At 65.0% G+C, this 57,671-nt stretch carries 43 protein-coding genes (1 of these 43 running past the window's edge); 29 read left to right on the top strand and 14 right to left on the bottom strand.

The window, feature by feature from the left end; translation table 11 throughout:
* Both cysS and B2X67_RS18125 read right to left on the bottom strand, forming a co-directional pair.
* Positions 1-187: the 5' end (the start) of a cysteine--tRNA ligase gene (gene cysS, locus B2X67_RS18130; RefSeq protein ID WP_282338537.1), read on the bottom strand. It extends 1,196 nt beyond the left edge of the window; only the first 187 of its 1,383 coding nucleotides appear in the window; the start codon lies at positions 185-187; its stop codon lies off the left edge, out of view.
* 70 nt (positions 188-257) lie between these two features.
* On the bottom strand, positions 258-1,928 hold the full coding sequence (locus tag B2X67_RS18125) for a glutamine--tRNA ligase/YqeY domain fusion protein (protein ID WP_286786362.1): 1,671 nt from the start codon (positions 1,926-1,928) through the stop codon (positions 258-260).
* Positions 1,929-2,174: 246 nt separating this feature from the next.
* Here B2X67_RS18125 and B2X67_RS18120 point away from each other — a divergent pair, with 246 nt between their 5' ends.
* Positions 2,175-2,669: a peptidylprolyl isomerase gene (locus B2X67_RS18120; protein WP_090230649.1), complete on the top strand. Its 495-nt coding sequence runs from the start codon at positions 2,175-2,177 to the stop codon at positions 2,667-2,669.
* Positions 2,670-2,673: 4 nt separating this feature from the next.
* Positions 2,674-3,396 (top strand): UDP-2,3-diacylglucosamine diphosphatase, encoded by a 723-nt coding sequence (gene lpxH / locus B2X67_RS18115; RefSeq protein WP_282338539.1) that lies wholly within the window; start codon positions 2,674-2,676, stop codon positions 3,394-3,396.
* Here lpxH and B2X67_RS18110 read toward each other — a convergent pair whose 3' ends face one another.
* Positions 3,397-7,446: a bifunctional nitrate reductase/sulfite reductase flavoprotein subunit alpha gene (locus B2X67_RS18110; protein ID WP_286786361.1), complete on the bottom strand. Its 4,050-nt coding sequence runs from the start codon at positions 7,444-7,446 to the stop codon at positions 3,397-3,399. It abuts the gene before it with no gap.
* 594 nt (positions 7,447-8,040) lie between these two features.
* On the opposite strand from B2X67_RS18110, the gene nirB reads away from it, so the two are divergent.
* The 11 genes from nirB (at position 8,041) to B2X67_RS18055 (ending at position 24,209) form a co-directional block, all read left to right on the top strand.
* The gene (gene nirB, locus B2X67_RS18105) at positions 8,041-10,599 is read left to right on the top strand and encodes a nitrite reductase large subunit NirB (RefSeq protein ID WP_286786360.1); all 2,559 of its coding nucleotides are present in this window, start codon (positions 8,041-8,043) and stop codon (positions 10,597-10,599) included.
* Positions 10,599-10,973, top strand: coding sequence for a nitrite reductase small subunit NirD (gene nirD, locus B2X67_RS18100; protein WP_282338542.1), 375 nt, complete (start codon positions 10,599-10,601; stop codon positions 10,971-10,973). Before nirB ends, nirD begins: the two co-directional genes overlap by 1 nt.
* Positions 10,974-11,149: 176 nt before the next feature.
* Positions 11,150-13,516: an EcoAI/FtnUII family type I restriction enzme subunit R gene (hsdR, locus tag B2X67_RS18095; RefSeq protein WP_286786359.1), complete on the top strand. Its 2,367-nt coding sequence runs from the start codon at positions 11,150-11,152 to the stop codon at positions 13,514-13,516.
* 101 nt (positions 13,517-13,617) lie between these two features.
* The gene (locus B2X67_RS18090) at positions 13,618-15,084 is read left to right on the top strand and encodes a type I restriction-modification system subunit M (protein ID WP_286786358.1); all 1,467 of its coding nucleotides are present in this window, start codon (positions 13,618-13,620) and stop codon (positions 15,082-15,084) included.
* A 19-nt stretch (positions 15,085-15,103) separates the two neighbouring features.
* Entirely contained in the window at positions 15,104-16,075 is a 972-nt protein-coding gene (gene rhuM, locus B2X67_RS18085; protein ID WP_286786357.1) for a RhuM family protein, read from the top strand.
* The gene (locus B2X67_RS18080) at positions 16,072-17,793 is read left to right on the top strand and encodes a restriction endonuclease subunit S (RefSeq protein WP_286786356.1); all 1,722 of its coding nucleotides are present in this window, start codon (positions 16,072-16,074) and stop codon (positions 17,791-17,793) included. The genes rhuM and B2X67_RS18080 overlap by 4 nt, the downstream gene beginning before the upstream one ends.
* A 17-nt stretch (positions 17,794-17,810) precedes the next feature.
* Positions 17,811-18,893, top strand: a complete 1,083-nt coding sequence (locus tag B2X67_RS18075) for an endonuclease NucS domain-containing protein (RefSeq protein ID WP_286786355.1) — start codon at positions 17,811-17,813, stop codon at positions 18,891-18,893.
* 340 nt (positions 18,894-19,233) lie between these two features.
* Complete coding sequence (locus tag B2X67_RS18070) at positions 19,234-20,445, top strand: MFS transporter (RefSeq protein ID WP_286786354.1); 1,212 nt, start codon at positions 19,234-19,236, stop codon at positions 20,443-20,445.
* An 8-nt stretch (positions 20,446-20,453) separates the two neighbouring features.
* The gene (locus B2X67_RS18065; RefSeq protein WP_286786353.1) at positions 20,454-22,118 is read left to right on the top strand and encodes a bifunctional protein-serine/threonine kinase/phosphatase; all 1,665 of its coding nucleotides are present in this window, start codon (positions 20,454-20,456) and stop codon (positions 22,116-22,118) included.
* A gap of 33 nt (positions 22,119-22,151) precedes the next feature.
* A complete protein-coding gene (gene cobA / locus B2X67_RS18060; protein WP_286786352.1) occupies positions 22,152-22,916 on the top strand; it encodes a uroporphyrinogen-III C-methyltransferase in 765 nt (254 codons plus the stop codon).
* Positions 22,917-22,928: 12 nt separating this feature from the next.
* Complete coding sequence (locus B2X67_RS18055) at positions 22,929-24,209, top strand: nitrate regulatory protein (RefSeq protein WP_286786351.1); 1,281 nt, start codon at positions 22,929-22,931, stop codon at positions 24,207-24,209.
* A gap of 24 nt (positions 24,210-24,233) precedes the next feature.
* On the opposite strand, the gene B2X67_RS18050 is transcribed toward B2X67_RS18055, so the two are convergent.
* On the bottom strand, positions 24,234-24,833 hold the full coding sequence (locus B2X67_RS18050) for a tRNA-(ms[2]io[6]A)-hydroxylase (RefSeq protein ID WP_286786350.1): 600 nt from the start codon (positions 24,831-24,833) through the stop codon (positions 24,234-24,236).
* A 211-nt stretch (positions 24,834-25,044) separates the two neighbouring features.
* On the opposite strand from B2X67_RS18050, the gene B2X67_RS18045 reads away from it, so the two are divergent.
* Positions 25,045-25,908: a universal stress protein gene (locus B2X67_RS18045; RefSeq protein ID WP_286786349.1), complete on the top strand. Its 864-nt coding sequence runs from the start codon at positions 25,045-25,047 to the stop codon at positions 25,906-25,908.
* A gap of 55 nt (positions 25,909-25,963) precedes the next feature.
* Here the strand turns inward: B2X67_RS18045 and B2X67_RS18040 are convergent, their stop codons facing one another.
* Positions 25,964-26,443, bottom strand: a complete 480-nt coding sequence (locus tag B2X67_RS18040; RefSeq protein ID WP_286786348.1) for a DUF1289 domain-containing protein — start codon at positions 26,441-26,443, stop codon at positions 25,964-25,966.
* A gap of 401 nt (positions 26,444-26,844) precedes the next feature.
* Here B2X67_RS18040 and acnB point away from each other — a divergent pair, with 401 nt between their 5' ends.
* Both acnB and B2X67_RS18030 read left to right on the top strand, forming a co-directional pair.
* A complete protein-coding gene (gene acnB, locus B2X67_RS18035) occupies positions 26,845-29,445 on the top strand; it encodes a bifunctional aconitate hydratase 2/2-methylisocitrate dehydratase (protein WP_286786347.1) in 2,601 nt (866 codons plus the stop codon).
* A 135-nt stretch (positions 29,446-29,580) separates the two neighbouring features.
* Entirely contained in the window at positions 29,581-29,790 is a 210-nt protein-coding gene (locus tag B2X67_RS18030) for a YgdI/YgdR family lipoprotein (protein WP_286786346.1), read from the top strand.
* Positions 29,791-29,971: 181 nt separating this feature from the next.
* Here B2X67_RS18030 and ampC read toward each other — a convergent pair whose 3' ends face one another.
* Entirely contained in the window at positions 29,972-31,135 is a 1,164-nt protein-coding gene (gene ampC, locus B2X67_RS18025; protein ID WP_286786345.1) for a class C beta-lactamase, read from the bottom strand.
* 227 nt (positions 31,136-31,362) lie between these two features.
* Between ampC and alaC the strand changes: the two genes are divergently transcribed.
* Both alaC and B2X67_RS18015 read left to right on the top strand, forming a co-directional pair.
* On the top strand, positions 31,363-32,595 hold the full coding sequence (alaC, locus tag B2X67_RS18020) for an alanine transaminase (RefSeq protein WP_090230614.1): 1,233 nt from the start codon (positions 31,363-31,365) through the stop codon (positions 32,593-32,595).
* A 67-nt stretch (positions 32,596-32,662) separates the two neighbouring features.
* Complete coding sequence (locus B2X67_RS18015; RefSeq protein WP_286786344.1) at positions 32,663-33,106, top strand: thioesterase family protein; 444 nt, start codon at positions 32,663-32,665, stop codon at positions 33,104-33,106.
* Between the two features lie 48 nt (positions 33,107-33,154).
* On the opposite strand, the gene B2X67_RS18010 is transcribed toward B2X67_RS18015, so the two are convergent.
* Positions 33,155-34,384: an acyl-CoA dehydrogenase gene (locus B2X67_RS18010; protein ID WP_286786343.1), complete on the bottom strand. Its 1,230-nt coding sequence runs from the start codon at positions 34,382-34,384 to the stop codon at positions 33,155-33,157.
* 149 nt (positions 34,385-34,533) lie between these two features.
* Between B2X67_RS18010 and B2X67_RS18005 the strand changes: the two genes are divergently transcribed.
* The 7 genes from B2X67_RS18005 to B2X67_RS17975 all read left to right on the top strand — a co-directional run bounded on the left by B2X67_RS18005 (position 34,534) and on the right by B2X67_RS17975 (position 42,846).
* On the top strand, positions 34,534-35,469 hold the full coding sequence (locus B2X67_RS18005) for a LysR family transcriptional regulator (RefSeq protein WP_282338573.1): 936 nt from the start codon (positions 34,534-34,536) through the stop codon (positions 35,467-35,469).
* 248 nt (positions 35,470-35,717) lie between these two features.
* Positions 35,718-36,095 (top strand): MerR family transcriptional regulator, encoded by a 378-nt coding sequence (locus B2X67_RS18000; RefSeq protein WP_286786342.1) that lies wholly within the window; start codon positions 35,718-35,720, stop codon positions 36,093-36,095.
* Between the two features lie 49 nt (positions 36,096-36,144).
* Complete coding sequence (locus B2X67_RS17995) at positions 36,145-37,308, top strand: isovaleryl-CoA dehydrogenase (protein WP_286786341.1); 1,164 nt, start codon at positions 36,145-36,147, stop codon at positions 37,306-37,308.
* 70 nt (positions 37,309-37,378) lie between these two features.
* Positions 37,379-38,986 carry a carboxyl transferase domain-containing protein gene (locus B2X67_RS17990; protein ID WP_286786340.1) on the top strand — a complete coding sequence of 536 codons (1,608 nt, stop codon included), beginning with the start codon at positions 37,379-37,381 and terminating at the stop codon, positions 38,984-38,986.
* A gap of 69 nt (positions 38,987-39,055) precedes the next feature.
* Complete coding sequence (locus B2X67_RS17985) at positions 39,056-39,856, top strand: gamma-carboxygeranoyl-CoA hydratase (protein ID WP_286786339.1); 801 nt, start codon at positions 39,056-39,058, stop codon at positions 39,854-39,856.
* On the top strand, positions 39,853-41,793 hold the full coding sequence (locus tag B2X67_RS17980; protein ID WP_286786338.1) for an acetyl/propionyl/methylcrotonyl-CoA carboxylase subunit alpha: 1,941 nt from the start codon (positions 39,853-39,855) through the stop codon (positions 41,791-41,793). The genes B2X67_RS17985 and B2X67_RS17980 overlap by 4 nt, the downstream gene beginning before the upstream one ends.
* A 156-nt stretch (positions 41,794-41,949) precedes the next feature.
* Positions 41,950-42,846: a hydroxymethylglutaryl-CoA lyase gene (locus B2X67_RS17975; protein ID WP_286786337.1), complete on the top strand. Its 897-nt coding sequence runs from the start codon at positions 41,950-41,952 to the stop codon at positions 42,844-42,846.
* 1 nt (position 42,847) lies between these two features.
* Here B2X67_RS17975 and B2X67_RS17970 read toward each other — a convergent pair whose 3' ends face one another.
* Complete coding sequence (locus B2X67_RS17970; protein WP_282344565.1) at positions 42,848-43,273, bottom strand: DUF192 domain-containing protein; 426 nt, start codon at positions 43,271-43,273, stop codon at positions 42,848-42,850.
* 104 nt (positions 43,274-43,377) lie between these two features.
* On the opposite strand from B2X67_RS17970, the gene B2X67_RS17965 reads away from it, so the two are divergent.
* The 4 genes from B2X67_RS17965 to B2X67_RS17950 all read left to right on the top strand — a co-directional run bounded on the left by B2X67_RS17965 (position 43,378) and on the right by B2X67_RS17950 (position 49,309).
* On the top strand, positions 43,378-44,838 hold the full coding sequence (locus B2X67_RS17965) for a sigma-54 interaction domain-containing protein (RefSeq protein ID WP_286786336.1): 1,461 nt from the start codon (positions 43,378-43,380) through the stop codon (positions 44,836-44,838).
* Between the two features lie 244 nt (positions 44,839-45,082).
* Complete coding sequence (locus tag B2X67_RS17960; RefSeq protein ID WP_286786335.1) at positions 45,083-46,474, top strand: GntP family permease; 1,392 nt, start codon at positions 45,083-45,085, stop codon at positions 46,472-46,474.
* Positions 46,475-46,509: 35 nt separating this feature from the next.
* On the top strand, positions 46,510-47,280 hold the full coding sequence (locus tag B2X67_RS17955) for a 3-hydroxybutyrate dehydrogenase (protein ID WP_286786334.1): 771 nt from the start codon (positions 46,510-46,512) through the stop codon (positions 47,278-47,280).
* A 76-nt stretch (positions 47,281-47,356) separates the two neighbouring features.
* Positions 47,357-49,309 (top strand): acetoacetate--CoA ligase, encoded by a 1,953-nt coding sequence (locus tag B2X67_RS17950; protein ID WP_286786333.1) that lies wholly within the window; start codon positions 47,357-47,359, stop codon positions 49,307-49,309.
* Positions 49,310-49,477: 168 nt separating this feature from the next.
* On the opposite strand, the gene cyoE is transcribed toward B2X67_RS17950, so the two are convergent.
* The 6 genes from cyoE to ligD form a co-directional block, all read right to left on the bottom strand.
* Complete coding sequence (cyoE, locus tag B2X67_RS17945) at positions 49,478-50,365, bottom strand: heme o synthase (RefSeq protein ID WP_090230576.1); 888 nt, start codon at positions 50,363-50,365, stop codon at positions 49,478-49,480.
* A gap of 12 nt (positions 50,366-50,377) precedes the next feature.
* Positions 50,378-50,704 carry a cytochrome o ubiquinol oxidase subunit IV gene (gene cyoD, locus B2X67_RS17940; protein ID WP_286786332.1) on the bottom strand — a complete coding sequence of 109 codons (327 nt, stop codon included), beginning with the start codon at positions 50,702-50,704 and terminating at the stop codon, positions 50,378-50,380.
* Positions 50,704-51,345, bottom strand: coding sequence for a cytochrome o ubiquinol oxidase subunit III (gene cyoC / locus B2X67_RS17935; RefSeq protein WP_286786331.1), 642 nt, complete (start codon positions 51,343-51,345; stop codon positions 50,704-50,706). Before cyoC ends, cyoD begins: the two co-directional genes overlap by 1 nt.
* Positions 51,346-51,349: 4 nt before the next feature.
* Positions 51,350-53,326 (bottom strand): cytochrome o ubiquinol oxidase subunit I, encoded by a 1,977-nt coding sequence (gene cyoB, locus B2X67_RS17930; protein ID WP_286786330.1) that lies wholly within the window; start codon positions 53,324-53,326, stop codon positions 51,350-51,352.
* Positions 53,327-53,333: 7 nt separating this feature from the next.
* Positions 53,334-54,290, bottom strand: a complete 957-nt coding sequence (cyoA, locus tag B2X67_RS17925; RefSeq protein WP_273233361.1) for a ubiquinol oxidase subunit II — start codon at positions 54,288-54,290, stop codon at positions 53,334-53,336.
* A gap of 598 nt (positions 54,291-54,888) precedes the next feature.
* Positions 54,889-57,498, bottom strand: coding sequence for a DNA ligase D (gene ligD, locus B2X67_RS17920; protein ID WP_282344043.1), 2,610 nt, complete (start codon positions 57,496-57,498; stop codon positions 54,889-54,891).
* Positions 57,499-57,671 lie beyond the last annotated feature (173 nt).

The following is a 57,671-nucleotide window of genomic DNA, read 5'->3' as shown; positions in this document are numbered from 1 at the left end:
AGTTCAGCTCGTAGCCGGAATGGCGCAGCCAGCGGGCAATCACGTCGAAGGCCACCATCACACGGGCGTGGCCGATGTGGCAGAAGTCGTACACGGTCATCCCGCAGACATACATGCGCACCTGGTTGCCCAGCAGCGGCTTGAAGGGTTCCTTGGTCTTGCTCAGGGTGTTGTAGATCGAAAGCATGGTCCATGTCCTGAAAAAACGGGCCACATCGCGTGGCCCGTTTCGAGTTCGACGACGTGTTACAGAAAGATCAGCCCTGGCCCCAGGAATCGCGCAGCGTCACCGTGCGGTTGAACACCGGCTGGCCGGGGCGCGAGTCCTTGAGGTCGGCGCAGAAGTAGCCTTCGCGCTCGAACTGGAAGCGCTCTTCCGGCTCGGCCCGGGCCAGCGACGGCTCGGCGCGACAACCGGTGAGCACCACCAGCGACTCCGGGTTGATGTTGTCGAGGAAGCTGGCGCCCTCCTCGGCCTTCTCCGGGTTGGCGGAGCGGAACAGGCGGTCGTACAGGCGCACTTCGCACTCGACGCTCTCGGCGGCCGGCACCCAGTGGATCACGCCTTTGACCTTGCGGCCCTCGGGGTTCTTGCCCAGGGTGTTTTCGTCGTAGGAGCAGCGCAGCTCGACGATGTTGCCGTCGGCGTCCTTGATTGCCTCGTCGGCGCGGATCACGTAGCTGCCGCGCAGGCGCACTTCGCCACCGGGAATCAGGCGCTTGTAGCCGGCCGGCGGGACTTCCTCGAAGTCGCTGGCGTCGATGTAGATCTCGCGGCCGAACGGCAGCACGCGCACGCCCATGTCCTGCTTCGGATGGCGCGCCAGCTCGAGGTTCTCCACCTGGCCTTCGGGATAGTTGGTGATCACCACCTTCAGCGGTTTGAGCACGCACATGGCGCGCGCGGCGTTGGCGTCCAGGTCCTCACGGATGGCGAACTCGAGCATGCCGATGTCGACCACGCCACCGGCGCGGTTGACGCCGATCATGTCGCAAAAGGTGCGGATCGAGGCCGGCGTGTAGCCACGGCGGCGGAAACCCGAGAGCGTCGACATGCGCGGGTCGTCCCAGCCCTGGACGTGCTTCTCGTCCACCAGCTGCTTGAGCTTGCGCTTGCTGGTGATGGTGTAGTTCAGGTTGAGCCGGGCGAACTCGTACTGGCGCGGCTGTGCGGGCACCGGCAGGTTGGCCAGGAACCACTCGTACAGCGGACGGTGATCTTCGAATTCCAGGGTGCAGATCGAGTGGGTCACGCCCTCGATGGCATCCGACTGACCATGGGTGAAGTCGTAGCTCGGGTAGATGCACCACTTGTCACCGGTCTGGTGATGATGCGCATGGCGAATACGGTAGAGGATCGGGTCGCGCAGGTTCATGTTCGGCGAGGCCATGTCGATCTTTGCCCGCAGCGCACGTGCGCCATCGGGGAATTCGCCGGCCTTCATGCGCGCGAACAGATCCAGGTTCTCGGCCACCGAACGGTCGCGGAACGGGCTGTTGCGACCCGCTTCGGTCAGCGTGCCGCGGTACTCGCGCGCTTCCTCCGGAGACAGGTCGTCGACGTAGGCCTTGCCGGCCTCGATCAGGTGAATCGCCCAGGCGTGCAGCTGATCGAAATAGTTGGAGGCGTAGCGCACCTCGCCGGACCACTCGAAGCCCAGCCACTTCACGTCGCTTTCGATGGCGTCGATGTATTCCTGGTCTTCCTTGGCCGGGTTGGTGTCATCGAAACGCAGGTGGCAGTCGCCGCCGAACTCCTTGGCCAGGCCGAAGTTCAGGCAGATCGACTTGGCGTGGCCGATGTGCAGGTAACCGTTGGGCTCCGGGGGAAAGCGCGTGATGATCTTCGCGTGCTTGCCGGCGTCGAGGTCGGCCTGAACAATCGGGCGGAGAAAGTTGCTGGCGGTGGGAGTCTCTGGCTTGCTCATAGGGTCCTTGATCTTATGGTCCGTTGACGTTTCATCGCGATGGAACGGCAACGGCCTCTTCGGGTGCGCCGCGCAGGGTAGGCCGGCCAAATCAAAGCCCGTATGATAGCGAACCCGTCAACCCCCTGACAGCCGCAAAGCGGACGTGCTCGTTGATAGTGGATCGAAGGGCCGCTGCCGCCCCGCTCCGCCTTCGGCCCGCCCGGATTTAACGCCCCGCCCTTTGCCAGACAAGAGTGAATTCCCATGATCAAGTTGCACACCAACCACGGCGTCATAACCCTGAACCTGTTCGAAGACAAGGCCCCGGAAACCGTGGCCAACTTCAAGGAATACGTGAAGGCCGGTCACTACGACAACACCGTGTTCCACCGTGTCATCGGCAACTTCATGATCCAGGGCGGCGGTTTCGAGCCGGGCATGAAGCAGAAGGCCACCCGCGCCACCATCAAGAACGAAGCCAACAACGGTCTCTCCAACAAGACCGGCACCGTAGCCATGGCACGCACCATGGAGCCGCACTCGGCCTCCGCGCAGTTCTTCATCAACGTTGCCGACAACACCTTCCTCGACCACAGCGCGCCGACCGTTCAGGGCTGGGGTTACGCGGTGTTCGGTGAAGTCGCCGAAGGCATGGACGTGGTCGAGAAGATCAAGGGCGTGTCCACCACCATGAAGTCCGGTCACCAGGACGTCCCGGTGGACGACGTGATCATCGAGAAAGCCGAAATCGTCGAGTGATCCCTTGATCCTGCTGATCTCCGATCTGCACCTCGAAGAACAACGCCCGGACATCACCCGGGCGTTTCTGTTTTTCCTGCAGGATCGCGCCGCACACGCCGATGCGCTGTACATCCTCGGCGACTTCTTCGAGGCCTGGATCGGCGACGACGCCATGACCCCCTTCCAGCACCGGATTGCCGGAGCCCTGCGCCAGCTGAGCGACGGCGGCACGCATATCTACCTGATGCACGGCAATCGCGACTTCATGATCGGCAAGGCCTTCTGTCGCGAAGCCGGCTGCACGTTGCTCGCCGACCCGAGCGTGGTCGAGCTGCAGGGCGAGCGCGTGCTGCTGATGCACGGCGACAGCCTGTGCACCCGCGACGTCGCCTACATGCGCCTGCGCCGCTGGCTGCGCAACCCGCTGGTGCTGCTCATTCTGCGCAATCTGACGCTGGCCACCCGGCACAGGCTCGGTCGCAAGCTGCGCAAGGAAAGCCGCATGCAGACCCGGCAGAAAGCCGCGGACATCGTCGACGTCACCCCGGATGAGGTGCTCCGGCTGATGCACGAACATGGCGTGCAGCGGCTGATCCACGGCCACACCCATCGCCCCTCACGGCATCCACTGCAGGTCGACGGCCAGCCGGCCGAACGCATCGTGCTCGGCGACTGGGATGCCCAGGGCTGGGCGCTGCAGATCGACGCCGAAGGCTATCGCCTCGACGCCTTCCCGCTCGGCTGATCAGTAGACGTCGCGCAGGTAGCGCTGCTGTTCCGCCAGGCCTCGGATGAATGCCGCGGCACGCTCTTCGTCCAACCCGCCGTGATCGCGGACGACCTCGCGCAGGGCGGCGTCGACATCCCTGGCCATGCGGCTGGCATCGCCACACAGGTACAGGCTGGCGCCCTCCTCCAGCCAGCGCCACAGCTCCGCGCCGTTCTCGCGGATGCGTTCCTGCACGTAGAGCTTCCGCGCCTGGTCACGGGAAAACGCCAGGCTCAGGCGCGTGAGCAGGCCATCGCGCTGCATCTCCTGCAGTTCGTCGCGGTAGTAGAAGTCCGATGCCTCGTGCTGTTCACCGAAGAACAGCCAGTTGCGCCCCTTATCACCGCGCATCCGCCGCTCCTGGAGAAAGGCGCGGAACGGCGCTACGCCGGTGCCGGGACCGATCATCACCATCGGCGCATCGCCATCGGCCGGCGGCCGGAAATGCTTCGAGCGCTGCACGAACACCGGGACTTCGCCGCCCTGCGCGCGGTCGGCGAGGAAGGTCGACGCCACGCCCTTGCGCTTGCCGTAGCGCACGGTCGACACGGTCAAGTGGACTTCGCCGGGGTGCGCCTTGGGGCTGGAGGCGATCGAATACAGCCGCGGCTGTAGCCGTTTCAGGCTGCCGAGCAACTCCTCGGCGGCGTAGCGGGCGGGAAACGCCTGCAGCACGTCGGCCAGTTGCCGGTTCCATAGCCAGCCGCCCAGATCGGCCCGGCGATCGCCCAGCAGCGCCTTCAGTTCGTCGCTGTGGCTGCGCTCGGCGATCAGCGCCAGGGCTTCCTGGCTCGGCCTGGCGATCTCGAAATGACTGCTCAACGCCTCGCGCAGCGGTAAATCGCCGACCCGCGCGACATTCACGAGTTGCTCGCCGTCCAGCTTAGCCAGGGAAAGCACTTCCTCGACCAGCGCCGGGCAGTTCTTCGGCCATACGCCGAGCGCATCGCCGGCCTGGTAACTCAGCCCCGACTCGCCCAGACCGAGCGCGAACAGGCGGGTTTCCTTGCCGGAGCCTTCGCCGTTGAGCTTCAGGTTGACCAGCAACTCGGCACCCAGCGGGCGCTCCTTGCTGACCACCTCTGTCGGTTCGGCCCGGGCGACAACGAAGGCGCCGCCAGCCGAAGGCACCGCCGCCGCGCCGCCGTGAAGCATGGGCAGCAGTTCTTCCAGCCAGGCGCCGGCGGGCTCATCGAAATCGCTGTCGCAGGCCAGGCAGGCGCGCAGCGGCGTGGCGCCGAGTTCGGCCAGGCGGCGGTCGAGGTTCCTGCCGTGTTGACAGAACCGTTCGTAGCTGGAGTCGCCCAGCGCCAGCACCGCATACCGCAGGTTTTCCAGGCTCGCCGATGCGGCGCACAGGCCTTCCCAGAAGCGCTGCCCGTTGTCCGGGGCATCGCCGTCGCCGAAGGTGCTGCTGAGCATCAGCACCGTGCTGGTTTCCGCCAGTCGCTGGGCCGGGAAGTCACTCATGCAGTGCGACGCCACGCCCAGCCCGGCCTCGCCCAGGCGGGCGGCAAAGCGTTCGGCCAGTGCTTCCGCGTTGCCGGTCTGCGAGGCCCAGAGCAGCGTGACCTGCGGCAGCGCCGGAGCCTGCCTGGCGGGAGCCGGCGAATGGCGGCTGAACAGGCCAGCGAGCATGCCGTCCAGCCACAGGCGAGTATCGACCGCCAACGGCGCCTGGGCCGGCAGGCTCGGCACGCCGACACCCTCGGCGGAGCGCAGGCCGCTGATGAAGCCTGACAGGTAAATCCGCTCGCTTTCAGTGAGCACCGGCGGCGCGTAGCTGGCGTCGCCGAGCCGCGCGGCGAAGGCTTCCACCGGCGCCGTCACCTCGCTCTGCGGCGTCGGGGTGTCGAGAAATCGGTGTTCGATCAGCTCGACCTTGCTCAGCGCCACGGCGCTGAACTTGAATTCGGGCTGCAAGGAAATCGGGTCGACGGCGCTGCTGGTCACGGCATTGATTGCCAGCCCCTCGCCCTGCGCGTCGTTCCAATGGAACGGCGCGAAGCAGTTGCCGGGCAGCACGCGCTCGCTGACCACCACCGGCAGCACCGCCGCACCGCGCCGAGAACGGATCTGCAAGCGATCCCCCTCAGCCACGCCCAGCCGCCCGGCGTCCTCGGGGTGGATTTCCACGAAAGGGCCGGGGTTGAGCTTGTTCAAGGTGGCGACCTTGCCGGTCTTGGTCAGCGTGTGCCACTGGTGCTGCACGCGCCCGGTGTTGAGCACGATGGGAAAATCGTCGTCGGGCATTTCCGCGGGGCTCATGTACGGCCTTGCGAAGAACCGCGCCTTGCCGCTCGGCGTGGCAAACGCCAGCCGGGGCAGGCTGCCGTCCTCGCGCCGGTGCAGGCGCTGGCTGATGCCGTCGTTCAGGTAGCGCCGCGGATGGCGCTCATGCCCGCCTTCCGGCGAGCACGGCCATTGCTGCGGCGCCTGGCCCAGGCTGGCGTGGCTGACGCCGCGAATGTCGTAGCCGGTCGCGGGATTGTGGAAGCGCCTGATCTCCTCGAACACCTCACTGGCGGAGGCGTAGCTGAACGCCTCGGCGTAGCCCATGGCGCATGCCACGCGGGCGATCAACTGCCAGTCGGCGATGGCCTCGCCAGGGGGCTCGACGGCCCGTGGCGCCAGGCTGAGGGTGCGCTCGGAGTTGATCATCACGCCGTCGGCCTCGGCCCAGAGCGCGCCGGGCAGAAGGATGTCGGCGTAGCGGTTGGTTTCGCTGTCGAGAAAGGCGTCTTGGGCGATCACCAACTCGGCGGCCTGCAGGCCCGCGATCACCGTCTCGCGGTTGGCGACGCTGGCCACCGGATTGGTGCAGATGATCCAGCAGGCCTTCACCTTGCCAGCGCGCATGTCCTCGAACAGCGCCACGGTTCCCCCACCGGTCTCGCCGCGCAGGGTGCCGCGCGGCACGCCCCAGGCGTTCTCGACGAACGCGCGGTCTTCCTCGATCAGCACCGAGCGTTGTCCCGGCAGGCCGGGCCCCATGTAGCCCATCTCCCGTCCACCCATGGCGTTGGGTTGCCCGGTGAGGGAAAACGGCCCGCTGCCTGGCCGGCAGAGGGCGCCGGTGGCCAGGTGCAGGTTGCACAGTGCATTGGTGTGCCAGGTGCCGTGGGTGCTCTGATTCAGGCCCATGGTCCACAGGCTCATCCATTCGCCGGCTTCGCCGATCCACTGCGCCGCCTGGCGGATGTCCGCCTCGGCCAGCCCTGTCAGCGTGGCGACGTGCGCCGGCGTGTAGTGTTCGAGAAACGCCGGCAGCGCCTCCCAGCCTTCCGTGAACGCCGCGATGAAGGCTTCATCGCAGTGGCCGTTCTTCCACAGCAGGTGCAGCAGGCCATTGAGCAACGCCAGATCGGTGCCGGGACGGATCTGCAGGAACAGGTCGGCCTTGTCCGCCGTGGCGCTGCGCCGCGGATCGACGACGATCAGCCGGGCCCCGGCCTTGCGCCGGTCGAGCAGGCGCAGGAACAGGATCGGATGACAGTCCGCCATGTTCGCGCCGATGACGAAGAACAGGTCGGCATGCTCGAAGTCCTCGTAGGAACCGGGCGGCGCGTCCGAACCCAGCGACAGCTTGTAGCCGCTGCCGGCGCTGGCCATGCACAGCCGCGAGTTGGACTCGATGTTGTTGGTCCGCCAGAAGCCCTTGGCCAGCTTGTTGGCCAGGTACTGCGCCTCCAGCGACATCTGCCCGGAGACATACAGCGCCAGCGCGTTGGGGCCATGGCTATCGAGAATGCCGCGCAGGCGCGACGCGGCTGCCTGGATGGCCTCCTCCAGGCCAACCTGCGCCGGCTGCTGCGGGCGCTCGCTGCGCAGGTAGGCATGCTGCAGGCGGCCGGACGCGGTGATCGGCTGCGCGCAGGTGGTGCCCTTGGTGCACAGACGGCCGAAGTTGCTCGGATGCTGCCTGTCGCCGCTGACCTTGAGTACGCGGTTGTCCTCCACCTCCATGAGGATGCCGCAGCCCACGCCGCAATAAGGACACACACTCCTGACCGTGTTGCTCGCCATACCCGGACCTCGAATCACAGAAACAAAAAAAGGCGCCGTATCGCTCTTCCGTTTTCAACGGGAGCGGCACGGCGCCTTTGTCGTAAGGGTGCGCAATCGTTTTTGATCACGCGCAGCGAGGACGGTGCAAGGCACACGCCAGGTTTGCCATCGGGTCGACGATGCGCTCGCAGACGGCGGTTTCATTGAGTTCGGCGCCCGCCGGCAGGTACTTCGGCGATCGCGCTGCGCACCGCGCCGCGGCCCCACAACGAGGCACGGTCGACGGCGCGGCCCGTCATTGGGGCAGATTCACCAACCGGGCTCGTCGCATCGGAAGGTCGCTGGCCGCGCCGCTCGAGCGGACGCAAGGGCGTGCCGTTCCTGGCCTGGAGGTTTTTTCGTGGCACGGAACACGGCCTCGAACGCCGTTCTGGCATGGCCGCTGCATCGGTGCATTCGCCGCAGCGTGCCGTCGAAGACCGCAACGCTCCGCCAGGCAGCCTGGCGAACGGCACCACAATTCATGTGAAGAACAGGCAAAGGCGCCCGCGGACCGAAAGGTCCCGGGCGCTTTTTTTTGCCTCCAGAAAACCGTATCGGTCGGGGTAACCCATGAACTCAGCCACCTCCTTCAATCCTGTGCAAACGCTGATCGTCATCGGCAACGGCATGGTCGGCCACCACTGCGTCGAGCAACTGGTCGCCATGGGTGCCCTGCAACGCTATCGCATCCATGTGTTCGGCGAGGAAGGCCAGCGCGCCTACGACCGCGTGCACCTGTCCGAATACTTCGGCGGTCGCGATGCCGAGTCGCTGGCCATGAGCGACGCGGAGTTCTACCAGCAGCCGGGCCTGACGCTGCATCTGGGAACGCCGGTGCTGGAGATCGACCGCCAGCGCCGCGAAGTAATCACCGCCAACGCCTGCTTCCCCTACGACAAGCTGGTGCTGGCTACCGGCTCCTACCCGTTCGTGCCGCCCATCGAGGGCGCCGAGGGCAATTCGCGCCTGGTCTACCGCACCCTCGACGATCTGGACAGCATTCGTGCCGCCGCCAGCCAGGCGCGCCGTGGCGTGGTGGTTGGCGGTGGCCTGCTCGGCCTGGAAGCGGCCAACGCGCTGAAATCCCTCGACCTGGAAGCTCATGTCGTGGAGTTCGCCCCGCGCCTGATGCCGGTGCAGCTGGACGAGCATGGCGGCGCGGCGCTGAAGGCGCGCATCGAGGCGCTGGGCGTCGGCGTGCACCTGTCGCGCGCTACCCAGTCGATCACCGCCGGCGAGCAGTACCGCTACCGGATGAACTTCGCAGAGGGCGAGTTCCTAGAAACCGATCTGATCGTGTTCTCCGCCGGTATCCGCCCGCAGGACGCCCTCGCCCGCCAGTGCGGACTGGAACTCGGACCGCGCGGCGGCATCGCCGTCGACGAGCACTGCCGCAGCAGCGACGCCGATATCTACGCCATCGGCGAATGCGCCGCCTGGAACGGCAGCGTCTTCGGCCTGGTCGCGCCGGGCTACCGGATGGCGCGCAAGGCCGCCGCCGAACTCTGCGGGCAGCCGTGCGAGCCCTTCCTCGGTGCCGACATGTCGACCAAGCTCAAGCTGCTCGGCGTGGACGTCGGCTCCATTGGCGACGCCCACGGCGCCAGCGCCGGCTCGCGCAGCTACCGCTACATCGACGAAACCACCGCCAGCTACCGCCGCCTGGTGGTTTCCGCCGACGGCAAGCAGGTACTCGGTGCGGTGCTGGTCGGCGACAACAGCTACTACGACACCCTTCTGCAATACGCGCAGAACGGCATCGCCCTGCCCGCCGACCCGGCCAGCCTGATCCTGCCGCGCGGCGAGTCCGCGCCGGCACTGGGCGTCGACGCGCTCCCCGCGACAGCGACTATTTGCTCCTGCCACAACGTCAGCAAGGGCGCGGTGTGCTGCCAGGTAGATGACGGCATCACCGACCTCGCCGAACTCAAGGCCGCGACCAAGGCCGGCACCGGTTGCGGCGGCTGCAGCGCCCTGCTCAAGCAGGTCTTCGAGCACGAACTGAGCACCCGCGGCGTAACCGTCGACAAGAGCCTCTGCGAGCACTTCGCCTTCACCCGCCAGGAGCTCTACGGCATCGTCCGCGTGGAGGGCATCGAGAATTTCGACACGCTGCTCGCCCGCCACGGTAAGGGCGAAGTCGGCTGCGACATCTGCAAGCCGGTGGTGGGCTCGATCCTCGCCTCTTGCTGGAATCGGCCGATCATGGAGCCTTCTCTCGTGCCGTTGCAGGACACCAACGACACCTTCATGGCCAACATGCAGAAGAACGGCACCTATTCGGTGGTGCCGCGCATTCCGGGCGGCGAGATCACCCCGGACGGGCTGATCGCCATCGGCGCGGTGGCGAAGAAATACGACCTCTACACCAAGATCACCGGCGGCCAGCGTATCGACCTGTTCGGCGCGCAGCTGCATGAACTGCCGGACATCTGGGGCGAACTGATCGCCGCCGGCTTCGAGACCGGCCACGCCTACGGCAAATCCACGCGCACAGTGAAGTCCTGCGTCGGCAGCACCTGGTGCCGCTACGGCGTGCAGGACAGCGTGAAGATGGCGCTGCGCATCGAGCACCGCTACAAGGGGCTGCGTTCGCCGCACAAGCTCAAGTTCGCGGTGTCCGGTTGCACCCGCGAGTGCGCCGAGGCGCAGAGCAAGGACATCGGCGTGATCGCCACCGAACACGGCTGGAACCTCTACGTCTGCGGCAACGGCGGCATGCGTCCGCGACATGCCGAGTTGTTCGCCACCGACCTCGACGACGAAACCCTGATCCGCACCATCGACCGCCTGCTGATGTTCTACATCCGCACCGCCGACAAGCTGCAGCGCACCTCGGTCTGGCGCGAATCGCTTGAGGGCGGCCTCGACTACCTCAAGGCCGTGGTCATCGACGACAGCCTGAGCCTGGCCGGCGAACTGGAGGCGCAGATGCAACTGGTGGTGGACCGTTACGAATGCGAATGGGCGAACGCCCTCGCCGACCCCGACAAGCTCAAGCGCTTCCGCACCTTCGTCAACGACCGCGGCGGCGACCCCGACATCCGCTTCGTCAAGGAGCGCGGCCAGCGCCGCCCGGCAGGCGCCAACGAACCCGAACTGATTCCCCTGACCGTGGAGAACGTCTGATGAACACTTCGAGAGAAACGCCCGCGGCGATGGGCGGCAACCACTGGCGGGAGGTCTGCGGCGAGCGCGACCTGGTCGCCGAGTCCGGCGTGGTGGTGCTGCTCGAGGGTCGGCAGATCGCGCTGTTCTACCTGCCGCAGCAGGCCGACCGGCCGCTCTATGCCCTCGACAACCGCGACCCGAAATCCTCCGCCAACGTGATTGGCCGCGGCATCGTCGGCCAGCTCGGTGGCGAACTGGTCATCGCCTCGCCGCTGTACAAGCAGCACTTCCGCCTGGAAGACGGCAGTTGCGTGGAGTATCCAGACCAACGCCTGCGCGCCTGGCCGGTGCGCTTGCGCGACGGCAAGGTGGAGGTGTTCGACGGGGAGTGAGGATGACGGCATCCGTAGCCCGACCTGGCACGGCGCTACCCTCCTGCGCTATCCACGCAAAAAGCCGGCCCGCGGTGCGACCGCTTTTTGCCCTTGAGCTTGCCTCCCGGCGGCGTGCCCATTAACCCGGCAATTGTCTGGTAAAGTCGCGGGCGCGCCACAGGGAAGCAGGAAGCATGGATAAGAAGTCGCTCTCCGAACGAGACATCTGCAGCAAATACATATCGCCAGCCATTCAGCAGGCCGGCTGGGATATGCACAAACAAGTGCGTGAAGAGGTCGGCTTCACCAAGGGCCGGATCATCGTACGGGGCAAGCTGCACAGCCGAGGCGAGTCCCGACGTGCCGACTACATCCTCTATCACCGCCCCAACCTGCCCATCGCCGTGATCGAGGCCAAGGACAACAAGCATTCGCTGGGCGCCGGCATGCAGCAGGCGCTTGGCTATGCCGAAGCGCTGGACGTGCCCTTCGTATTTTCCAGCAACGGCGATGGCTTTCTCTTCCATGACCGCAGCGGCACCGGCAGCCAGGTGGAAACCGCGCTGAGCCTGGACCAGTTCCCCAGCCCCGACGAGCTCTGGCAGCGCTATTGCCAGTGGAAGGGCCTGGATGCCCCGGCCAGGCAGAAAGTCGAGGCACCGTACTACGACGACGGTTCCGGGCACACGCCGCGCTATTACCAGATGAACGCCATCAACCGTACCGTCGAAGCGGTGGCACGTGGGCAGGATCGCATCCTGCTGGTGATGGCAACCGGCACGGGAAAGACCTACACCGCCTTCCAGATCATCTGGCGTCTGTGGAAGTCCGGGCAGAAGAAACGCATTCTGTTCCTTGCCGACCGCAACATCCTGGTCGACCAGACCAAGACCAAGGACTTCAAACCCTTCGGCCCGGCGATGACCAAGATCGCCAAGCGGCAGATCGACAAGTCCTACGAGATATACCTGTCGCTGTACCAGGCCGTCACCGGCGCCGAAGAAGACAAGAACATCTACAAGCAGTTTTCCCGCGACTTCTTCGACCTCATCATCATCGACGAATGCCATCGCGGCAGCGCCGCCGCGGACTCGGCCTGGCGCGAGATCCTCGACTACTTTTCCAGCGCCACCCATATCGGCCTGACTGCCACACCCAAGGAAACCAAAGAGGTTTCCAGCAGCACCTACTTCGGCGAGCCGGTGTACAGCTACAGCCTCAAACAAGGCATCGAAGATGGCTTTCTCGCCCCTTACAAGGTGGTGCGCATCGACTTCGACAAGGATCTGCAAGGCTGGCGCCCGCCCAAGGGCATGCGCGACAAGAACGGCGAACTGATCGAAGACCGCATCTACGACCTCAAGGACATGGATCGCCAACTGGTCATCGAAGCGCGCACCTGGACGGTGGCGGCGAAGGTCAGCGAGTTCCTCAAGGCCACCGACCCGTACCAGAAGACCATCATCTTCTGCGACGACATCGACCACGCCGAGCGCATGCGCCAGGCTCTGGTCAACCTCAATCCCGAGCGCATCGCCGAGAACCGCAAGTACGTCATGCGCATCACCGGCGATGACCAGGAGGGCAAGGCCGAGCTGTACAACTTCATCGACCCCGAACTGCGCTACCCGGTCATCGCCACCACCAGCAAGCTGCTGACCACCGGGGTGGACGCCCAGACCTGCAAGCTGATCGTGCTCGACCAGCACATCAAGTCCATGACCGAGTTCAAGCAGATCATCGGCCGTGGCACGCGTATCAACGAGGATTACGGCAAGTACTGGTTCACCATCATGGACTTCAAGAAAGCCACCGAACTGTTCGCCGACCCGGCCTTCGACGGCGAGCCCGTGGTGATCTACAGCCCTGAAGGGGATGCGTCCCCCGTTCCGCCGGACAGCCCACTGGATGAAGAAGACGGCATCGTCGACGGTGGCGACTGGCTGCCCGAAGAAAACGAAGCCGACGGCGGCGAAGAGGCCAAGAAGCGCATCAAGTACGTGATCGACGGCGTGCCGATCTACGTCCTCGCCGAACGCGTGCAGTACTACGGGCCGGACGGCAAGCTGATCACCGAATCGCTGCGCGACTACACCCGCACCTGCGTGCAGAAACAGTTCGCCTCGCTCGATGACTTCCTGCGCCTGTGGAGCAGTGCCGAACAGAAGAAGGCCATCATCGACGAACTCGCCGCCCAGGGCGTGATGTGGGAAGCGCTGGCCGAAGAAGTCGAGGCCAAGCGCGGCCAGGCCCTCGACCCCTTCGACCTGATCTGCCACGTCGCCTTCGACCAGCCTCCGCTGACCCGCAAGGAGCGCGCCGAGCAGGTGAAGAAGCGCAACTACTTCGCCAGATACTCCGGCGCCGCCCGCCAGGTGCTGGAGGCCCTGCTCGACAAGTACGCCGATACCGGCATCGAGCATATCGAGGACATCCGCATTCTTCGCCTCGCGCCGTTCAGCCAGATCGGCGCACCCATGGAGCTGGTCGGGGCGTTTGGTGACCGTGCCGGTTACGACAAGGCTCTGCACGAGCTGGAAGCCGAGCTTTACGCAGGCTAGCCATACCCTTGTAGGCTGGGTTAGCCGCGCAGCGGCGTAACCCAGCAACGCCCAATCTCATTACAATCCCCCGCTTTTGCAGCACCTCCCGAGAAATCGTCATGTCCATCAGCTCAACCATCAAATCCATCCAGGACATCATGCGCAAGGACGTCGGCGTCGACGGCGATGCTCAGCGCATCGGCCAGCTCGTGTGGATGCTGTTCCTCAAGATCTTCGATGACCGCGAGCTGGAATGGGAGCTGATGGACGATAACTACCGCTCGCCAATCCCCGAGAGCTGCCGCTGGCGTACCTGGGCCGCCAACCCGGAAGGCATCACCGGTGAGGAGCTCAAGCAGTTCATCGACAACAACCTGTTCCCGCAACTGCAGAACCTCCACGAATACAGCACCACGCCAGCCGCCTACGTGGTGCGCGGCGTATTCGAGGATGCCTACAACTACATGAAGTCCGGCCAGCTCATCCGCCAGGTGATCAACAAGATTCAGGAGGGCGTGGACTTCAACAAGGCGCGGGAGCGACACGAGTTCGGCAACCTTTACGAGCAACTGCTGCGCGATCTGCAGAACGCCGGCAACGCCGGCGAGTTCTACACCCCGCGCCCGGTCACCGAATTCATGGTGCGCATGGTCGACCCCAAGCTGCACGAGAAGGTCATGGACCCGGCCTGTGGTACCGGCGGCTTCCTCACTTGCACCATCGACCACAAGCGCAGCCGTTACGTGAACACCGCCGAGGACGAGCACGTACTCCAGGCGAGCATCTTCGGTGTGGAGAAAAAGCCGCTGCCGCACCTGCTGGCCACCACCAATATGATCCTGCATGGCATCGAGGTGCCCAGCCAGATCAAGCACGACAACACCCTGAAGCGCTCCTTGATCAGTTGGGGACCAGGCGAGCGCGTCGACTGCATCGTCGCCAACCCGCCGTTCGGCGGCATGGAAGAAGACGGCATCGAAAGCAACTTCCCCGCCGCCTTCCGCACCCGTGAAACCGCCGACCTGTTTCTGGTGTTGATCATGCACCTGCTCAAGGACGGCGGCCGCGCCGCCGTGGTGCTGCCGGATGGCTTTCTGTTCGGCGAAGGCATCAAGAGCCGCATCAAGGAAAAGCTGCTCACCGAATGCAACCTGCATAGCATCGTTCGCCTGCCCAATGGCGTGTTCAACCCCTACACCGGGATCAAGACCAACCTGCTGTTCTTCACCAAGGGCACGCCGACCAAAGAGGTGTGGTTCTACGAGCACCCGTACCCGGCCGGGGTAAAGAACTACTCCAAGACCCGCCCCATGCGCATCGAAGAATTCGCCATCGAGGAAGCCTGGTGGGGCAGCGAGGCCGACGGCTTTGCCGCGCGAGTGGAGAACGAATTCGCCTGGAAGGTCAGCCTGGACGAGATCAAGGCGCGCAACTGGAACCTGGACTGCAAGAACCCGCACGTCGGTGAGCAGATCAGCCACGACCCGGATGAGCTGCTGCGTAACTATGCCGCCCTGCAAGGTGAGATCGGCGAGCTGCGTGACCAGCTCAAGGCCGTGCTGGCCGAAGCGCTGGAACGCCAGTGAGCTCCTGGGGGGCACGAGCATGAACAGCGAAATTGCGATCTATGAAAGCGCCAACGGCCAGATTGCCGTCACCGTCGAGCACGACAGTGTCTGGCTGAAACAGGAACAACTGGCCGAGCTGTTTGGTCGTGACCGTACGGTGATCGGACGGCATATTCGCAACGTTTTCGCCGAGGGGGAGCTGGAGCGTGAAAGCAATGTGCAAAATCTGCACATTGCCGGTTCCGACAAGCCTGTGGCCTTTTACAACCTCGACGTGATCATCTCGCTGGGCTACCGGGTCAAATCGCGCGAGGGCACACGCTTCAGGCAATGGGCCAATCAGGTACTCAAGCAACACCTGACCCAAGGCTACAGCCTCAACCGCGAACGTTTCGAGGCCAACGCCCGCGAGCTGGAAGCGGCACTGGAGCTGGTGCGCAAGACGGCACGCGCGCCCGAGCTGGATAGCGAGGGTGGCCGTGGGCTGGTGGAAATCGTCAGCCGCTACACCCAGACCTTTCTCTGGCTGCAGCGTTATGACGAAGGCCTGCTCAGCGAACCCGCCGGCAGCCCCGGCGGCGAATTGCCCAGCCTGGCTCGCGCGCGCCAGCACCTGCAGAGCCTGAAAGCCCAGTTGATGGCCCGAGGCGAAGCCAGCGACCTGTTCGCCCGCGAACGCGGCGATGGCCTGGCCGCGCTGCTCGGCAACCTGCAGCAGAGCGTATTCGGCGAACCGGCCTACCCCAGCCTGGAAAGCCGCGCCGCGCACCTGCTGTATTTCGTGGTCAAGAACCACCCCTTCGCCGACGGCAACAAACGCAGCGGCGCCTACCTGTTCGTCGACTTCCTGCACCGCAACGGCCGCCTGCTCGATGCCCAGGGCAACCCGCTGATCAACGACACCGGCCTGGCCGCCCTCACCCTGTTGGTCGCCGAGTCCGCCCCGGCACAGAAAGACACCCTGATTCGCCTGATCATGAATATGCTCGCCCCGGAACCCCGCCCATGACCGCTTTGCTTACCGATAACCTGCCACTGCTGGCCGGCGCGCCCAATGGCATCAAAAAACTGCGTGAGCTGATTCTGGAACTGGCGGTGCGCGGCAAGCTGGTGCCACAGGATCCGAATGATGAGCCGGCCAGTGAGTTGCTAAAGCGGATTGCCGAGGAAAAGGCGCGGTTGGTGGCAGAAGGGCGGATCAAGAAGCAGAAGCCGCTGGCAGAAGTTAACGAGGCAGCAATGCCGTTTGAATTGCCAGCAGGCTGGGACTGGAGCTCTTTAGCGCAAGTAGCAATTGTTAATCCCCGTAATGCTGCAGCAGACTCACTTGAAGTCTCGTTTGTGCCTATGACTTTTATTGGCACTCGCTTCGATGATCAGCATGAGCAAGAACCTCGCCTCTGGGGTGAGGTAAAACAAGGCTTCACGCATTTTGCCGAAGGCGATATTGGAGTGGCGAAGATCACACCATGCTTTGAAAACAGCAAAGCATGCGTATTTTCTAACCTCTTGAATGGCTTGGGCGCGGGCACGACCGAGCTGCATATTGTTCGTCCTGTTAGCGGAACTCTTGATCCTCGCTATGTACTGGCCTATTTGAAATCGCCGCAGTTCTTGCTTGTTGGCGAAACCAAGATGACAGGTACAGCAGGTCAGAAACGATTGCCAAAAGACTTTGTCGAGGCAAACCCATTTCCAGTACCCCCTCTCGCCGAGCAACACCGCATCGTTGCAAAAGTCGATGAGCTGATGGCCCTGTGCGACCAGTTAGAAACCCGGCAGGCCGATGCCGACAGCGCCCACGCCCAACTGGTGCAGTCACTGCTGGGCAGCCTGACCCAGGCCTGCGATGCCGAGGACTTTGCACAAAGCTGGCAGCGCCTGGCCGAGTACTTCCACACCCTGTTCACCACCGAATCCAGCATCTACGCCCTCAAGCAAACCCTGCTGCAACTGGCGGTGATGGGCAAACTGGTGCCGCAAGATCCGAGCGATGAGCCGGCCAGTGAGTTACTGAGGCGGATTGCCGAGGAAAAGGCGACTTTGATTGCAGAAGGCAAAATCAGAAAGCAGAAGCAGCTTGCAGAGATCACTGAGGAAGAGAAGCTGTTTGAGCTAGCACCGGGGTGGGAGTGGAGCCGCTTGGGTGAGCAGGTGATTGAAAGTGGTGCTGGTTGGAGTCCTAGTTGCGAACCGAGGCCAAGGGAAAGAAACGACTGGGGGGTTCTGAAAGTCAGTGCCGTCTCATGGGGTGTTTACCGCCCCGAGGAAAACAAGGCGCTTCCAGTGAGTTTGGAAGCCCGACCCGAGCATGAGGTTGCAGAAGGCGATTTCCTAGTTTCCCGCGCCAACACTGCGGAGCTCGTAGCACGTAGTGTCGTGGTGGATTCGACACCGAGCCGTTTGATGCTAAGTGACAAGATCGTACGACTGAGGCTGACAAAACTTTGTGATGCCCATTATTTAAACTTAGTAAACAGTGCCACACATGCTCGCCAGTACTATGCCCGGGTAGCAGGAGGCACTAGCAGCTCCATGAAGAACGTTTCGCGTGAGCAGATCCTTAGCTTGCCAATTGCCGTGCCTCCTCTCCCGGAACAACACCGCATCGTCGCCAAAGTCGATCAACTGATGGCCCTGTGCGACCAACTCAAAGCCCGCCTTAACCAGGCCCGCCAGGTGCACGAGCAACTGGCCTGTGCCTTGGTCGAGCAGGCCGTGGCCTAACCAACAGGAGTGCAGGGATGCCCATTCGCACGCAAATCTGGACGGTCGGCGCCCAGCCGGCGCCGCTGAAAACCGCCGTTATGGCCAGCGAGCAGTTTCTTGAAGACATGATCGTCAGCGCCCCGGCGTTGCTCTCCGAGGACTGGCTGCTGATCGGCCGGCAGGAAAGCACCGGCCAGGGCGGGCGCATCGACCTGCTGGCGCTCGCGCCGGATGCCTCGCTGGTGCTGATCGAACTCAAGCGCGAGCGCACCCCGCGTGAGGTGGTGGCGCAGGCGCTGGACTATGAGGTGTGGGTCGAGCGCCTGCAGGCCAACGACATAGAGGCCATCTACCAGCGCTTCAAGCCCGGCGCCGACCTGGCGGCGGACTTCCAGGCGCGCTTCGGCGCGCCGCTGGAGGCCGAGGCGCTGAATCAGAACCATCAGATCGTCATCGTCGCCGCCGAGCTGGATGCCAGCAGCGAGCGCATCGTCGGCTACCTGAGCGAGCGCGATATCGCCATCAACGTGCTGTGCTTCCAGGTATTCCACCTGGGTGAACAGGCCCTGATCAGTCGCAGCTGGCTGCTCGACCCCGTCGATGCCCCCCAGGCTGCCGGCGCCAGCAAGCCGGGCACGCCGAGCGAACCCTGGAATGGCGAGTACTACTGTTCCTTTGGCCACGGTGGAGCTCGCTCCTGGAGCGACGCCAAGGAACTGGGCTTCATCTGCGGCGGCGGTGGTAGCTGGTACAGCAACAGCTTGAAGATGCTCGCACCCGGCGACCGGGTTTGGGTCAACGTGCCTCAGCAGGGCTATGTGGGCGTAGCGCGGGTCACCGGTTACGCGACGCCAGCAGCGGAGTTCCTTGTCGATTACCAGGGCCGGGAAGTTCCCGTGTTGGAGCTGGCAAAAGGCGCGAGTTACCACAGCGAGTTCATCGACGACCCCGAACACAGCGAGTACTTCGTGTCGGTCGACTGGCTGCACAGCGTGCCGCTGGAACACGCGGTGAAAGAGGTCGGTCTGTTCGGTAACCAGAACACCATCTGCCGCCCGACCACGCCCAAGTGGCGCTGGACGGTGGACCGGCTCAAGGAACGTTTCGGCGTCCTCTGATCACACCGCCGACGCGGCCAATGCACCAAAGTGAAGTCCGGCGCACTACTTGGTGACAGAAAGCAGGAACACGCGAAGCCCGTGCGCCCCAGTGCTCAACCGTGAACGGGCCTGTTACCCGTCGATAAGCGGGAAACTGCAGCGTTCTTGACGAGGAAATTCGCTCCATGGCCGGTTAGCTCCAATAAAACGAGTCCATGGCCCGGTCCTTGCTATCAATACAGCGCGGATGATCCCCATGGTCATCCACCTCCTGACAAAGGCGTCAGGGCATCCACCCGATAACGGGACGATGCTCTGGCGTTTTTTTTTGCGCCTGAAAAAGATGAGGGGATTCACGATGAACTCCAGTTTCCTGAAAGCCGGCCACACGCCGACGCTGTTCGCGGCCTTCCTGTATTTCGACCTGAGCTTCATGGTCTGGTACCTGCTCGGGCCGATGGCCGTGCAGATCGCCACCGACCTGCAACTGACCACCCAGCAGCGCTCGATGATGGTCGCCACGCCGATTCTCGCCGGCGCGGTGTTCCGCCTGATCCTCGGCCTCTTCGCCGACAGGACGTCACCCAAGACCGCCGGCATCTTCGGCCAGTGTGTGGTCATCGCCGCGCTGGCGGTGGCCTGGCTGGCGGGTGTGCGCAGCTACGAGCAAACGCTGCTGCTCGGCCTGTTCCTCGGCTTTGCCGGCGCCTCCTTCGCCGTCGCGCTGCCGCTGGCGTCGCAGTGGTATCCGCCGCAGCACCAGGGCAAGGCGATGGGCATCGCCGGTGCCGGCAACTCCGGCACGGTGTTCGCCGCGTTGTTCGCACCGGCGCTGGCGAAGATGTTCGGCTGGAACGACGTGTTCGGCTTTGCCCTGATTCCGCTGGCGATCACCCTCGCGCTGTTCGTGCTCTGCGCCCGTAACGCCCCCCGGCGTCCGGCACCGAAGCGGATGGCCGATTACGCTCGCGCCCTCGGCGACAAGGACAGTTGGTGGTTCATGTTCTTCTACAGCGTGACCTTCGGCGGCTTCCTCGGCCTGGCCAGCGCCCTGCCCGGCTACTTCCACGACCAGTACGGCCTCGATCCGGTGACGGCCGGTTACTACACCGCCGCCTGCGTGTTCGGCGGCAGCCTGTTCCGCCCGCTGGGTGGCGCGCTGGCCGACCGTATCGGCGGCATCCGCAGCCTGCTGGCGATGTACACCCTCGCCGCCATCTGCATCGCCGCCGTCGGCTTCCACATTTCCAGTTCGCTGGTGGCACTGAGCCTGTTCGTGGTCGCGCTGCTCAGCCTCGGCGCGGGCAACGGCGCGGTGTTCCAGCTGGTGCCGCAGCGCTTCCATCGCGAGATCGGCGTGATGACCGGATTGATCGGGATGGCCGGCGGCATCGGCGGCTTCCTGCTGGTGTCCGGCCTCGGTGCGGTGAAGCAGGCGACCGGCGATTACCAGCTCGGCCTGTGGCTGTTCGCCAGCCTGGCGGTGGTTGCCTGGTTCGGCCTGTGCGGCGTCAAGCGTCGCTGGCGCACCACCTGGGGCTCCGCGGCCTCCACCGCAGCGCGCGTCTGAGCCCGCGCATGTCGCTCAAGCTCGTCATCGGCGAAGCCAGCGCCACCGGCCCGCGCGAGGAGAACCAGGACGCGTTGCGCAGCGTGCTCCCGGAACCCTCGCTGGCCGGCAGCAAGGGTTGCCTGTTCGCCCTGGCCGACGGCGTGAGCTACTGCGCCGACGGCCGACTGGCGGCGCAATCCAGCGTGCAGGCCCTGGCGCAGGACTACTACGCCACGCCGGAAACCTGGAGCGTGACGCAGAGCCTGGAAAAACTGCTGCAGGCGCAGAACCGCTGGCTGCAGACCGCCGGCAACGGCCAGCCGCTGCTGACCACACTGTCGGCGCTGGTGCTGCGCGGGCGACGCTTCACCCTCGCACATGTCGGCGACTGCCGGGCCTACCGCTGGCGCGACGCCGAACTGCGCCGGCTGAGCCAGGACCATGTCTGGCAACAACCGGGCATGCAGCATGTGCTGACCCGCGCCCTGGGCCTGGAAAGCCATCTGGTGGCCGACTTCAGCGAGGGCGAGCTGAACGTCGGCGACACCCTCCTGCTGCTCAGCGACGGCGTATGGAGCACGCTGGGCGACGCGGGCGTGCGCAGCCTGTTGCAGGCCACCAACGACCCTCGCTCGGCCGCGCAGGCGCTGGTGCATGCCGCGCACTGCGCCGGCAGCCAGGACAATGCCAGCGCACTGCTGATCCGCGTGGAAGCGCTGCCGGAAAGCGACTGGCAGGACCAGGCCGCCAGTTGGCCACCGGCGCCGGCGCTCAAGCAGGGCCAGCGTTTCGAGGGCTGGCAGGTGCTGGCGCTGCTCAGTGAATCGCAGCAGTCGCGGCGCTATCGCGTGGCCGACGAGCAGGGCCGGCACTGGCTGCTGAAGACGTTGCCCGCCGCGCTGGCCGAGGATGGATCGGCCGCGCAGGCACTGATGATGGAGGAATGGTTGCAGCGCCGTGTGCCGGGCCGCGCCTTCGTCGAGATCCATCCGCTGCCCCGGCGTCGCCACCTTTACTACGTGCAGCGCGAGTACGCCGGTCGCAGCCTCGCCGAGCAGCTCGAGGCGGACGGCCCCTTGCCGCTCGCCGAATGGCTGGATTGCGCGACGCGCCTGCTGCGCGCGGTCGGCCAGTTGCACCGGCGCAACATCCTGCACCGCGACATCAAACCGGAGAACCTGCACCGTGGCGTGGACGGCGAGCTGCGCCTGCTGGATTTCGGCCTGGCCTATTGCCCCGGACTGTCGCGCGACGGTGCCTACGGCCTGCCGGGCACGCCCAGCTACATCGCCCCGGAGCGCTATCACGGCGCCACGCCTGAGCCGCGCCAGGACCTGTTCGCCGTCGGCGTCACCCTGCATCGGCTGCTCACCGGGCAGTTTCCCTATGGCGAGGTCGAGGCGTTCCAGGTTCCGCGCTTCCATTCGCCGCCGGTGAGTGCGGCTCGACGACGGCCGGAACTGCCGGCCTGGCTCGACGCCTGGCTGGCGCGTTGCCTGGCCAGCGATCCGGCCGACCGTTTCGAAACCGCCGAAGAAGCCCTGCTGCAACTGGAACAGGGCGAACGCCAGCCGCCCCCCCTCGCGCGCCCGCTGTTGCAGCGCGAACCCCTGAAAACCTGGCGAGCGATCGCCGGGCTGTCGTTGTTGCTCAACCTGGCACTGATCCTCACCTGGCTCTATCGGCACTGAGACCGACCGCCAAGCACCTAACGAGGTAAACCCATGAATGCGAAAGTCTGGCTGATCGGCACCGGCCCCGGCGATCCGGAACTCCTCACCCTCAAGGCCGTGCGTGCCCTGGGCGAAGCCGAGGTGGTGCTGCTCGACGACCTGGTCAATCCGCAGGTCCTCGCGCACTGCCCGCAGGCGCGCGTCCTGCGCGTCGGCAAGCGCGGCGGCTGCCGCTCCACCCCGCAGGCATTCATCCAGCGCCTGATGTTGCGCTACGCCCGCCAGGGCCGCTGCGTGGCACGCCTGAAGGGCGGCGACCCGTGCATCTTCGGCCGTGGCGGCGAAGAAGCGGCATGGCTGGCCGGGCACGGCGTCGCCTGCGAAATCGTCAACGGCATCACCGCCGGGCTGGCCGCCGCCACCCAGTGCGGCATCCCGCTTACCCTGCGCGGCGTGGCTCGCGGAGTCACGCTGGTCACGGCGCATACCGAGGACGGCGCCAGCCCCGATTGGTCGGCCCTGGCGCGCAGCGGCACGACGCTGGTGGTCTACATGGGCGTGGCCAAGCTGGGCGAAACCCGCAATCATCTTCTGGCCGGAGGCCTCCCTGCCGACACCCCGGTGGCGATGATCGAACAGGCCTCGCTGCCGGGCCAGCGCGAGTGCCGTTCCACGCTCTCGCGCATGCAACACGACGCCGCGGACTTCGCCCTGCAAAGCCCTGCCGTGCTGGTGATCGGCGAAGTGGCGGCACGTCACGTGCATCAGCTCGCCGGTGCATCCATGCGCGACCATGGAGCGGCCGCGATTCTTTGAAGGAGCAAGACCATGACCGACGACAGCATGCCCGCCGCCCTGCGCTTCATGCTCGCCGCCCGCCGCTGCGAACTGCAGAGCCTGGAAAGCCTGGCCGTCACCTGCGAACTGGTGACGCTGATCAGCCAACTGGTGCATGCCCTACAGAAGGAGCGCGGCTACTCGAACATGTACCTGGGCAACGTTCAGGAGCGCCTGCTGACCACCCTCGACCGCCTCAGCGACGAGTCCCGGCACAGCGAGAAGCAGCTGCGCGACTGCCTGGAGCAGCTCGATCTCGGCGGCTCGACGGACAAGGCGCGGCTGCTCAACCGGATCGCCTTCGTGCTCTACAGCCTCGACGACCTGCCGCGCCTGCGCCGCCGCGTCCGCGAACAGCGAGTGACCTCCAGCGAAGCGATGACGGGCTTCACCCGCCTGATCGGGGGTCTGCTCGCCGTGGTCTTCGAGGCCGCTGACACCGCCCTCGACCCCGAGCTCAGCCGCGCCCTGGTGGCGATGTTCAACTTCATGCAGGGCAAGGAGCTCGCCGGCCAGGAACGCGCGACCGGCGTCGCCGGGTTCGCCGCCGGCTACCTCGACGACGCGCAGCATGAACGAATGCGCCACCTGCTCGAAGGCCAGCAGCGCTGCTTCGACATCTTCCGCGAGTATGCCAATGCCTCCGCGCTGGCGGCCTGGGAAGACCTCCTGGCGGGCGACATGGAGGCCCAGCTGCGCTCGTTGCGCGGGGTCGCGCAACGCACGGCGGAGAACGCGACGGTGGACGCCGATCTCGGTGAGCTGTGGTTCGACGTCTGCACCCGGCGCATCGATGCGATGAAACAGGTCGAGAACCTGCTGGCCCGGGACCTGCTGCAACGCTGCCGGCAGAGCATCGCCGACGCCGGCGCCGATCTCGACAACCACCGCGCGTTGCTCAAGCGCCTGGTCGGGAATGCGGCGAACACCCAGCCGGTGCTGTTCAACGTTCAGGGCACCGCGCTCGACGGCCCGCCGCAGGACGGTATCGGTAGCCAGCTGAACCGCTCGATCCTCGACCTGGTTCATGAACAGACGCAGCGCCTGCAAGCACTGGGCGAGGAATTGAAGGACGCACGCAGCACCCTCAGCGAGCGCAAACGCGTCGATCAGGCGAAAAACCTGCTGATGAAACGCTATCAACTGAGCGAGCAGGCCGCCCATGAGCAGCTGCTGCGCACGGCGATGGACAGCGGCAAACGCCTGGCCGAGGTGGCCGACCAGGTGATGACCCACCTGCGCAAGGAAGCTGCCAATCCGGCTCGCGGCTGAGCGGATTGGCGAACGCCTGATCGATCAGGCCGGCACGCCGCTGTGGAAGCGGAACTCGCTGTCCGGGCTCTGGATCAGCTCGGCTTCCGCCACCCTCACCCGCTCGACCGTCTGCTCGACATCCGCAGCGTCGCCGTACTGGTAAGCGAAACGCAGGTAGTTCTGGAAATGCCGGCCCTCGGACTTCAGCAGCCCGTAGTAGAACTTGCCCAGTTCCTCGTCCAGATGCGGAACCAGCGCGGCGAAGCGCTCGCAGCTGCGTGCCTCGATGAAGGCGCCCACCACCAGCGTGTCCACCAGCTTCTGCGGTTCGTGGCTGCGCACCGTGCTGCGCAGGCCGGAGGCGTAGCGGCTGGCGGAGACCGGGCGAAGGCCGATCCTGCGCTTCTTCAGCAGGCGCAGGACCTGCTCGTGGTGCACCAGCTCCTCGCGGGCCAGACGGGACATGTAGTTGATCAGGTCGACGTGCGCGTTGTAGCGGGCGATCAGGCTGAGCGCCGTGGACGCGGCCTTGAACTCGCAGTTCTTGTGATCCAGCAGCATCACGTCCTGCTGCTGCAACGCGGCGGCGATCCAGGCGTCCGGCGTGCTGCAACCGAGGAATTCACCGATCTCAGGCAGCATGCGCACGCTCCCCATGAAGCGGAAGGCGAACGGCGGAACGCGGGGAGACGGTGTGGAAAGGCATGGCGGCTCGGGTCGATATCGCGAAGCGCAGCATTATACGAATGCACCGTCGCAGGGCCAGCCTGGCACGGTTGATATGCATCAAGCGCGGCGCCGGACCCTGCGTCTACAGTCAATCGGGTCGAAACAGGCAACGAGGGACAGCACCATGCACGCCATCCGCAGCATCCTGGTGGTCATACAGCCCGATCAGACCGACGACCTGGCACTCAAGCGCGCCCGCCTCATCGCCGGCGTAACCCAATCGCACCTGCATCTGCTGGTCTGCGACAACAAGCGCCAGCACGCCAGCTACCTCAACGAACGGGTCAGCGAACTGGAACGCGACGGTTACAGCGCCAGCGCGCAGCAGGCCTGGCAGGAGAGTCCGCACCAGACGGTGATCAACGCCCAGCAGGCCGAAGGCTGCGGGCTGGTGATCAAGCAGCACGTTGCGGAAAACGCCCTCAAGCGCCTGCTGCTGACGCCGGATGACTGGAAACTGCTGCGTTACTGCCCTGCCCCGGTGCTGATGGTGAAAACCGACAGGCTCTGGACCGGCGGCAAGGTGCTCGCCGCCGTCGATGTCGGCAACTCGGACAGCGAGCACCGCACGCTGCATGCCAGCATCGTCAGTCATGCCTACGACATCGCCGAGCTGGCCAATGCCTCGCTGCACGTCGTCAGCGCCCACCCGGCGGCGATGCTTGCTTCTGCCGACCCGACCTTCCAGCTCAGCGAGACCATCGAGGCGCGCTACCGGGAGGCGTGCGCGGTGTTCCAGACGGAGTACGACGTGCCGGCGGAACGCCTGCACGTCTGCGAAGGTCCGGCCGACGTGGTGATTCCCCAGGTGGCGGACCAGTTGCACGCCGCCGTCACGGTGCTCGGCACGGTGGGGCGCAGCGGGTTTTCCGGCGCACTGATCGGCAATACCGCCGAAGTGGTGCTGGATTCGCTGGAAAGCGACGTGCTGGTGTTGAAGCCGGACGACATCATCGACCACCTCGAGGAACTGGTCGCCCAGCGCTGAACGATGCCCATGAAAAAGCCGCCTACGGGCGGCTTTTTCGTTACGCAGCGTCGCGTCAGGGAAAGCGCTGCTCGACGCCTTCGCGGAGGAATTTCGGGGCGATGTAGCGCTCGTAGTGCGCCTCGGACAGGATGAAGAACTCGCGGTCGATGGCGTCGCGCAGGTCAGGCAGCGTCCAGCCGCGAAACTCCGGCATCAGCACCACGCCATAGGCATCCAGTTGGCTGATCACCCGCGCGCCGCGCGCGATCAGTTGGTAGGCCCAGCAGTACGGCGACTGTTCGGGGACGAAGCGGATCTGCCGCTGTTCGAGCTGCTGGCGCAGGCGCGAGGTATCGAACACCTCCAGCTTGGCCTGCATGACCTGATCGAGAAGCACCTCGAGACGCGCCCACACCGCGCGGCGCTCGTCCTCGTTATAGGCGTTCCAGTTGACCACTTCATGGTGGAAGCGCTTGCAGCCTCGGCAGACCAGATCGCCGTAGACGGTGGAGCAGAGACCGACGCAGGGCGTCTTGATGCGCTGATTGGACATGGCGAACAACGAAAGGCGGGCGGCGAAACAGGCCGGCATCTTAGCCCTTTGTCTAACACCGGTCACCCCGTCCGACTGCCGGTCCGCGGCTTAACTTCGCACCCGTTTTCCGGTAGGATGAGCTCCGCCGTTTTCGGCGCCAATGTCCGTTCGAAGCTGTTTTCAAAGCGTCACGAGCACAGTAACTCCCGTCAGGACGATTCGTTGGCGCAGGCATGTCGACCCGCTCGACCTGCAATGCGCCAGCCCTCATCAAGCCCGATCCTGCGGCGTAAAACTTTGAAAACAGCTTCTGGATGGAAACCGACGGACCCTGGCCGACCCGCCCAAGAAGCGGAGAAGCGCATGCGTAAGTCGGTTTCCACTATGTGTCCTCCGGGACCACTGATGAGGGTAAAACTGTGCTTGAAGCCTACCGCAAACACGTACAAGAGCGTGCCGCCCAGGGTATCGTGCCCCAGCCGCTGAACGCCGAGCAGACCGCAGGCCTGGTCGAGCTGTTGAAGAACCCGCCCGCCGGCGAAGAAGAATTCCTCCTCGATCTGCTCACCAACCGCGTACCGCCGGGCGTCGATGAAGCCGCCTACGTCAAGGCCGGTTTCCTTTCCGCGCTGGCCAAGGGCGAAGCCACTTCCCCGCTGATCGACAAGAAGCGCGCTGTCGAACTGCTCGGCACCATGCAGGGCGGCTACAACATCGTCACCATGGTCGAGATGCTCGACGACGCCGAACTGGCAGCCACCGCCGCCGAGCAGCTGAAGCACACCCTGCTGATGTTCGACGCCTTCCACGACGTGGCCGAGAAGGCCAAGAGCGGCAACGCCGCCGCCAAGGAAGTGCTGCAATCCTGGGCCGACGGCGAGTGGTTCACCAAGAAGCCGGCGATCGCCGAGAAATACAGCCTGACCGTGTTCAAGGTCACCGGCGAAACCAACACCGATGACCTGTCGCCGGCGCCTGACGCCTGGTCGCGCCCGGACATCCCGCTGCACGCACTGGCCATGCTGAAGATGGCCCGTGACGGCATCGTTCCCGACCAGCCGGGCTCCATCGGCCCGCTGAAGCAGATCGAGGAAATCCGCGCCAAGGGCTTCCCGGTCGCCTACGTTGGTGACGTGGTCGGTACCGGTTCCTCGCGCAAATCCGCCACCAACTCGGTGCTGTGGTTCTTCGGCGACGACATCCCCTACGTGCCGAACAAGCGCGCGGGCGGCTTCTGCTTCGGCTCGAAGATCGCGCCGATCTTCTACAACACCATGGAAGACGCGGGCGCCCTGCCGATCGAGTTCGACGTGTCGAACATCAACATGGGCGACGTGATCGACGTCTATCCGCATGCCGGCAAGGTCTGCAAGCACGGCACCGACGAAGTCATCACCACCTTCGAACTGAAGACCCCGGTGCTGCTCGACGAAGTTCGCGCCGGCGGCCGTATCCCGCTGATCGTCGGCCGTGGCCTGACCGACAAGGCCCGCGCCGAGTTGGGCCTGCCCGCCACCGACCTGTTCAAGAAGCCCGACCAGCCCGTCGCCAGCACCAAGGGATACACCCTGGCGCAGAAAATGGTCGGCAAGGCTTGCGGCGTCGAAGGCGTGCGTCCCGGTACCTACTGCGAACCGAAGATGACCACCGTCGGCTCCCAGGACACCACCGGCCCGATGACCCGCGACGAGCTGAAGGACCTGGCGTGCCTGGGCTTCTCCGCCGACCTGGTGATGCAGTCCTTCTGCCACACCGCGGCCTATCCGAAGCCGATTGACGTCACCACCCACCACACGCTGCCGGACTTCATCCGCAACCGTGGCGGCGTGTCGCTGCGTCCGGGCGACGGCATCATCCACAGCTGGCTGAACCGCATGCTGCTGCCCGACACCGTCGGCACCGGCGGCGACTCGCACACCCGCTTCCCGATCGGCATCTCGTTCCCGGCCGGCTCCGGCCTGGTGGCGTTCGCCGCCGCCACCGGCGTGATGCCGCTGGACATGCCGGAATCCGTACTCGTGCGCTTCAAGGGTAAGATGCAGCCTGGCATCACCCTGCGCGACCTGGTTCACGCGATTCCCTACTACGCGATCCAGAAAGGCCTGCTGACCGTAGAGAAGAAAGGCAAGAAGAACATCTTCTCCGGCCGCATCCTCGAGATCGAAGGCCTCAACGAACTGACCGTCGAGCAGGCGTTCGAGCTGTCCGATGCCTCAGCCGAGCGCTCGGCGGCCGGTTGCACCATCAAGCTGCCGGAAGGCGCCATCGCCGAATACCTGAACTCCAACATCACCCTGCTGCGCTGGATGATCGGTGAAGGTTACGGCGACGCCCGCACCCTGGAGCGCCGCGCCAAGGCGATGGAAGCCTGGCTGGCCGATCCGAAGCTGATGGAAGCCGATGCCGACGCCGAGTACGCCGAAGTCATCGAAATCGATCTGGCGGAAGTCAAGGAGCCGGTGCTCTGCGCCCCGAACGACCCGGATGATGCCCGCCTGCTGTCCACCGTCGCCGGCGAGAAGATCGACGAAGTGTTCATCGGTTCGTGCATGACCAACATCGGTCATTTCCGCGCCGCCGGGAAACTGCTGGACAAGGTCAAGGGCTCGATTCCGACTCGCCTGTGGCTGTCGCCGCCGACCAAGATGGACCAGCACCAGCTGACCGAGGAAGGCTACTACGGCATCTACGGCAAAGCCGGTGCACGCATGGAAATGCCCGGCTGCTCGCTGTGCATGGGCAACCAGGCACGCGTGGCGTCGAACTCCACCGTGGTCTCCACTTCCACGCGCAACTTCCCGAACCGCCTGGGCGACGGTGCCAACGTGTACCTGGCCTCCGCCGAACTGGCGGCGGTCGCGTCGATCCTCGGCAAGCTGCCGACCGTCGAGGAGTACATGGGCTACGCGGCGAACATCGACAGCATGGCTGCCGACGTCTACCGCTACCTGTCCTTCGACCAGATCGCCGAGTACAAGGAAGCGGCTGCCAGCGCCAATATCCCGGTCGTTCAGGCCTGATAGCAACGCAGCAGCAAGGAAGGAGCCCCGCCCAGTGCGGGGCTTTTTCTTTTCTTAGGGAGCATCCGTTGCTCAGGCTTGTCAGAGCCAGAGAACGCCTTTTTGGCGAATCACGATCCCGTAAGGAGCTACAGCATGAAACAGTGGATTTTTGCCGCCTTCTGCGTACTCGGCCTGGCCGGTTGCGCCCACGACTACATCATCGCCACCAACGACGGACAGATGCTAAGCAGCGACAGCAAGCCGGAGCTGGACGAAGATACCGGCCTGCTGGAGTTCGAGGACAGCGACGGTCGCAAGCAGCAGATCCCGCAATCGCAGGTCAAGCAGGTGATGGAGCGCTGAGTTCCAAGCCAGCCGAGGCCCCGCCCCGGCGGGGCTTTTTTATGCCAAAGATTTGAAGCGAAGCGCCGCGCTGCCTGCCGACGCAGCTGCCAAGCGGATGGCGCTGGCCAAATCACAGTGAAAAAAGCTCTAAGCGTACTGAGGCTTTGGCACGCTCCTGCGCCCGAAGAATGCCTGGCCCTCAGCGCTGCGCCTTCAGCACCTGCTGCAACAGCGCATAGGACGCCCGCACACGAGCCTCAAGGGGCACGTTGCGGTTGGCCAGCATCACCACGCCGATGCGCTCGTCCGGCACGAAGGCCACGTAGCCGCCAAAGCCATTGGTCGAGCCGGTCTTGCCGAACAGCACGCCCTGCTCGTTTGTTTCCCGCTTCGGCAGTCGAGTCGCAGGCTGCGCTTCCAAGGCCATGGACGGCGCGTTACCGGCCAGCAGTCGCTCGCGGGAAAGCGGCCAGGGGTAGCGCTCCCAGACCATCGCCTGGGTGAAGTTCCGGGTACGCGTTACGCCCTGATGGGTCGTCTCGATGGCCGCCGCAAGCGGAGCCGGCACGCTTGCCCCGCCCAGGTTGATATCGATGAAACGCAGCATGTCGCCGACGTTGGATTTCACGCCGTAGGCCTCGGCATCGAGGACACCCGGGCTCACGCGAATGGCCTTGTTGTCCTGCCGCACGTAGCCATAGGCGTAATCCGGCATCCGAGCGTCTGGCACCTGAACGTAGCTGTGATTCAGCGCCAGCGGCGCGAGCACCTGATCATGCAGCGCCTGGGCGTAGGGCTGGCCGAACGCCTGGGCGGAAATACGCCCCAACAGGCCGATGCTGACGTTGGAGTAGGACCGCTCGTGACCGGCGCCCGGCGTGGGTTTCCACTGCCGCAGCCAGTTCATCAGGCCGTTCTCATCCTTGACCTGATCCGGCACCTGCAGGGGCATGCCACTGCTCTGGTGCGTGGCCAGGTCCATCAGGCTCAGCGCCCCGGCCGGGCTGCCGTCGAGCGGCTTCAGATGCGCGCCAACTCGGTCATCGAGCGACAACAGCGCGCGTTCCTGGGCCAGCGCCGCCAGGGTGACGTTGAAGGTCTTGCTCAGCGAGCCCAGTTCGAACAGCGTCTGGCGGGACACCGCTGTCTTCGCTTCGCGGTTCGCCAGCCCCTTGGTGAACACATAGTGCCTGCCCTGCCAGGTCACGCCGACCGCCAGGCCGGGTATGTCGTACTGCGCCATCAGCGGCGCGAAGAGCGTGTCGGTCTCGGTCTGGAACTGCGCTTCAGACATGGCCGCCGCCGGCAGCGTCACGGAAAGGCTGGCGGCAAAAAGGCCCAGGGCGATGGGGCGCCGAGTCATCGGATAAGGTTCTCTCTCGTTGTGCAGGACGGCACCGACCTGGGCGCCCGAATAAGCGTTGCCGTTCGAGTCGCCGGAAAGCCTATCGTTTCGTGGCAGCCAGCAACCGCTATGCCGCGCATCGAGACGCTCGACAAAGCCTGCGCCGGGCCTTATTGTCCGGCCTGGCCACCGCAGTGGCCGACGTCGCTCGGACGGTTCCGGGCGCTCACGTTTTCGAGGCAAGCATGACTGAAGTCCGCACCGCGCGCCGCTTCGCGCGTATCGATCGTCTCCCCCCCTACGTTTTCAACATCACCGCCGAGCTGAAGATGGCCGCGCGCCGTCGTGGCGAGGACATCATCGACCTGTCGATGGGCAACCCCGATGGGCCGACCCCGCCGCATATCGTCGAGAAGCTCTGCAGCGTCGCCCAGCGCGAAGACACCCATGGCTACTCCACCTCGCGAGGCATTCCGCGCCTGCGCCGGGCGATCTCGCGCTGGTATGCCGATCGCTATCAAGTGGACATTGATCCGGAAGACGAGGCCATCGTCACCATCGGTTCGAAGGAAGGCCTGGCGCACCTGATGCTCGCCACGCTTGACCATGGCGATACGGTGCTGGTACCCAACCCCAGCTACCCGATCCACATCTACGGCGCGGTGATCGCCGGCGCCCAGGTGCGCTCCGTTCCGCTGGTGCCGGGCATCGACTTCTTCACCGAACTGGAACGGGCGATCCGCGAATCGATCCCCAAGCCGAAGATGATGATCCTCGGTTTCCCCTCCAACCCGACCGCGCAGTGCGTCGAGCTGGATTTCTTCGAGCGCGTGGTCGCGCTGGCCAAACAGTACGACGTGCTGGTGGTGCACGACCTGGCCTACGCCGACATCGTCTACGACGGCTGGAAGGCGCCCTCGATCATGCAGGTGCCCGGCGCCAAGGACATCGCGGTGGAGTTCTTCACCCTGTCCAAAAGCTACAACATGGCCGGCTGGCGAATCGGCTTCATGGTCGGCAACAAGCAGTTGGTGAACGCCCTGGCGCGGATCAAGAGCTATCACGACTACGGTACCTTCACCCCGCTGCAGGTCGCCGCGATTGCCGCCCTGGAAGGCGACCAGCAGTGCGTGCGCGATATCGCCGAGCAGTACCGCCAGCGTCGCAACGTGCTGGTCAAGGGCCTGCACGAGGCCGGCTGGATGGTCGAGAATCCCAAGGCGTCGATGTACGTCTGGGCGAAGATTCCCGACGCCTACGCGGCGCTCGGCTCGCTGGAATTCGCCAAGAAGCTGCTCACCGATGCCAAGGTCTGCGTCTCGCCGGGCGTCGGCTTTGGCGACTACGGTGACGATCACGTGCGCTTCGCCCTGATCGAGAACCAGGACCGGATCCGCCAGGCGGTGCGCGGTATCAAGCACATGTTCCGCGCCGACGGCCTGATCGGCTCGGCCAAATCGCATACCTCCGAAAGCTGAAGCCGTCAGCTCCCGGCCTCGCCCGAGGCCGGGTTTTCGCTACCGTCCCGCCCCAAAGAGTTGCAACATGGCCCGCCTGATTCTCGACTTCCCGGAAGACCAATACTGCTTCAGCACCCAGCTGACCGTGCGCATCACCGACATCAACGGCGCCAACCACCTGGGCAACGACTCGATGATCTCGATGATTTCCGAGGCCCGCGCGCGCTTTCTGTTCGAGTACGGCATCGGCGAATCGCGCGCCGATGGCGGCGGCATCATCGTCACCGACCTCGCCACCACCTACAAGGCCGAGGCCCACGCCCGCGATCAGTTGCTCTTCGAGGTGGGCGTGATGGATTTCAACCGCTACGGCGGCGACATCACCTTCCGCATCACGCGCCCCGCCGATGACCGACTGATCGCCATGGCCAAGTCCGGCTTCGTGTTCTTCGACTATCGGCAGTCGCGGGTGGTGGCGATGCCGGAAGCCTTCCGCGCGCTGTTCCCCAGGGTGAACTGGCTGGACTGAGGCGAAACGAAAAAGCCCGCTTTCGCGGGCTTTTTTTCGGGCTTGGGATCAACGCCCCGAGCGCAGCATCTCCCTCGGCACATACTTGCCGATCTCGAACTTGCCGACCGCCATGCGGTGCACTTCGTCCGGGCCGTCGGCCAGGCGCAGGGTGCGTTGCATCGCCCAGAAGTACGCCAGCGGAGTGTCGTTGGATACACCGGCGCCGCCGTGGATCTGGATCGCGCGGTCGATGACGTTCAGCGCGACATTCGGCGCCACCACCTTGATCTGCGCGATCTCGCTCTGCGCCACCTTGTTGCCCACGGTGTCCATCATGTAGGCGGCGTTCAGGGTCAGCAGGCGTGCCTGGTTGATCTCGATGCGGGAATTGGCGATGTGGTCGATGTTGCCGCCCAGACGGGCCAGCGGCTTGCCGAACGCGGTGCGGCTGGCGGCGCGCTTGCACATCAGCTCCAGTGCCCGTTCGGCCATGCCGATCGAGCGCATGCAGTGGTGGATACGGCCAGGCCCGAGGCGGCCCTGGGCGATCTCGAAACCGCGCCCTTCACCCAGCAGCACGTTCTCGTAGGGAACCCGGACGTTCTCGAACAGCACTTCGGCGTGGCCATGCGGCGCGTCGTCGTAACCGAACACCGGGAGCGGCCGGAGGATGGTCACGCCTGGCGCATCGCTCGGCACCAGGATCATCGAGTGCTGCTGGTGACGCGGCGCATCCGGGTTGGTCAGGCCCATGAAGATCATGATCTTGCAGCGCGGATCGCAGGCGCCGGAGGTCCACCACTTGCGTCCGTTGATCACCCACTCGTCACCGTCGCGCACGGCGTTCGCCTGCATGTTGGTGGCGTCGGAGGACGCCACGCCCGGCTCGGTCATGGCGAAGGCGGAGCGGATTTCCCCCCTCAGCAGCGGTTCCAGCCATTGCTGCTTCTGCGCTTCGTTGGCGTAGCGCACCAGGGTTTCCATGTTGCCGGTGTCCGGCGCCGAGCAGTTGAACGGCTCGGAGCCCATCAGCGAGCGGCCCATGATCTCCGCCAGCGGCGCGTACTCCATGTTGGTCAGGCCGGCACCGTACTCGGACTCCGGCAGGAATAGGTTCCACAGCCCTTCGGCGCGCGCCTTGGCCTTGAGCTCCTCCATGATCGCGGTGGGCTGCCAGCGGTCGCCCTCCGCAACCTGCCGCTCGAAGACCGGCTCGGCGGGATACACATGGGCTTCCATGAATGCGGTGACGCGTTCGCGCAGTTCCTGAACCTTGGGAGAGTAGGAGAAATCCATCGCGGCAAACCTTCTAGGGCGGTTTTCGTTAAGTGATGGAGAAGATGCTAGAGCAGCTATTTGGATTAATCGAAGCTATTTTTGTCGTGTATTAACATTCATAACTTATATATGATCGACCCATAACAAAGACAAAAGGACGCGTGACAATGAACCTCAGCAAGGTCGACCTCAACCTCTTCATCGTGTTCGACGCCATCTACAGCGAGGCCAACCTGACCCGTGCCGGACAGATCGTCGGCATCACTCAGCCCGCGGTGTCCAACGCCCTCGCCCGCCTGCGCGAGACCTTCAACGACCCGCTATTCGTGCGCACCGCCCAGGGCATGGTGCCGACGCCGATGGCGCAAAACATCATCGGGCCGGTGCGCAACGCACTGCAGTTACTGCGGGTGTCGGTTCAGGAAAGCCGGATCTTCAACCCGCAGCAGGCGAACAAGACCTACCGGGTCAGCATGACCGATCTCACCGAGGCCGTGCTGCTGCCGCCGCTGTTCCAGCGTCTGCGCCGCCTGGCACCGCAGGTGTGCATCGAAAGCATGCTGTCGCGGCGACGTGAAATGACCAAGGAACTGGCCGCGGGGCGCCTGGATTTCGCCGTCGATGCGCCGCTGAACACCGACCCTCAGGTACGCCACGTCAAGCTGCTCGACGACCGCTACGTCTGCGCCCTGCGCCGCGGACATCCGCTGGCGAAAGAGAAGATCAGCCTCGACGACTACCTGTCGCTCAGCCACATCCACATCTCCAGTCGACGCAGCGGCCTCGGCTACGTCGACCTGTCGCTGGGCAAGATGGGCATCCAGCGCCGGGTGGTACTGCGCTCGCAGCATTACCTGATGGCATCCACCGTTTTGCAACAGACCGATATGGCGATGACCGTCCCCGAGCGCTTCGCTAAGCGGCACGACCTGCATTACGTCGATCTCCCGGTGAACGACGTGCCCAACGTCGAAAGCCATCTCTACTGGCACGAGAGCACCGATCAGGACCCGGCCAACCGCTGGATGCGCGAGCAGTTGATCGAGATCGCACAGAAGGTCTCGGCGAGCGAACAGAAGGCCGTCCCCGCAGTTTCAACATGAGATTTACTCATTAAATCATTGATTTAAAAGGCCGCTTTAAAGCTAAAGTAGATTCTAGCTTTCGGCGGCCTGCGCTTCACCGTCGATCTCGTTGGGCGAAATGCTCACTTGCCGAACCCTGGCCCTCGGAACAAACCTCTCCGCCTTCACTCCCCGCATCCCCAGTCAATCGATAGGCGTCAATCCGTGTTGACGTTAACGTCAACCTTGCTTTACGTTAACGTCAAGCAAATGTGAAGGTCACCTCGATGAGCCGCTATTCCATCTCCGAGCTCGCCCGTGAGCTGGACATCACGCCCCGCGCCATCCGCTTCTACGAGGAGCAGGGCATGCTGGCGCCCGAGCGCCGCGGCCAGGAGCGTGTCTACGACAGCCGCGACAAGGTGACCCTCAAACTGATCCTGCGCGGCAAGCGCATCGGTTTCTCCCTGGCCGAATGCAAGGAACTGATCGAGCTCTACGATCCGGCCGAGGGCAATCGCGTTCAGCTGGAAACCTTCATGCGCAAGATCGAGGAGCGCCGGGGACAACTCGACCAGCAGTTGCTCGACATCGAACAGATGAAACTGGAACTGGACACCGCCGAGGAGCGCTGCCGGGCGGCGATGGCCGCCACCACCGCCTGACGCCGATCGCTGCACGACTCACCACAACAACAAGAAACAGGTGATCACCATGAGCTACCCAAGCCTCAACTTCGCCCTGGGCGAAACCCTCGACATGCTCCGCGAGCAGACCCGGGCATTCGTCGCCAGCGAACTGGCACCGCGCGCCGCCGAAGTCGACAGCAGCAACCAGTTCCCCCTGGATATGTGGCGCAAGCTTGGCGACATGGGCCTGCTCGGCATCACCGTCGAGGAGGAGTACGGCGGCTCGGGCCTGGGTTACCTGGCCCATGTGATCGCCATGGAAGAGATCAGCCGCGGCTCGGCGTCGGTCGCCCTCTCCTACGGCGCCCACTCCAACCTGTGCGTCAACCAGATCAAGCGCAACGGCACGGCCGAGCAAAAGGCCCGCTACCTGCCAAAACTGGTCAGCGGTGAGCACGTCGGCGCCCTGGCGATGAGCGAACCGAACGCTGGCTCCGACGTGGTCAGCATGAAACTGCGCGCCGACAGGCACGGCGACCGCTACCTGCTCAACGGCAGCAAGACGTGGATCACCAACGGCCCGGACGCCAACACCTACGTGATCTACGCCAAGACCGACCTGGAGAAAGGTCCGCACGGCATCAGCGCCTTCATCGTCGAGCGCGACTGGAAGGGTTTTTCCCGCGGCGCGAAGTTCGACAAGCTCGGCATGCGCGGCTCCAACACCTGCGAGCTGTTCTTCGACGATGTCGAAGTGCCGGAAGAGAACGTGCTCGGCCAGCTCAACGGCGGCGTGCGCGTGCTAATGAGCGGCCTCGACTACGAGCGCGTGGTGCTCTCCGGCGGCCCGACCGGGATCATGCAGGCCTGCATGGACGTGATCGTGCCGTACATCCACGACCGCAAGCAGTTCGGCCAGAGCATCGGCGAGTTCCAGCTGATCCAGGGCAAGGTCGCCGACATGTACACCCAGCTCAACGCCAGCCGTGCCTACCTCTACGCCGTGGCCCAGGCCTGCGACCGCGGCGAGACCACGCGCAAGGACGCCGCCGGGGTGATCCTCTACACCGCCGAGCGCGCCACGCAGATGGCCCTGGATGCAATCCAGATCCTCGGCGGCAACGGCTACATCAACGAATTCCCCACCGGCCGGCTGCTGCGCGACGCCAAGCTCTACGAGATCGGCGCCGGCACCAGCGAGATCCGCCGCATGCTGATCGGCCGCGAGCTGTTCAACGAGACCAGGTGATCCGTAGGGTGCGCCGCGCGCACCGCACACACTGCCATGGTGCGCACGGCGCACCCTACAGGAAGCACAGATGACCATCCTGCACACCCGGATCAGCCCGCGTTCGCCCGAGTTCGCCGCCAACAGCGCCGCGCTGCTGGAGCAGGTCAACGCGCTGCGCGCCCTGCTCGCCCGGGTCCATGAGGGCGGCGGCGCCAGCGCCCAGGAACGTCACACCGCGCGTGGCAAGCTGCTGCCGCGCGAACGCATCGACCAGTTGCTCGATCTCGGCTCGCCGTTTCTCGAGATCGGCCAACTGGCTGCCCACGAGGTCTACGGCGAGGAGGTTCCGGCCGCCGGCGTGGTGGCCGGCATCGGCCGCGTCGAGGGCGTGGAATGCATGATCATCGCCAACGACGCCACGGTGAAAGGCGGTAGCTACTACCCGTTGACGGTGAAGAAGCACCTGCGCGCGCAAGCCATCGCCCAGCAGAACCGCCTGCCTTGCATCTACCTGGTGGACTCCGGCGGCGCCAACCTGCCGCGCCAGGACGAGGTGTTTCCTGACCGCGAGCACTTCGGCCGGATCTTCTTCAACCAGGCCAACATGAGCGCCCAGGGCATCCCGCAGATCGCCGTGGTCATGGGCTCCTGCACCGCCGGCGGCGCCTACGTGCCGGCCATGGCCGACGAAGCCATCATGGTGCGCAGCCAGGCCACGATATTCCTCGCCGGGCCGCCGCTGGTGAAGGCCGCCACCGGCGAGGTGGTCAGCGCCGAGGAACTGGGCGGCGCCGACGTGCACTGCAAGACCTCCGGCGTCGCCGACCATTACGCCGAGAACGACGAGCACGCGCTGGCCCTGGCCCGGCGCTGCGTCGCCAACCTCAACTGGCGCAAGCAGGGAGAGATAAACAGCCGTGCACCGCTCGCCCCGCGCTATGCCGCCGAGGAGCTATACGGGGTGATTCCGGCCGACGCCAAGCAGCCGTTCGACGTGCGCGAGGTGATCGCGCGCCTGGTGGACGACTCGGCCTTCGACGAATTCAAGGCGCTGTTCGGCGCCACGCTGGTCTGCGGGTTCGCCCACCTGCACGGCTACCCCGTGGCGATCCTGGCGAACAACGGCATCCTCTTCGCCGAATCGGCGCAGAAAGGTGCGCACTTCATCGAACTGGCCTGCCAGCGCGGCATTCCGCTGCTGTTCCTGCAGAACATCACCGGCTTCATGGTCGGGCAGAAATACGAGGCCGGCGGTATCGCCAAGCACGGTGCCAAGCTGGTCAATGCGGTGGCCTGCGCCCGCGTACCGAAGTTCACCGTGATCATCGGTGGCAGCTTCGGCGCCGGGAACTACGGCATGTGCGGCCGCGCCTACGATCCGCGCTTCCTGTGGATGTGGCCCAACGCGCGGATCGGCGTGATGGGCGCCGAGCAGGCCGCCGGGGTGCTGGTACAGGTCAAGCGCGAACAGAGCGAACGCAGCGGCCAGGCGTTTTCCGCCGACGACGAGCAGCGTCTCAAACAGCCCATCGTCGAGCAGTACGAACGCCAGGCCCACGCCTACTACTCCAGCGCGCGGCTGTGGGACGACGGCGTCATCGACCCGGCGCAAACCCGCGAAGTACTGGCCCTGGCCATCTCCGCCAGCCTCAATGCGCCAATAGCGCCGAGCCGTTTCGGTGTGTTCCGCATGTGAATCCGTAGGGTGCGCCGCGCGCACCGCAACCCGGCTTTGGTGCGCGTGGCGCACCCTACAGGAACGACCATGATTGACTTCACCCGCATCCAGCTCGAAACCGACCCGCGCGGCTTCGCCACCCTGTGGCTGAACCGTCCGCACAAGCACAACGCCTTCAACGCCGAGATGATCCGCGAGCTGACCCTCGCCCTCGCGGACGTGCGCGCCGACGAGCGTCTGCGCTTTCTCCTGCTGCGCGGCCATGGCCGGCACTTCTCCGCCGGCGCCGACCTGGCCTGGATGCAGCACGCGGCGACGCTCGACTATGCCGCCAACCTGGCCGATTCACAGGAGCTGGCGGAGCTGATGTACCGCCTGCACGACCTGCCCGTCCCGACCCTGGCCGTGGTCCAGGGCGCGGCATTCGGCGGCGCCGTGGGCCTGGTCAGTTGCTGCGACATGGCCATCGGCGCGCTCGATGCGCAGTTCAGCCTGTCCGAGGTGCGCATCGGCCTGGCGCCCGCGGTGATCAGCCCCTTCGTCGTGCAGGCCATCGGCGAGCGCGCCGCGCGCCGCTACGCGCTGACCGCCGAGCGCTTCGACGGCCCGCGTGCCCGCGAGCTGGGCCTGCTGGCCGAGTGCTACCCGGCGGAGAAACTGGAGTCGCGCATCGAGGAATGGATCGCCACGCTGCTGCTCAACGGCCCGCAGGCGATGCGCGCCAGCAAGGCGCTGCTGCGCGAAGCCGGCAGCGGCGTGCTCGGCCCGGCGCTGCGCCAGTTCACCGAAAGCGCCATCGCGCGGATTCGCGTCAGCGCCGAGGGCCAGGAAGGCCTCAATGCCTTCCTGGAAAAACGCACGCCCGCCTGGCAGGAGCAGCCGGAATGAACGCACACGACGAGCTGAGCCCGGCCCTCTCCGGGACGCAAGGCACGACGCCCATCACCACTCTCCTCGTCGCCAATCGCGGCGAGATCGCCTGCCGGGTGATGCGTACCGCGAAAGCCCTCGGCCTGACCACCGTGGCCGTGCACAGCGCCATCGATCGAAACGCGCGGCATGTGCGCGAGGCGGACGTAGCCGTCGATCTCGGCGGCGCCAAGCCGGCGGACAGCTACCTGCTGATCGACAGGATCATTGCCGCCGCCCAGGCCAGCGGCGCCCAGGCGATCCATCCGGGCTACGGCTTTCTTTCCGAGAACGCCGACTTCGCCCGCGCCGTCGAGGCTGCCGGCCTGGTGTTTCTCGGCCCGCCGGCCAGCGCCATCGACGCCATGGGCAGCAAGTCGGCCGCCAAGGCGCTGATGGAGGCTGCCGGCGTGCCACTGGTGCCCGGCTACCACGGCGAGGCGCAGGACGCGCAGACGTTCCGCGATGCCGCCGCGCGCATCGGCTACCCAGTGTTGCTCAAGGCCGCCGCCGGTGGTGGTGGCAAGGGCATGAAGGTGGTCGAACGCGAGGCGGACCTTGCCGAAGCCCTACAGTCCGCCCAGCGCGAGGCGCAATCGGCGTTCGGCGATTCGCGCATGCTGGTCGAGAAATACCTGCTCCAGCCACGCCACGTGGAAATCCAGGTGTTCGCCGATGCGCACGGCAACTGCCTGTACCTCAACGAGCGCGACTGTTCGATCCAGCGCCGCCACCAGAAGGTCGTGGAGGAAGCGCCGGCGCCGGGGCTGTCGCTGGAACTGCGCCGGGCCATGGGCGAAGCCGCGGTGAAGGCCGCGCAGGCCATCGGCTACGTGGGCGCCGGCACCGTGGAGTTTCTGCTGGATGCCCGCGGACAGTTCTTCTTCATGGAAATGAACACCCGCCTGCAGGTCGAGCACCCGGTCACCGAGGCCATCACCGGCCTCGATCTGGTTGCCTGGCAGATCCGCGTGGCGCGCGGCGAGCCGTTGCCGATCACTCAAGCCCAGGTGCCGTTGCGCGGTCACGCCATTGAGGTGCGCCTTTACGCCGAAGACCCGCAGAATGAATTCCTCCCGGCCAGCGGCGCGCTCACGCTGTACCACGAGCCTGCCGCCGGGCCGGGACGCCGGGTCGACAGCGGCGTCCGCGAAGGCGACGAGGTATCGCCGTTCTACGACCCGATGCTGGGTAAGCTGATCGCCTGGGGCGAGAGTCGCGAAGAGGCTCGCCAGCGCCTGCTGGCGATGCTCGACGAAACCGCCGTGGCCGGGGTGAAGACCAACCTGGCGTTCCTTCGGCGCATTCTCGCGCACCCGTCCTTCGCTGCCGCGGAACTGGATACCGGCTTCATCGAACGTCATCAGGCCGACCTGCTGCCGGCACCCGGCGAGCTGTCCGACGCCTTCTGGCAAGCGGCCGCCGACGCCTTCACGGAAAGCGAAAGCCCGCACGTTCGCGGCGACGACCCTCACTCGCCCTGGAGCGCGCGGACCGGATGGCGCAGCGTCCTGCCCGCGCACACCACCGTGCACCTGGCTTGCGGCGCCGAGCGACGCCGGGTAAGGCAGGTCTCGACGAATGCGCACCCGCGCCCGCAGAGCTTCCGGCGCGACGACAGGCTGTATGTGAAATGGGAAGGCGAGCTGCACGCCATCGAGCGGGTCGATCCCATCGCCGCCGTCGAGCGCGAGCACGCACACCATGGCGGCCTGACCGCGCCCATGAACGGCAGCATCGTCCGGCTGCTGGTGGAACCCGGCCAATCGGTGGAAGCCGGCACGGCGCTGGTGGTGCTCGAAGCGATGAAGATGGAGCACAGCATCCGCGCGCCGCAGGCCGGTACGGTGAAGGCGCTGTATTGCGGCGAGGGCGATATGGTCGGAGAAGGTGCGGTGCTGGTGGAGCTTTCGTAGGCCAGGCTTGTCGAGGGTGCCTCGCGTCGTAGGGTGCGCCATGCGCACCATCTGCAGCGAGGTTTTCTCTGGTGCGCACAGCCCACCCTACGACCACGGACCGCAGAATTGCGTTTGCGGGGTTCGCGAGCAAACGATCGTTATCTGGAGATTGCCATGAACTTGCCCACCCACGTACGGCTAGTCGAAGTCGGCCCGCGCGACGGACTGCAGAACGAGAAAAAGCCAATCAGCGTGGCCGACAAGGTTCGCCTGGTCGACGATCTGACTGCCGCCGGGCTCAGCTATGTCGAGGTCGGCAGTTTCGTCTCGCCGAAGTGGGTGCCGCAGATGGCCGGCAGCGCCGGGGTGTTCGCCGGCATCCAACGCAAGGCCGGCGTCACCTACGCGGCGCTGACGCCGAACCTGAAGGGTCTCGAAGCGGCGCTGGAGTCCGGGGTCGAGGAAGTCGCGGTATTCGCCGCGGCGTCGGAGAGCTTCTCGCAGCGCAACATCAACTGCTCCATCGACGAAAGCCTGCAGCGCTTCGTACCGTTGCTGGAAGCCGCGACGACGGCCGGGGTTCGCGTGCGCGGTTATGTGTCCTGCGTGTTGGGGTGCCCGTACGAAGGCGCGGTCGCGGCGGAGCGCGTCGCCGTCGTGGCGCGCGAACTCGATGCGATGGGCTGTTACGAGGTCTCGCTTGGCGACACCGTCGGCACCGGCACGCCCGGCGCGACGCGTCATCTGTTCGAGGTGGTCGGCCGCGCCGTGCCGCGCGAGCGCCTGGCCGGGCATTTCCACGACACCTACGGACAGGCGCTGGCGAACGTCTACGCCAGCCTGCTGGAAGGTATCGCGGTGTTCGATGCCTCGGTGGCCGGGCTGGGCGGCTGTCCCTATGCGAAAGGTGCCACCGGCAACGTGGCCAGCGAAGACCTGCTCTACCTGCTCGATGGCCTGGGCATCGTCACCGGCGTCGATGCCGACCGGCTGATCGCCGCCGGCGAGCGCATCTGCGCGGTGCTCGGCCGCGAAAACGGTTCCCGCGTGGCCCGAGCCCGGCGCGCCTGAGTCATTCCTGCGGCAGATGCATAAGCGGTTGTCCGGGAACGACACCGTGCTCGGCGAACCAGCCCTGGCGCATTTCAAGGCCGTAGAGCGCGTCCTGCGCGGAGCAATGCTCGGTGTCGTCGAACGGCTGCATGTCGACGATGTTCAGCACCCGCCCCTGTTCGTCGAGGAAGGCTGCCGACAGCGCCAGCGGTGTATCGCGCATCCAGAAACAGTGCCGGGTGAGCTCGTCGAAGACGAACAGCATGCCCTCATCCTCCGCCAGGCGCTCGCGCCCCATCAGGCCGGCCTGGCGCTGCTCGCGTGTGCTCGCCACCTCGACGCTCAGCGCATGCCCGTTAAGCTGCATGAGCGTGCGCGGCAACAGCTCCGCCGCCAACCCGGCGGACAGCAGCAGCGTCGCCAGCGTGATGGTTTTTCGATACATGCTTCCTCCTGTCCGCACCGGGCGCTGGGTATGATAGCGCGACAGCCCGCCTCCGCCTGAGCCGTGCGGACGCGGGCCTCCACCGACCAGAGAACCGAGCAGCGATGATCGACGACGAAGCCCTCAAGGATTACCAGCGGGTACGCCAGATGGCGATCCGCTCGCTGTTCGAGATCGTCGAGGAATCCAGTGAGGGCACGGTGATCGTCGACCGCGAGGCCCGCATCGTCTGGATGAATGAGCGCTACGCGCGGCGCTTCGGCCTGCCGAACGCCGAGGCCGCCATCGGCAAGCCCTGCGAAAGCGTGATTCCCACCAGCCTGATGCGCGACGTGGTGCAGACCGGCCAGCCGATCCTGCTCGACCTGCTGGATACGCCGAAGGACCAACTGGTGGTGATGCGCCTGCCGATCCACGACCAGGCTGGTCTGATCATCGGCGCCATCGGCTTCGCGCTGTTCGACGAGTTGCGCAACCTGTCGCCGCTGCTGACGCGTTACCAGAGCCTGCAGAAGGAGCTGGCCTCGACCCGCTCGTTGCTGCAGACGCGCCGCGCCAAGTACAGCTTCTCGCACTTCATTGGCACCAGCCCGGCGAGCCTTGCGGTCAAGCGCACCGCCCGGCGCAGCGCCAGTACCGATTCGCCGGTATTGCTGCTCGGCGAAACCGGAACCGGCAAGGAGCTGCTCGCCCATGCCATTCACGCCACCTCGGTGCGCGCGCACAAACCCTTCGTCAGCGTGAACAGCGCGGCTATTCCGGAAAGCCTCCTGGAGGCGGAATTCTTCGGCACCGCGCCCGGTGCCTTCACCGGCGCCGAGCGCAAGGGCCGCCTGGGCAAACTGCAGGTGGCCGAGGGCGGCACGCTGTTTCTCGACGAGATCGGCGACATGCCGCTGTCGTTGCAGAGCAAGCTGCTGCGCGTGTTACAGGAAAAGGAATTCGAGCCGGTCGGCTCCAATGAGATGCTGCGCAGCGACGTCCGGGTGATCGCGGCGACCTCCACCGACCTGCAGGACGCGGTACGTCGCGGCGATTTCCGCGCCGACCTTTACTATCGCCTCAACGTCCTGCCGATCCTGGTACCGCCGCTGCGCGAGCGCCTGGAAGACCTGCCCGCGCTGTGCGAGGCGATTCTCGAAGAACTGCAGAGCGGCGACGGCGCGCCCCGCGAACTCGGCAGCGACGCCCTCGCCCTGCTCAGCCGTCATGCCTGGCCGGGCAACATCCGCGAGCTGCGCAACGTCCTAGAGCGCGCGGTGCTGCACAGCGAATCCGCAACGCTGGATGCCACGGCACTGCAACAGGCCATCGGCGTGCTCGCGCCGCTGCCCGCCGGCCAGGCCGCGCCGGCTCCCATACCGGCCATCCAGGACTTCTACGCCGCCCGCGATGCCTTCGAGAAACAGCTGATCGAGAACAGCCTCGCCGCACACGCCGGCAATGTCATGGAAACCGCGCGCAGCCTCGGTCTCGGACGCTCGACGCTGTACAAGAAGATCCTCGCCCTGGGGGTCTCGTCTCCGTACGTGGACATGTCCACGAATGTGGACAGCGCGAACTAGCGCGTCAAACGGTCGCAGCGCACCTTTCTCAGCGCCATCTGTCTTCATTTGGAGACGGATAGTGCCAACTCACAACCATCCCTCGCCAATAATTCCTTGTATTTCAATTGGTTGAGAAATACGGCACGGTTCTCGCTATAACTCGCTTGCACGTCGCGGCATGCACCGTGGCGAAAACAAAAACAATTAATTCCGCAGTCGTTCGCCCTCGGGGTCGTCGCTGCGGTTGCCCAGGAGACACTCCATGAGTGTGATCATCGCGCTCGCAGCCCTCGCGCTGCTGATGCTCGCCGCCTATCGCGGCTACAGCGTCATCCTCTTCGCCCCCATCGCCGCCCTCGGCGCCGTTCTGCTCACCGACCCCTCCGCCGTCGCCCCGGCCTTCACCGGCGTGTTCATGGAGAAAATGGTTGGCTTCGTGAAGCTCTACTTCCCGGTGTTCCTGCTCGGCGCAGTGTTCGGCAAGCTGATCGAGATATCCGGCTTCTCGCGCTCCATCGTCGCCGCGGCGATCCGCCTGTTCGGCACCCGCCAGGCGATGCTGGTGATCGTGCTGGTCTGCGCGCTGCTGACCTACGGCGGCGTGTCGCTGTTCGTCGTGGTGTTCGCGGTCTATCCGTTCGCCGCCGAGATGTTCCGCCAGAGCAACATCCCCAAACGGCTGATCCCCGCGACCGTCGCCCTCGGCGCCTTCGCCTTCACCATGGACGCCCTGCCCGGCACCCCGCAGATCCAGAACATCATCCCCACCACCTTCTTCGGCACCACCTCGTGGGCGGCGCCGTGGCTCGGGGTGATCGGCACACTGTTCGTCTTCGGCCTCGGCATGCTCTATCTCGAGCGCCAGCGGCGCAAGGCGCAGCGCGTCGGCGAAGGCTACGGCAGCGAACTGCGCAACGAGCCGGAAACGCCGGAGGACATCGCCCTGCCGCATCCGCTGCTGGCGCTTTCGCCGCTGCTGCTGGTGGGCGTGGCGAACCTGCTGCTGACGCGCTGGATACCGCAATGGTACGGCACCACCCACAGCCTGAAACTGGCTGGCATGGCCGCGCCGGTGCAGACCGAGGTCGCCAAGCTGACCGCCATCTGGGCGGTGGAAGCGGCCCTGCTGCTGGGCATCCTGCTGGTACTGGTGAGCGCCTTCGGGGTGATCCGCAAGCAGCTCGCCGAAGGCAGCAAGACCGCGGTCAGCGGCGCCCTGCTGGCGGCGATGAACACCGCCTCGGAATACGGTTTCGGCGCGGTGATCGCCTCGCTGCCCGGCTTCCTGGTGCTGGCCGATGCGCTGAAGAGCATCCCCAACCCGCTGGTCAACGAAGCGGTGACCGTGACCCTGCTGGCCGGCATCACCGGCTCGGCGTCCGGCGGCATGAGCATCGCCCTGGCGGCGATGTCCGACAGCTTCATCGCCGCCGCCAACGCGGCGAACATTCCCCTGGAAGTGCTGCACCGCGTGGCATCAATGGCCAGCGGCGGGATGGACACGCTGCCGCACAACGGCGCGGTAATCACCCTGCTCGCGGTCACCGGCCTGACCCACCGCGAGGCTTACAAGGACATCTTCGGCATCACCATCATCAAGACCCTCGCGGTGTTCTTCGTCATCGGCGTGTTCTACGCGACCGGCATCGTCTGACATGACCCGCACCGCTTGAAATGAGGAGACTCGACATGACTCTGCACGGCAAGACCGCACTGGTCACCGGCTCCACCAGCGGCATCGGCCTGGGCATCGCCCTGTGCCTGGCGAAGGCCGGCGCCAATCTGGTCCTCAACGGCTTCGGCGACAGCGAGGCCGCGCTGGCCGAGGTTCGCGCGCTGGGTGGCGAGGTCCGCCACCATCCGGCGGACATGACCCGCCCCGAACAGATCGAGGCGATGATCGCCTACGCCGAGGCCGAGTTCGGCGGCATCGACATTCTGGTCAACAACGCCGGCATCCAGCACGTCGCGCCAGTGGAAGCGTTCCCGGTGGAGCGCTGGGACGCGATCATCGCGATCAACCTGTCCTCGGCCTTCCACACCACGCGCCTGGCGCTGCCGGGCATGCGCGAACGCAACTGGGGACGCATCATCAACATCGCCTCGGCCCACGGCCTGGCCGCCTCCGCCGGCAAGAGCGCCTACGTCGCGGCGAAGCACGGGATCGTCGGGCTGAGCAAATCGGTGGCGCTGGAAACCGCCACCACAGGCGTGACCTGCAACGCGATCTGCCCCGGCTGGGTGCTGACGCCGCTGGTTCAGGCGCAGATCGACGAGCGCGCCAAGGTGGACGGCGACGTGGCGCGGGCGCGCCACGACCTGCTGGCAGAGAAGCAGCCGTCGCTCGACTTCGTTACGCCCGAGCAACTGGGGGAGCTGGCGCTGTTCCTCTGCAGCGATGCCGCCGCCCAGGTACGCGGGGCGGCCTGGAACATGGACGGTGGCTGGCTGGCGCAATAGCGCTAAGCCGACCCCCTCGGCTGCACATCGGCCGGCGCGAGGGGTCTCACCAGAACAAGAGAATCGAGGACAGGACATGCAACATCCGCTTTGGACACCTTCCCCCGAGCGTATCGCCGCCACCCGGCTGGACGCGTTCCGCCGCTACGTGGAAGCGCTCTATGCCGTGCGACTGGCGGACTATCCCGCCCTGCACGCCTGGAGCATCGCCGAGCGCGCGGCCTTCTGGCAGGCGATCGTGGATTTCTTCGAGGTGCGCTTCCATACCCGGCCCAGTAGCGTGCTCGAGGAAGGTCCGGCGATGCCGGATGCGCGCTGGTTCCCCGGCGCGACGCTGAACTTCGCCGAACACCTGCTGCGTCGTCGCGACGACCGCGCCGCCTTGGTGGCCATCGGCGAGGACGGCTCGCGCGAGGTGCTCAGCCATGCCCAACTGGCCGCGCACGTCGCCGGCCTGCAACGCAGCCTGCGCGAGGCCGGCGTCGGCATCGGCGACCGCGTCGCCGCCTTCATGCCGAACACCTGGCAGACGGTGGTCGGCATGCTCGCCACCGCCAGCCTCGGCGCCACCTGGTCGTCCTGCTCGCCGGACTTCGGCACCCAGGGCGTGATCGACCGCTTCGGCCAGATCGAACCCAAGGTGCTGATCGCCTGCGCCGGCTACCGCTACGCCGGCAAGAACCTCGACCTGACCGCCAAGCTGAACGAGATCCTCGCCAGCCTGCCGACGCTGCAGCAACTCCTGGTGGTGCCCTATGCCCGCACCGAGGCGCGCCGGGAAGACTACGCCTCGCCGGCGAAAATCAGCTTCTGGGCGGACTTCTACCAGCCGGGCGGCGAGCCGGAGTTCACCCCGGTGGCGTTCGATGCGCCGCTCTACATCCTCTATTCCAGCGGCACCACCGGCGTGCCCAAGTGCATCGTCCACGGCACCGGCGGCGTGCTCCTGCAGCACCTCAAGGAACACGGTCTGCACAGCGACCTGGGCGCCGACGACACCTTGTTCTACTACACCACCTGCGGCTGGATGATGTGGAACTGGCTTGCCTCCGGCCTGGCGCTGGGCGCGACCCTGGTGCTCTACGACGGCTCGCCCTTCCACCCCGGTGCCGAACGCCTGATGGACCTGATCGACGCCGAGAACATCAGCCTCTTCGGCACCAGCGCCAAGTACATCGCCGCCCTGGAGAAGGCAGGCGTCAAACCGCGCGAGACACATCGCCTGGAGCGCCTGAAGGCGATCCTCTCCACCGGCTCTCCGCTGGCCCATGAGAGCTTCGACTACGTCTACCGCGAGATCAAAGCCGACCTGTGCCTGTCGTCGATCTCCGGCGGCACCGACATCGTTTCCTGCTTCGCCCTCGGTTGCCCGGTGATGCCAGTGTGGCGCGGCGAACTGCAATGCAAGGGCCTGGGCATGGCCGTGGAAGTGTGGGACGACGACGGCGCCGCCGCGCAGGGCGAGAAAGGCGAACTGGTCTGCACCCGGCACTTCCCGGCGATGCCGGTGGGCTTCTGGAACGACGCCGACGGCGAGAAATTCCGTAGCGCCTACTTCGAGACCTTTCCCGGCATCTGGGCGCATGGCGACTATGCCGAGGAAACCGGGCACGGCGGGATGGTCATCCATGGCCGCTCCGACGCCGTGCTCAACCCCGGCGGCGTACGCATCGGCACCGCGGAAATCTATCGCCAGGTGGAAAAGATCGATGAAGTCCTGGAGTCCATCGCCATCGGCCAGGAGTGGCAAGGCGACGTGCGCGTGGTGCTGTTCGTTCGCCTGCGCGAGGGCATTGCCCTGGATGACGCCCTGCGCGAACGCATCTGCAGCACCATCCGCGCCAACACCACGCCGCGCCATGTGCCGGCGAAGATCATCGCCGTCGGCGACATCCCGCGCACCATCAGCGGCAAGATCGTCGAGCTGGCGGTGCGCAACGTCGTGCATGGCCGCCCGGTGAAGAACACCGATGCCCTGGCCAACCCCGAGGCGCTGGAGCAGTTCCGCGAACTGGCCGAGTTGCAGTGAAGCAATGGTGGCATCGCGCGGCGCACCTTGCCGGTATGCACGCCGTGGCCTCCCGATGATGCACGCCCGATTGTCCTGGAGAGTCGAAACGCAGACATGAAAAAGGCGACCCGAGGGTCGCCTTTTCCGTTCTGGCAGACAGGCCGGGCCACAAGGCCCGCTGGCCGATCAGAAGGCCGCCGCGAGCAGATGCTCCGGCAGTCCCCTGAAGTCGATCGACATCATCACGCTCAGGGTGCTGATCGCCACGATGGAGAAGGCGAACAGCTTGCGCGCCCACAGCCGGTCATCCACCGCGCCGTAGCCGGACACCGCGATGAACAGCCAGTAGGCACTCACCAGCAGCGCCATCACCAGGTAGCCGTAGCCGGCGAAACCGGCGACTGTGAGCATCAGCGCCGCCGCAGCGAAGGCCAGGATGTACAGCACGATGTGCCGCTTGGTCGCCTCGATGCCACGTGCCACCGGCAGAACCGGAATGTTCGCCGCGCGGTAATCGTTGAGGCGGAAGATCGCGATGGCATACGAGTGCGGCATCTGCCAGAGGCTGAAGATCAGCAGCAGGATCGCCGCACCGGCATCGAAGCTGTTGCTCACCGCGCAGTAACCCACCACCGGCGGCACCGCCCCCGACAGGCTGCCGACCAGCGTGCCATACACCGACGCGCGCTTGAGCCAGAGGCTGTAGAGCACCACGTAGATGAAGAAGCCGATGGCGGCGAAAGCCAGCGCCAGGGTGTTGGTCCAAAGGAATAGCGTGCCGAAACCCAGCACGCCGAGCAGCACACCATGCGCCAGAGCAGCCTTCAGCGAGATCGCCCCGGTCACCAGAACGCGATTGCGGGTGCGCTCCATGCGCTGGTCGATATCGCGATCGATGCAGTTGTTCAGCACACAGCCGGACGCGATTACCAGCGACAACCCGAGCGCCGTGGCCAGCAGCAGCCACGGGTCGATGCTGCCCTTGGAGGCCAGGAAGAATCCGCCGGCCACCGAGATCAGATTGCCGAAGATGATGCCTGGCTTGGTGATCAGCAGGTATCGCTTGAACTTCACGGGTAGCCCTCGTTACATCATCAGCGCGTTGGCGCTGAAGATGATCCAGATGGACAGACCCACGAGCATCACGATGACCAGCATGGTGAAGATGAACGACAGGGTGTTCCAGCGCCCGTCGGTGCTGAAGTCCAGGTGCAGGAAGTATTTCAGGTGCACCAGGACCTGGACGATGGCGAAGATGAAGATCGCCACCAGGGTCGCGCCCTTCGGCAGCACATGGCTCATCACCAGCCAGAACGGGATCACGGTGAGGACCACCGACAGCAGGAAGCCGATCATGTACGACTTGACGCTGCCGTGGCTCGCGGCGTGCTCGGTGTGCAGAGATTCGCTCATCACAGGGTCCCCAGCAGGTAGACGACGGTAAACACGCAGATCCAGACGATGTCGAGGAAGTGCCAGAACAGGCTCAGGCAGGTCAGACGGGTATTGACCTGCGGCGTGAGGCCCTGCTTGGAGACCTGCAGGATCATGATGATCATCCAGATCAGGCCGGCGGTGACGTGCAGGCCGTGCATCCCGACCAGCGCGAAGAACGCGGAAAGGAAGGCACTGGTGCTCGGGCCGTAGCCCTCGACGATCAGGTGATGGAATTCGTTGATCTCCATCCCGATGAAGATCGCACCGAAGATGAAGGTGACGATCAGCCAGTTGATCACACCGCCCTTGCTGCCCTTCTGCCCCGCGATCATCGCGAAGCCGTAGGTGATGCTGGAGAACAGCAGCGCGAAGGTTTCTACCAGCACGTAGTCGAGTTCGAATATGTCCTTGGCGCTAACCGATCCTGCCGTCGCGGTCATCAGCACCGCGTAGGTGGCGAAGACGCTGGCGAACAGAATGCAGTCGGTCATCAGGTACAGCCAGAACCCGAATACGGTGGTCGGACCACTGTCGTTGTGACCGTGGTCGTCGTGCCCGTGCTCATGCTCGTGCTTGTGGACGCTATCGTGGGGGTCGTTCATTACATCAGTCGACATGGGCTCAGGCCTGCTTGGCGATATGGGCGAGATGGGCGGATTCGATACGCTCGATCTCATCGGGCTGGACGTAGTAATCGACATCGTTGTCGAAGGCGCGGGCCAGCAGAGTGGCGAACAGCCCCAGCAGGCCCACGGCGGCCAGCCACCAGATGTGCCAGATCAGCGCGAAACCCATGACGGTGGCGAAGCCCCCCATGAATACGCCGGCAGACGTGTTCTTTGGCATGTGAATCGCCGTGTACTTCTCGGGACGCTGGTAGGCGATGCCCTTCTCCTTCATGTCGGTGAAGGAGTCGATGTCATGCACGGTCGGCAGTTGGGCGAAGTTGTAGAACGGCGGCGGCGACGAGGTCGACCATTCCAGGGTGTGGCCATTCCACGGGTCGCCGGTCAGGTCGAGGTTCTGCTTGCGGTCGCGGATACTCACGTAGAGCTGGATCAGCTGGCAGAGGATGCCGCAGAAGATCAACACCGCGCCGACGAAGGCCACGTACAGCCAGGGCGTCCATTCCGGGTTGTCGGTGTGGTTCAGGCGACGCGTCATGCCCATGAAGCCAAGCACGTAGAGCGGCATGAAGGCCACGTAGAAACCCGTGCACCAGAACCAGAACGCCGCCTTGCCCCACTTCTCGTTGAGAGTGAAGCCGAAGGCTTTCGGGAACCAGAAGACGAAGCCCGCCAGGTAGCCGAATACCGCACCGCCAATGATGGTGTTATGGAAGTGGGCGATCAGGAACAGGCTGTTGTGCAGCACGAAGTCGGCACCCGGAACCGCCAGCAGAACGCCGGTCATGCCGCCGATGCTGAAGGTCACCATGAAGCCGATGGTCCAGAGGACCGGCGTGGTGAAGCGCAGGCGCCCGCGATACATGGTGAACAGCCAGTTGAACAGTTTCACTCCCGTGGGGATCGAGATGATCATCGTCGCGATGCCGAAGAAGGCGTTGACGTTGGCCCCCGACCCCATGGTGAAGAAGTGGTGCAGCCACACGACGAAACCGAGCACGGTGATCGCGGCGCTGGCCCAGACCATCGCGGCATAGCCGAACAGGCGCTTGCCGGTGAAGGTGGAAATCACCTCGGAGAACACGCCGAACGCCGGCAGCACCAGGATGTACACCTCGGGGTGACCCCAGGCCCAGAACAGGTTGATGTACATCATCGCGTTACCGCCCGCTTCATTGGTGAAGAAGTGGAAATCGAGGTAACGGTCGAGGGTCAGCAGGCCCAGCGCGGCGGTCAGGATCGGGAAGGACGCGGCGATCAGGATGTTGGCGAAGGTGCAGGTCCAGGTGAAGATCGGCATCTGCATCAGCTTCATGCCGGGGGCGCGCATCTTGAAAACGGTGACCAGGAAGTTGATCCCCGTGAGCGTTGTCCCGATCCCGGATAACTGCAGCGCCCAGATGTAGTAGTCCACCCCTACCCCGGGACTGTAGGCAATCCCGGACAACGGCGGATACGCCACCCAACCGGTACGGCCGAACTCACCGACGAACAGCGACAGGTTGATCAGGATCACGCCGCTGACGAAGAGCCAGAAGCTCAGCGAGTTGAGGAACGGGAACGCCACGTCGCGCGCGCCGATCTGCAGCGGCACGGCGATGTTCATCAGACCGATCATGAACGGCATGGCCATGAAGATGATCATGATGGTGCCGTGCGCGGTGAAGATCTGGTCGTAGTGTTCCGGTGGCAGGTAGCCGGCGGCGCCGCCGGTGGCGAGCGCCTGCTGCGAGCGCATCATGATGGCGTCGGCGAAACCGCGCAGCAGCATGATGATGGCCACGGTGATGTACATCACGCCGATCTTCTTGTGGTCGACCGAAGTCAGCCACTCGGTCCACAGGTAGCCCCACTTGCGGAAATAGGTCAGTCCGGCGACCACCACCAGGCCACCCAACGCCACGGCGGCGAAGGTGAACAGCAGGATGGGTTCGTGGAAGGGTATGGCGTCGAGGGTCAGCTTTCCGAACATTTGTTGATTACTCCTCAGCGGCCGAGTGGCTGGACATGTCCATGTGGTTCATGTCCATCTTCTCGCCCATTTTCATGCCTTCATTCGGTGCCGGCTCATCGGAGACGGGGATCTTCTTCGGCCCCATGTACTGATGCACGATCGCGGCGAACAGGTTCGGGCGTACGGCGGAGAAATACTCCACCGGGTGCTTCTGGCTCGGTTCGGCCAGTGCCTTGTAGCTATCGGCATCGAGGATCTTCGAGGACGCGCGCACCTTGGCGACCCAGGCGTCGAAGTCGGCATCGGTGGGCGTCGCGATGGCGGTGAAGGCCATCCCGGTGAAGCCAGCGCCGCTGTAGTTCGCCGAGATACCGGCGAAGCTGCCTGGCTCGTTGGCGATCAAATGAAGCTTGGTTTCCATGCCGGCCATGGAATAGATCTGGCTACCGAGCTGCGGGATGAAGAAGGAGTTCATCACGGTGTCGGAAGTGATCTTGAAGTTGACCGGGGTGTTGGCCGGGAACGCCAGCTCGTTGACCGTGGCGATCTTCTGTTCCGGGTAGATGAACAGCCACTTCCAGTCCAGCGAGACGACCTCGACCGTGATCGGCGTCTTCTCGTGATCGAGTGGACGGTAGGGGTCCAGGTGGTGTGTGGTCTTCCAGGTCAGGATGCCGAGGAAGACGATGATCACGCAGGGGATCAGCCAGACCACGACCTCGATCGAGGTGGAGTGCGCCCACTTCGGCATGAACACCGCTTCAGTGTTCGTGGCACGGTACTTCCAGGCGAAGTACAGCGTCAGCACGATCACCGGGATCACGACGATCAGCATCAGCACCGTGGCGGTGATGATCAGCGACTTCGCGTCGATACCGACCTGGCCCTTGGGATCGAGCAGCGCCCATTTGCAGCCGCTCAGTGGCAGAACGGCCAACCACCACAGCCGTTTCAGATATCCAACGTACTTCTCTTTGATCATCTCGCAGCCTTGAAGGATGAAAAGGAGCTTTCGGCGCCGCCCGGAAAGGCAGCCGTGATTCGCTGTCACCGTGCACCAGTAGGCGGGCATGGCAACGGGATGGATATGGAAGGTTTCGTAGCGAGCCAGGGGCAGGAAGACAGCCATCCTGAACATCGCCGATCGAATTCGATCCAGGTGCTGATCCGTTCCGTGTATTTCAGCGCGAATGTACAAACAACGACGTGAAGCGACGGAGCGCTACGACGTTCACTGCCCGATCGACGAGAAGGTTGCCTACATCGCCACCGCCAGGCGCTCAATGCACGGGTTTCCCTTGTTATAGCCAGCCACCACGCGGGGGCCCGCCTGCTGAAGATTCCGAGGATTTCGAAGGCTTCGTTTGTCTGGGAGTACAGTGAGCGGCCGGTATTACAAAACATTTCCATGACCCTAGACAACCCATCGAAGGCAAAATTCTTTTGCGCCAGCGGAACAATCAGGACTTCCATGGTGCGAAAAAAGCAATAACCACAACAAATAAATGGTCTTATCCAGCGGCGGCCCGATAATGCAATCCCTTGTGACGCCAGGCCGCATAGGCTGCGACCTGGCCTCCTCAGCCCAGCCGGGCGCGCATTTCTGCGGTGATCACCTGCTCGGCGTCGTCCATTCCCGCCCAGGGGTCGTCTTCGCCCAACTCCTCCAGGCGCTCGAACAGGTTGCGGATGTTCCAGCGGTTCGCCCCCTCGAGCCCGGCCAGTTCGTGCCGATGGACGGGAACCGAGACGGGAAGCCCTTCACGCGCGCGAACCGAGTACGCCGACACCGAGGTGGCGCCACGGCCATTGCGCAGGTAGTCGATGAAGATCTTGCCGACGCGGTTCTTCGGACCGCTGACAGCAGAGAAATGTTTCGGCAGAAGTTTCGCCATGTGCCTGGCGATCGCCTGGCTGAACCCCTTCACCTCGTCCCAGCCCTCTCCCCTTTTCAGCGGCACAACCACGTGCATGCCCTTGCCGCCGCTGGTCTTGAGGAACGACACCAGGCCCAGCTCGTCGAGCAGCGTCTGCACCAGCTGGGTGGCTTCGATCATCCGCTTCCACGGCAGCGCCGGGTCGGGGTCTAGGTCGAGCACCAGCCGATCCGGGGTTTCCAGGTGCGGCGCGCGGGCATTCCACGTGTGCACTTCGAGCATGCCCATCTGCGCGGCGCTGACCAGCCCGAGGGCGCTGTCCAGCAGCAACAGCGGCTGCGTGTCGGCGGGGTCGTCGAACTGGGTGACGTGGGGCAAGCTCAGCTTGGTGGAGTGTTTCTGGAAGAACAGTTCACCTTCGATGCCTTCCGGCGCGCGCACCAGCGCCACCGGCCGCTTCGCCAGATCGCGCAGCATCCAGGGCGCGACACGCCCGTAGTACTGCGCCAGCTCCATCTTGGTGGCGCCGATGCTCTTGTCGATGATCCGCTCCGGGTGAGTGATCTTGATCTGCCCCGGATCGTCCTTGCCCCTGACCTTTGCGTCGGGTTTCTTGCTGCTCTTCGCCCCGGCCTTGCCGGCGCTCTTGACGGTCTTGCCGGCAGCGACCTTTTTCGCCGGTTTGGCCTTCTCGTGGACGATCGCCTCGGCGGGTTTGTCGTTGCGCAGGCCATGGAACACCGAATGGCGGATCACCCCGTCGCGGGTCATCTCGGCGAATGCCACCTCGCACATCAGCTCGGGTTTCAGCCAGTGCGCGCCCCGCGCGTCGGCACCAGTGGGCGGATTGACGACGACCGGTTCAGCGATCTCCAGCGGTTCGAGTCGCGCATGGATGGCGCGCAGGCTGGCTTCGTTGAAGCCGGTTCCAACCTTGCCGGCGTAGCGCAGCTCGCCACTGTCGGCGTCGTGCAGCCCCAGCAACAGCGCGCCGAACGCACTGCGCGAGCCCTTGGGGTCGCTGTAGCCGACGATCACGAACTCCTGGCGATTCTTGCACTTGATCTTGATCCAGCTGCTGCTGCGGCGTGACACGTAGGGGCTGCCGGCGCGCTTGCCGATGAGTCCCTCGAGCTTCATCTGGCAGGCGCTGGCCAGCATGTGGTCCGGGTCTTCCTGCAGGTCCGCGGAAAAACGCAGCGCGCCGTCCTGTTTCTCCAGCAGAGTGGCCAGCGCGGCGCGGCGTTCCTCCAGCGGCACCTCGCGCAGGTCCATGCCGTTCAGGTAGGGCACGTCGAACAAGTAGTAGACGATCTGTCTGCTGGCGCCGGCGTCGAAGGCGTTCTGCAGCGCCTGGAAGTCCGGGATGCCCTCCTCGTCCGGCACCACCACTTCGCCATCCAGCCAGGCCGACTCCACCCCGAGCTTGGCCAGCGCCTTCGCTTGGTGCGGCATCTTCGCCGTCCAGTCGTGGCCATTGCGAGTGAACAGGCGCACGTCGTCCCCCTCGATGCGCGCCATGATCCGGTAACCGTCGAACTTGATCTCGTAGTGCCAGTCACCCTCCGGCGCCCCCTCCACCAGCGTCGCCAGCTGCGGCGCAATGCGCTCGGGAATCGCCGCGGCCTTGGCGCCATGGAGCGTGGCGTCGGCGGTTTTCCGGGTCCGCCGCCGGGGCGGCGTCTTGGCGGTGCGTGCCGGCTCCTCGCCCTTGGCCTTTGCCTTGGCGCCGCGTTTACGGGGAATCAGGGTGCGCTCGCTGAGGACGCTATCGGGCTGCTCGACGAGGATGTCGTAGTCCTTTTCGGCGCGCGCGGCCTCATCGCTGGATTTGATCAGGAACCACTGCTCGCGCTTGCCGGGCATGTGAGTGCGCACCAGGTTCCAGACGCCGGCGAGCTTCTCGCCCTGCAGCTCGAATTTCAGTCGGCCTTTTTCGAGGCTCGCCTGCGGATCGCCGATCGGGCTCCATACGCCGCGATCCCAGACGATCACCTCGCCCGCACCGTAATGCCCCTCGGGAATCTGCCCCTCAAAGGACGCGTAACTGATGGGGTGGTCCTCGACGTGCACAGCAAGGCGCTTGACCTTGGGGTCCAGGCTCGGCCCCTTCGGCACCGCCCAGCTCTTCAGGGTGCCGTCGAGTTCCAGGCGGAAGTCGTAATGCAGGTGGCTGGCGTCGTGCTTCTGGATGCAGAACTGCAGCGCGTGCGGGTCGGCGGCCTTTTTGCGCTTGCGCGCCGGAGTGCCGGCGGGCTCGGGGGTAGCGGAGAAATTGCGCTTGCTGTTGTACTCGTCCAGTGCCTTCGCCATGGTCGGAGCCTCGTCGTCGGGTGCTTCAGGTTAGAAGCACCCGCACGGCGCGGGTTCGCCCAGGCCGCTGGATGGAGCACTCAGGGTTTGGCGTCGTCCGGTTCGTCCGGCTCGATGTCTTCCAGTTTCAGTTCCAGGCCCCAGGCCGCGGCATCCACCGGCTTCTGCACCGG

Origin of the sequence: Pseudomonas sp. UBA3153 (genome assembly GCF_002364635.1) — a bacterium.
In the GTDB taxonomy this organism is placed as follows: Bacteria; Pseudomonadota; Gammaproteobacteria; order Pseudomonadales; family Pseudomonadaceae; genus Pseudomonas_O; species Pseudomonas_O kuykendallii.
Note: the sequence above shows the minus strand (reverse complement) of the source record. Positions and strands in the feature narration are given on the sequence as shown.

Bases quoted from the DNA above. Each gene is read 5' to 3' on its own strand.
- B2X67_RS18125 (WP_286786362.1), bottom strand. From the start codon at position 1,928: ATGAGCAAGCCAGAGACTCCCACCGCCAGCAACTTTCTCCGCCCGATT.
- B2X67_RS18120 (WP_090230649.1), top strand. From the start codon at position 2,175: ATGATCAAGTTGCACACCAACCACGGCGTCATAACCCTGAACCTGTTC.
- B2X67_RS18110 (WP_286786361.1), bottom strand. From the start codon at position 7,446: ATGGCGAGCAACACGGTCAGGAGTGTGTGTCCTTATTGCGGCGTGGGC.
- nirB (WP_286786360.1), top strand. From the start codon at position 8,041: ATGAACTCAGCCACCTCCTTCAATCCTGTGCAAACGCTGATCGTCATC.
- nirD (WP_282338542.1), top strand. From the start codon at position 10,599: ATGAACACTTCGAGAGAAACGCCCGCGGCGATGGGCGGCAACCACTGG.
- hsdR (WP_286786359.1), top strand. From the start codon at position 11,150: ATGGATAAGAAGTCGCTCTCCGAACGAGACATCTGCAGCAAATACATA.
- B2X67_RS18090 (WP_286786358.1), top strand. From the start codon at position 13,618: ATGTCCATCAGCTCAACCATCAAATCCATCCAGGACATCATGCGCAAG.
- rhuM (WP_286786357.1), top strand. From the start codon at position 15,104: ATGAACAGCGAAATTGCGATCTATGAAAGCGCCAACGGCCAGATTGCC.
- B2X67_RS18080 (WP_286786356.1), top strand. From the start codon at position 16,072: ATGACCGCTTTGCTTACCGATAACCTGCCACTGCTGGCCGGCGCGCCC.
- B2X67_RS18075 (WP_286786355.1), top strand. From the start codon at position 17,811: ATGCCCATTCGCACGCAAATCTGGACGGTCGGCGCCCAGCCGGCGCCG.
- B2X67_RS18070 (WP_286786354.1), top strand. From the start codon at position 19,234: ATGAACTCCAGTTTCCTGAAAGCCGGCCACACGCCGACGCTGTTCGCG.
- B2X67_RS18065 (WP_286786353.1), top strand. From the start codon at position 20,454: ATGTCGCTCAAGCTCGTCATCGGCGAAGCCAGCGCCACCGGCCCGCGC.
- cobA (WP_286786352.1), top strand. From the start codon at position 22,152: ATGAATGCGAAAGTCTGGCTGATCGGCACCGGCCCCGGCGATCCGGAA.
- B2X67_RS18055 (WP_286786351.1), top strand. From the start codon at position 22,929: ATGACCGACGACAGCATGCCCGCCGCCCTGCGCTTCATGCTCGCCGCC.
- B2X67_RS18050 (WP_286786350.1), bottom strand. From the start codon at position 24,833: ATGCTGCCTGAGATCGGTGAATTCCTCGGTTGCAGCACGCCGGACGCC.
- B2X67_RS18045 (WP_286786349.1), top strand. From the start codon at position 25,045: ATGCACGCCATCCGCAGCATCCTGGTGGTCATACAGCCCGATCAGACC.
- B2X67_RS18040 (WP_286786348.1), bottom strand. From the start codon at position 26,443: ATGTCCAATCAGCGCATCAAGACGCCCTGCGTCGGTCTCTGCTCCACC.
- B2X67_RS18030 (WP_286786346.1), top strand. From the start codon at position 29,581: ATGAAACAGTGGATTTTTGCCGCCTTCTGCGTACTCGGCCTGGCCGGT.
- ampC (WP_286786345.1), bottom strand. From the start codon at position 31,135: ATGACTCGGCGCCCCATCGCCCTGGGCCTTTTTGCCGCCAGCCTTTCC.
- alaC (WP_090230614.1), top strand. From the start codon at position 31,363: ATGACTGAAGTCCGCACCGCGCGCCGCTTCGCGCGTATCGATCGTCTC.
- B2X67_RS18015 (WP_286786344.1), top strand. From the start codon at position 32,663: ATGGCCCGCCTGATTCTCGACTTCCCGGAAGACCAATACTGCTTCAGC.
- B2X67_RS18010 (WP_286786343.1), bottom strand. From the start codon at position 34,384: ATGGATTTCTCCTACTCTCCCAAGGTTCAGGAACTGCGCGAACGCGTC.
- B2X67_RS18005 (WP_282338573.1), top strand. From the start codon at position 34,534: ATGAACCTCAGCAAGGTCGACCTCAACCTCTTCATCGTGTTCGACGCC.
- B2X67_RS18000 (WP_286786342.1), top strand. From the start codon at position 35,718: ATGAGCCGCTATTCCATCTCCGAGCTCGCCCGTGAGCTGGACATCACG.
- B2X67_RS17995 (WP_286786341.1), top strand. From the start codon at position 36,145: ATGAGCTACCCAAGCCTCAACTTCGCCCTGGGCGAAACCCTCGACATG.
- B2X67_RS17990 (WP_286786340.1), top strand. From the start codon at position 37,379: ATGACCATCCTGCACACCCGGATCAGCCCGCGTTCGCCCGAGTTCGCC.
- B2X67_RS17985 (WP_286786339.1), top strand. From the start codon at position 39,056: ATGATTGACTTCACCCGCATCCAGCTCGAAACCGACCCGCGCGGCTTC.
- B2X67_RS17980 (WP_286786338.1), top strand. From the start codon at position 39,853: ATGAACGCACACGACGAGCTGAGCCCGGCCCTCTCCGGGACGCAAGGC.
- B2X67_RS17975 (WP_286786337.1), top strand. From the start codon at position 41,950: ATGAACTTGCCCACCCACGTACGGCTAGTCGAAGTCGGCCCGCGCGAC.
- B2X67_RS17970 (WP_282344565.1), bottom strand. From the start codon at position 43,273: ATGTATCGAAAAACCATCACGCTGGCGACGCTGCTGCTGTCCGCCGGG.
- B2X67_RS17965 (WP_286786336.1), top strand. From the start codon at position 43,378: ATGATCGACGACGAAGCCCTCAAGGATTACCAGCGGGTACGCCAGATG.
- B2X67_RS17960 (WP_286786335.1), top strand. From the start codon at position 45,083: ATGAGTGTGATCATCGCGCTCGCAGCCCTCGCGCTGCTGATGCTCGCC.
- B2X67_RS17955 (WP_286786334.1), top strand. From the start codon at position 46,510: ATGACTCTGCACGGCAAGACCGCACTGGTCACCGGCTCCACCAGCGGC.
- B2X67_RS17950 (WP_286786333.1), top strand. From the start codon at position 47,357: ATGCAACATCCGCTTTGGACACCTTCCCCCGAGCGTATCGCCGCCACC.
- cyoD (WP_286786332.1), bottom strand. From the start codon at position 50,704: ATGAGCGAATCTCTGCACACCGAGCACGCCGCGAGCCACGGCAGCGTC.
- cyoC (WP_286786331.1), bottom strand. From the start codon at position 51,345: ATGTCGACTGATGTAATGAACGACCCCCACGATAGCGTCCACAAGCAC.
- cyoB (WP_286786330.1), bottom strand. From the start codon at position 53,326: ATGTTCGGAAAGCTGACCCTCGACGCCATACCCTTCCACGAACCCATC.
- cyoA (WP_273233361.1), bottom strand. From the start codon at position 54,290: ATGATCAAAGAGAAGTACGTTGGATATCTGAAACGGCTGTGGTGGTTG.
- ligD (WP_282344043.1), bottom strand. From the start codon at position 57,498: ATGGCGAAGGCACTGGACGAGTACAACAGCAAGCGCAATTTCTCCGCT.